The following is a 50,599-nucleotide window of genomic DNA, read 5'->3' on the forward strand; positions in this document are numbered from 1 at the left end:
CCTCGTCCTCGCGATGCTCGGCCAGCGCCATGCTCAGCAGCGCCGCCGGGGTGGCGCGCACCAGGCAGTCGGGCTCGGCGGCATAGTCACCGAACAGACGCAAGGCGTTGCCCTCCGGGACGACATGCAGGTGCAGTCCGAATCCGCTCAGCTCGATCCGCAGAACCTGCCCTTGTACCTTGGCAAGCCCGGCCGCGCCCTCGGGATCAAGCGCGAGGAGGCGGTTGATCAGGGCCTCCGTTGACGCCAGCACCGCAGCGGGCAGCGTCAGGCCAGCATGGTGGGTCTGGGTATCGGTACTCACAACTTATAGCCGCGATGGATGGCGACGATGCCGCCGGTCAGGTTGAAGAACTCGCAGCGTTCCAGCCCCGCCTGCTCCATCATCGAGCGCAGGGTCTCTTGGTCTGGATGCATGCGAATGGATTCAGCCAGATAGCGATAACTATCGGGATCGCCGGCGACAAAGCGACCCAGCGTCGGCAGCACCGAGAACGAGTAGAGATCGTAGGCCTTGGCCAACGGCTTGGCGCTCGGATGCGAGAACTCGAGCACTAGGGCGCGACCGCCAGGGCGCAGCACGCGGAACATCTCGTTTAAGGCGAACTGCTTGTGCGTGACGTTGCGCAGGCCGAAGCCGATGGTGACGCAGTCGAAGCTGTCGTCGGCGAAGGGGATCTTCTCGGCATCGATCAGCACATAATCGAGATTGCCAACGACGCCGGCATCGATCAGCCGCTCGCGCCCCTGTTCTAGCATCGCCTGATTGATGTCGGACATCACCACGCTGCCGGAAGGGCCGACGATGCGTGAGAACTGCTCGGCCAGATCGCCGGTGCCGGCGGCGAGATCGAGCACGCGTTGAGCGCGCCGCACGCCGGCAAGTTCGATGGTGCGTCGCTTCCAGAGGCGATGGATGCCCATCGACATCAGGTCGTTCATCAGGTCGTAACGCGAGGCGACCGAGTCGAACACCGCGCGCACGCGCTCGGCCTTCTCCTTGACCGGGACTTCCTGGTAACCGAAATGGGTGGTCTTATCGTCAGACATCGAGGAGGATCACTGAGACGGCTTTCAAGATAACGCTGAGTTTACACCTTGCGGCGCGGACAGGGGCTGCGAGCTGTTAACGCGTGCGGATCATGATGCTCTCTTGGCCTTCATCCGCGAGTTTGGCGCGCATCGCCTGGGCCTGCGATTTTTCATAGCTGGAGGTGCGGACGCGATGATAGGTCTGGCCATTGTCGATGGTTACTGTCTGGAGACTGGTCTGAATGCCTTTCAGCGCGAGCCGTGCCCTGAGCCGCTCGGCATCCTCGCTGCTGCGGAAGGAGCCGAGCTGGAGCAAGTAGGTGCCCCGGCCGTCGCTGGGAGCTGCGGTTGGTGCTGAGCTGGGTGCTGGACTGGGCGCCGCGCTTGGTGTCGCGCGGGGCGCTGGCGTTGCGGCTGCGGTTTCAGCCGGCTTCGGTGTCGGCTTGGCGGCTGGAGACTGATCGCCACTAGACGGTGGTGCTGGTGGTGGTAGGGCTGGCGGCTCGGTGTCCTCTTGATCGGGGACGAGCACCTCTTCTTCCGGCAACAGGCTGTAGAAGTCGAAGGTGCGCTCCTGCGGCGGATTCGCCGGCGGGCGGGTCGTCGCCTGCTCGCTGCCCGGACCGGATGCGGTCGGCACATGGGTCATCCAGGCGTAGCCAACACCGAAGGCGCCAAGCAGGCCACCGAGCAGAAACCAAAAGGCACAGGTGCCACGGCGACTGCTGCGGCGGCGCGAGGTCGGAGTAGGGGGCGGGGTCGGGCGACGGTAGTCTTTAGGCATTGCAGTGTCGGTCACATCTGTTCTGGTGCGGAGACACCGATGAGCCCCAGGCCGTTCCGTAACACCTGACGCACGGCAAGGATCAGCTTGATGCGCGCATCGCGCAGTGCATCGTCATCGACCAAGAACGGATGCGCGTTGTAATAGGTATGAAAGGCGTTGGCCAGCTCGCGCAGATAGGTCGTGAGCAGATGCGGCTCGTGACCGAGCGCGGCGGCCTCGACTACCTCGGGATAGCGCGGCAGGGTCTTCAGCAAGGCCAGCTCATGCGGCTCGCCGAGCCGATCGAGGTGCGTGGTGCCATGGCTCGGCTCAACCAGGATGCCCTTGTCCGCAGCCTGGCGGAGCACGCTCTCGACCCGCGCATGGGCGTATTGGCAGTAATAGACCGGATTGTCGGCGGACTGGCTCTTGGCCAGATCGAGGTCGAAGTCCATGTGCTGCTCGCAGCGGCGCATCACATAGAAGAAGCGCGCCGCGTCGCGGCCAACCTCCTTGCGCAGTTGGCGCAGGGTGACGAACTCGCCGGAGCGGGTCGACATCTGCACCTTCTCGCCACCCCGATAGAGCACCGCGAACTGCACCAGCAGCACATCGAGCCGATCGGCCTCGTCGCCAAGCGCGGTCAATGCCGCCTTCACGCGCGGCACATAGCCGTGATGATCGGCGCCCCAGACATCGATCACGCGCTCGAAGCCGCGCTCGAGCTTGTCCATGTGATAGGCGATATCGGAGGCGAAATAGGTCGTCTGGCCATTCTCGCGCACCAGCACGCGGTCCTTCTCGTCACCAAAGCTGCTGGAGCGGAACCAAAGCGCGCCGGCCTGCTCGTAGACATGGCCGGCGGTGCGCAGGCGCTCGATGGCGCGGTTGACCGCGCCGCTCTCGGTGAGCGTGCGCTCCGAATACCATTCCTGATAATGGGCGCCGAATTCGCCAAGATCCTGGCGGATATCGTCGAGGATGGTATTGAGTCCCAGCTCGAACACGAAGCGATAGCGGTTATCGCCGAGCAGGCGCTTGGCGTTGGCGATCAGCCCATCGATGTGCGCCTCCTTGTCGCCGTTCGGCTCGCCTGCGATTGCATCGGCGGGCAGACCGGCCAGCACCGCGTCGGCGGCAACCCGGTAATCATCGCCATGCTCGCGGTGCAGGCTGGCGGCGATGTCCCAGACGTAGTCGCCCTTGTAGCCGTTGCTCGGGAAGCTCAATGCCTCGCCGCAGAGTTCCAGATAGCGCAGCCAGACCGAGGCGCAGAGGATGTCCATTTGCCGCCCGGCGTCGTTGACGTAGTACTCGCGATGCACATCGAAGCCGACCGCTTCCAACAGATCGGCGACCACGGCGCCATAGGCGGCGCCGCGCCCATGGCCGACATGCAGCGGCCCGGTCGGGTTGGCGGAGACGAACTCGACCTGCACCCGTTTGCCGGCGCCGATCCGGGAACGCCCAAAGGCCGGGCCTTGGGCAATGATCTCGGCAACCTGGGCATGGAAGGCATCGGCGGCAAGGTGAAAATTGATGAAGCCGGGGCCAGCGATTTCGACGCGCTCGACGAACGCGGAAGTTGGCAGGGCGGCGACGATGCGCTCGGCCAGCTCACGCGGTTTGTTGCGGGCGCGTTTGGCCAACACCATCGCGGTGTTCGTGGCGAAGTCGCCATGGCTGTCGTCACGGGTCCGCTCGACCTGCGGCTCCGGCAGCCCGTCGCTGAAGGTGGCGGGATCGAGGATGGCTTGGGCGATCAGCTGCTCGAGCGCAGCGCGCACCAATCCTTGGATGTGTTGCTTCATGGGGTCTCGTCTTGCAAAGCGGGTCAGGCGTTGCCGGCAAGCCCAGTGTTGCTGGGGTCGCGATCGGCTAGCCTGGCTGGTCGCAATTGGGCGATCGATCAATAACGCAAGGATACGGAAACGACGGCAGGCTCGCCAGATGCGAGTGTCCAGCTGCTGCTGGTCGGTTCATCAGCGTTGGCCGCGCGTCGGGATTTGACGGCCCGCGTGCAGTGCTCCTGGCTGCGTGCAGAGGTTCCCGTCAGTCGGTATCGGAGACCGGCCGACGCATCGACTTGATGCGCCCCCGCCGTACCTTCTCGTCAAGACGACGACGTTTGGCGGAGCGCGTGGGTTTGGTTGGCGTACGCAGCTTCGGCGCAACGCTCGCCTGCGCAATCACTGCGACGAGTCGTGTCCGGGCATCGGCGCGATTGCGCTCACGAGTGCGAAAGCGATGGGCGTGAATCGTCAGCACGCCGTCGCGGTCGATACGCCGATCGCCGCTGGCGAGCAGACGCGCACGCACTGGCTCCGGCAGCGATGGCGAGCACGTCAAGTCCAGACTGAGCTGGACCGCCGTTGCGAGCTTGTTGACATTCTGACCGCCTGGCCCTGGGGAGCGCACGAAGCGCTCCTGTAGCTCTTGCTCCGGAATCTGGATGGTCGCGCTGATCTTGAGCATTGGGGTTTCCCGTCAGTCGAAAAACGCGGTTCCCGAGCGGCGAATGTGTTCATCAGCACCGAGCGGTCCAGGTACCGATTGCCGCGTTCGCAGGAGGTCTCTGGCGCGAATTGGCAGGCATGGGATAGAGATCCTCGCTCCGAACGTTGGCATACCATCGCTGCACGCCAGGGTGGGCTCGCTTCTTCTTGCGCAGTTCCGACAACACATTTGTATCAATCAGGAATCCCACTCTGGAACATCCCGACCGTAGTCTGATGGGCGGGCAAAATCCGCATCTTCGCCAACATCTGGCATCGCCGCGAGCAGGCGCTTGACGGTGTCGTCGTTATGTTCGCGCTCAGCATGTGTCTCGAAAATAACCGCGACCCTGACAGGTCCGACAGGAATCTCTGGCGGGAGGCGCAATTTCAGACAATGGTCCTGCGGCACCTCAGCGACAGCTTCGTAATACTGTGTGGTCATCTCTATTCTCCATTCGTGACAAGGAGCGCTGATCGGGTCAATCGGGCGTGCTTGCGTCTCGGGTACCGAAGTGGCGCGCAGGCGATATTTGGCGCCTCGGCGTTCGCCCTGGCGCTCGAGTGAGCCGGCCATGGCTCACTGAGATTGCATGTCCATGTCCGTTGGAATGTTCGGCGATCAGATTGGCCAGCTGTTTTTTGCTCTCAGCGCTGGCCTGGAGGGTCAATTTGGCGCTGGTCGCATCAGTCGTCGCGACCGCCGCCGAGCAGTGCCGCCGTCTCTTGCGTGCGAGCGCGGCGCGGATGGCGGTGGCTGCTCGGGCGGCTGCTATCGGTGCTCTGACGCCGTCCGTGACCGCGTTTGGCCGTTGCTGATCCCGGCGTCGATGCCGAGGCCCCCGAAGCGCGCTGGCCGCCGGGACCGCCCGCCGAGTGATGCCTGGCTTGATCATCGGCGCTGTTGCCGTTGCCCCGACCGCTGCTGGCGGCACGGCTGTCGTCCCGACTGCCCTCGCCGGTGCCAGCGCTCGCCCTGCCGCTGCTTGCGCCAGCGCGTCGCGGCCGTTGCCCTGGGGCCGTAGCACTGCGTCCACCCGCGCTACGGCCACCCGCGCCGCGACCACCGGCACCTGCGGGACGCGGTCCACTGCGGCCATTCTTGATCGGCTCCGGCGGGATGCTGGGGTCCGGGTCGTAGCCAGGCTGGATGATCTTTGGCACCTCGCGTTTGAGCAGACGCTCGATGTCGCGCAGTAGCCGGTGCTCGTCGACACAGACCAGCGACACGGCCTGGCCCTCGCGACCGGCGCGGCCGGTGCGGCCGATCCGATGCACGTAGTCCTCTGGCACATTCGGCAGCTCGTAGTTGACCACGTGCGGGAGCTGATCGATATCGAGCCCGCGCGCGGCGATATCGGTGGCGACTAGTACCCGCACATCACCGCTCTTGAAGCCGGCGAGCGCGCGGGTGCGTGCGCCCTGGCTCTTGTTGCCGTGGATCGCGGCGGCGCTGAGGCCGTCGGTCTCGAGCTGCTCGGCGAGCCGGTTGGCGCCATGCTTGGTGCGGGTGAACACCAGCACCTGGCGCCAGTCGTTGGCGCCAATCATGTGGCTCAGCAGCTCGCGCTTGCGATGGCGATCGACCGGGTAGACGACTTGGTCGATGCGTTCGGCGGTGGTGTTGCGCGGCGCGGCCTCGATCAGCTCGGGGTTGTTCAGCAGCCGTTCGGCGAGGCGCTTGATGTCATCGGAGAAGGTCGCCGAGAACAGCAAGTTCTGTCGCGCGTGGTTTGGCGGCAGTAGTGCCAGCACTTTCTTGATGTCGTTGACGAAGCCCATGTCGAGCATGCGGTCGGCTTCATCGAGGATCAGGGTCTCGACCTGGGAGAGGTCGACCGTACCTTGGCCGGCATGGTCGAGCAGACGGCCCGGTGTGGCGACCAGGATGTCGACGCCGCGGCGCAGTTGATCGATCTGCGGGTTAATCTTGACCCCGCCGAAGATCACCGTCGAGCGCAGCGGCAGATATTGGCCATAGGTCTGGATGCTCTCCTGCACCTGGGCCGCGAGTTCGCGGGTCGGGGTCAGCACCAGCGCGCGAATCGGGCGGCGTGTCCCGGCGGATGCTCGGCTGTTGGACTGTCTGGCCGATTGGCCGCCTGGCTGTCTACCTGCCTGGCCGCTTGCTTGGCCACCGGGTTTTTCGGCGGTTCGGCGCGAGGTCTGGGTGCTCAGGCGCTGCAGCAGGGGCAGGGTGAAGCCGGCGGTCTTGCCGGTGCCGGTTTGCGCTGCGGCCATTACGTCGCCACCGCTAAGGATGGTCGGGATGGCCTTGATTTGGATCGGGGTGGGTTGGGTATAGCCCTGCTCGCGAACAGCGCGCAGGAGCTCGGCCGACAGGCCAAGGGTGTCGAATGACATGCGATTCTGGACTCCAGATGGGCCCTCCCATCCTCAGTGAGGCGGGAGCCGGTCCGGGCTGGATGAATGAGTGCCTTAAGCGGCAATGCTTGCGGGTCAGCGAAAACCCTGCTCTCGCGCGGCTCGCGATTGGCCTAGGGCCGATGGCGGAGCGCCGTCGATGGTTGCGGAGCGGGGGAGCGGCGAACGGCTCAAGCGATTTTCGGCGACCGCGTCCGCGCATGGCGGATGGTCGCGAGCGGTGCCGACCGGTCCAGGCACCCGAAGTGCGAGAGTCTAACCCAAAACCGAACTCGGTTATCTGTTTTTCTTCACGGGCTTCTTTGCGGGGCGGGCGCGATCGGCCCCGGGCGGGCCGGACCTCGGTCGCGGTGGGCGGTCGGCGCCTTGATCCGATTCCACCGGCGCGCCGGGCTCGCTGCGCGTGAGGTCGAGCGCTCGCCCGCACACGCGAACCTTGCGCAGATCCTGCAACAACTCGCGCGGCATGCCGGTGGGCAGATCGACCAGGCTGAACTCCTCGTGGATATCGATGCGGCCGATATGGCGCGCATCCAGCCCCGCCTCGTTGGCGATGGCGCCAACGATATTGCCAGGTTTGACCCCATTACGATGCCCGACGGCGATGCGGAACCGCTCCATGCCCTGATCCGGGCTCGACGGCGGCCGGCGTTGCTGGCGCGGGCGCTCGTCGTCATCGCGGCGTGGGCTGCGGCCGCGCTCGGGGCGCTCGCGCGAGCGCTCGGGCCGTTCGGGGGCGGTCAGTAGCAACGGCTGATCGCCGATCGAGAGCTTGGCCAGCGCGGCCGCGATCTCGACCGCCGGCACATCGTGCTCTTCCTGATACTGCTCGATCAGGCTCTGCATGAAGCCGAGTTCGCCGGCGGCGAGGGTGTCGGTGATACGCTGCTTGAAATCGGCGATGCGCTTGTTGTTGACGGTCTCGGTCGAGGGTAGGGTCAGCGGCTCGATGCGCTGGCGTGTCGCGCGCTCGATGGCGGCGAGCATGCGCCGCTCGCGCGGAGCGACGAACAGGATCGCCTCGCCGGCGCGGCCAGCGCGCCCGGTGCGGCCGATGCGGTGGATGTAGGCCTCGGTGTCGTAGGGGATGTCATAGTTGACGACATGACTGATGCGCTCGACATCGAGCCCGCGCGCGGCGACATCGGTCGCGACCAGGATATCGAGCGCACCGCTGCGCAATTGATCGACCATCTGCTCGCGCTGCTGCTGCGGCATGTCGCCGTTCAGCGCCGCAGCGGTCCAGCCCCGCGCGCCGAGGCGAGTGGCGAGTTCGGTGGTCGCGGTCTTGGTGCGCACGAACAGCAGCAGCCCCTCGAAGGGCTCGACCTCGAGGATGCGGGTGAGGGCATCGAGCTTGTGCATCCCGCTCACCAGCCAATAGCGCTGGCGAATGGTCTCGGCGGTCGCGGTGGCGGCCTCGATGCTGATCGACTTCGGTTCGTTCAGGTGACGCTGGGCGATACGTTGGATCTGGCTCGGCAGCGTGGCCGAGAACAGCGCGATCTGGCGCTGCGGCGGGGTCTGCTCCAGGATCCACTCGACATCGTCGATGAAGCCCATGCGCAGCATCTCATCGGCCTCGTCCAGCACCAGCGCCTGCAGTGCATCGAGGCGCAGGGTACCCTTGCGCATGTGGTCCATGATGCGCCCTGGGGTGCCGACCACCAGATGCACGCCGCGTTTGAGCTGACGGATCTGGGCGCCATAATCGGAGCCGCCGTAGATCGGCAGCACCTGAAAGCCCCCGAGCGCGCTGGCGTAGCGCTGACAGGCCTCGGCCACTTGCAGGGCCAGCTCGCGGGTCGGTGTGAGCACCAGTACCTGGGGCGTGCGCTGGGCGAGGTCGATGCGCGCCAGCAAGGGCAACGCGAATGCGGCGGTCTTGCCGGTGCCGGTCGGGGCGTGGCCAAGCAGATCACTGCCGGCAAGCAGGTGCGGGATGGTCGCGGCCTGGATCGGCGAGGGCGTCTCGTAGCCAACGGCGTCGAGCGCGCTGAGTAGGGCAGGGGGCAGCCCGAGATCGGCGAAGCTCGGGGTGGAAGAGGAGTCGGACATGAAAGAACGGCCTAAGGAACGGGAGAGAGAATGAGCAGACCGACGGGTGCAGCCGCGCGAGGAGGGGCTTGCACGCCGGGCAACATCACAGTATAGCGCAGCTTGCATGCTCGGCTGAGAAGAATCGACGAGCGCGCATCACAGCATGGGTCACAGCGCGGGAGTATGGGAGGTAAGGGGATGCAGATCTGGGTCGATGCCGATGCCACGCCGAATCCGGTCAAGGCGATTCTCTATCGCGCTGCGGATCGGGTGGGTTTTGCGCTCACGCTGGTTGCCAACCAGCCGTTGCAGGTGCCGTCCTCGGCGCGGATCAGGACCGTGCGGGTGGGTGCCGGTTTCGACGTCGCCGACGATTACATCGTCGCTCAGGCGCGGGCCGGCGATCTGGTAATCACCTCGGATATCCCGTTGGCGGCCGAGCTGGTCGCCAAGGGCTGCCAGGTACTGAGCCCACGCGGCGAGGCCTTCACGCCGGAGACCGTGCGTCAGCGACTGAATATGCGCGACTTCCTCGATACCATGCGCGCCAGCGGCCTGGATACCGGCGGGCCTCCGGCCTTTAGCCAAGCGGATCGTCAGGCGTTCGCGAATGCGCTCGATCGCATCTTGGCGCGCGCAGCTCGCGACGCGCCTCAGTCGCCCTAACGCAATGCGCTCGCCGCTGCCAAGCGTCGGCGACCGGGATCAGGCATTGGTGGCTGCTAGCGTGCCGGGATAATGCTGCTGAATCCAGGTCTTGGCCTCGGCGGTGATTTGTTTTGGCGATTTGCCGACGACCGAAAGCGGTTCCCCAATGCGCAAGCGGATGGTTCCGGGCAGCCGCAGCAACGAGCGGCTGGGCCAGCAGTCGCCGCTGTTGTGCACCATTGGCAGCACCTCGACGCCAGCGCGCGCGGCGAGCATGGCGCCGCCGACATTGAAACTGCCAATGGTGCCCGCCAGTTGCCGTGTTCCCTCCGGATAGATCACGACGCTGATGCCGTCGGCGAGACGTGTCTGGCCAACGCGCAGCAGGGTCTTGAGCGCTTGCGAGCCCTTGGAGCGATCGATCGCGATGGGCTTCAACAGTGTCAGCGCCCAACCGAAGAAGGGCACCCACAAGAGTTCTCGCTTGAGGATGGTGGATTGAGGTGAGATGAGGAGCTGCAGATAGAAGGTCTCCCATTGACTTTGGTGATTGCACATCACCACCACGGGACGGTCCTTGGGGATGTGCTCAATGCCTTCGACCTCGATGTTGACCCCGTTCAAGCGCTGCAACAGCCACATGGTAGCCCGCGTCCAAAGGTTCACGAACCAATAGCGCTGCTCGAAGCTTTGCAAGGGGGCAACGGCGAGCGAGAGCAGGCTGTGTCCGATGCCAATGAGATTGTAGAGGATGAAGAACAGCAGGCTGAGAAGTCTGATCCCGACGCTGATCGATGAGGGCGTGTTGGTTGGGCGAGCAGTGGGCATCTGGTCGAGCTGAGGTCGATGATTGAGAGCGAATTATCCCTTGCAGGCCCCGGTTCCGAAAGGGCGCCTGAAAGGGCGGTGTCGGATGGGTTCGAGCGCGTCGTGGGTACGATCGGTGATAGCGGCGTGCCAACGAGCGTCTTTCAAAGACTCTCTTGCGGGTCGATATCGAGACTCCAACGCACCCTGCGCGTGTTCGACAGGGCGCGCAGGCTGGGCAGTAAGCGGTCGATCAATGCATGCAGTGGCGCGCGCTGAGCACATTGCAACAGGAGCTGAGCGCGGAAGCGCCCGGCGCGGCGTTCCATGCTCGCTGGTGCCGGTCCCCAGACTTGCACTGGTTCGGGGTCGAGCGCGAGCACCTGCGCGCGCGCCTCTCGCAGGAAGTCGAGCGCCTGTTGCTCGACCCGGCTATCGGCGCGCAGCAGGGCCTGGAAGCTAAACGGCGGCAGCGCGGCTTCGGCACGCTCGGCCAGCGCGGCGGCGGCGAAGGCGCCGTAACCCTGGCGCAGTAATCGAATCAGGAGCGGATGATCGGGGTGACGCGTCTGCAGCATCACCGTACCGGGCTGCTCGGCGCGCCCGGCCCGGCCAGCGACCTGGATCAGGAGTTGGGCCATGCGCTCGGTGGCGCGAAAATCACTGCCATAGAGTCCATGGTCGAGGTCGAGGATGCCGGCCAGGGTCACGCCGGGCAGGTGATGGCCCTTGGCCAGCATCTGCGTGCCGAGCAGGAGCGGATAGGCGCCATCGCGCGCGGCGGCGAGCAGGCGCTCAAGGTCGCCCTTGCGGCGCGTGCTGTCGCGATCGATGCGCGCCAGCGGAATGCCTGGGAAACGCTGCCGCAGGCTATCCTCGACGCGTTCGGTGCCTTGCCCGAGCGGGCGCAGATCGGGCGATTCGCACTCGGGACAATGCACCGGCAAGGCGCGTTGATCACCGCAGTGATGGCAGATCAGCAGGCCACGATCGCGGTGCAGCGTCATGCGTGCGTCACAGTGCAGGCAGACGCTGATCCAGCCGCAGTCGTGACAGGTGAGCACCGGTGCGAAGCCGCGGCGGTTGAGAAACAGCAGAACTTGATTGCCGGCTTCGATCACCTCCGTCATGCGCGTTAGCAAGGCATGCGAGAGACCGGTGATCAGGTGTTGCGAGCGCACATCGACGACGAGGAAGCGCGGCGGCTTGGCGCCGCCGGCACGCCGGCGCAGATGCAGATGCTGATAACGCCCGCGTTCGGCATTGCGCAGCGTCTCCAACGAGGGGGTCGCCGAGCCTAGCAGCACCGGGCAGTTGCGGATCTGGGCGCGGCGCACGGCCAGATCGCGCGCCGAGTAGCGGAAGCCATCCTGCTGCTTGAGCGAGACATCATGCTCCTCGTCGACAATCAGCAGCCCCAAGTCTGGCAGTGGCGTGAAGATCGCCGAGCGCGTGCCGAGGATCAGCCGCGCCTGACCGCGCGCGGCGCGTTGCCAGGCGCGCTCGCGCTCGCGCTCGGCGAGCCCGGAGTGCAGCACCACGCGTTCGGTGTCGAGGCGTTGCGCGAAGCGCTCCGCCAGCTGCGGCGTGAGGCCGATCTCGGGCACCAACACCAGCACCTGCCGGCCGCGCTCCAGCGCCGCGCTGATGAGGCGGATATAGACCTCGGTCTTGCCGCTGCCGGTGACCCCATCCAAGAGGAAACACTGGAAGCCTTGCGTGCCGTGGACGGCGGCGATGGCGGCTTGCTGCTCGGCGTTGAGTGTCGGGCTGGGCGCGGGTTCGAAGGGCACAGCATCATCGCTTGGCGCGGGAGCGCTTGGCACGGGCCGGCGCAGGCGCGCGGGCAGGGCGCTGAAGATAGCCTCGCCCGGCGGACACCGATAGTAGTCGGCGGCCCAGCGAATCAGCGCGAGATCCTCAGCGCCGAGCAACGGTTCCCGGTCGAGGCAGCACTCGACCGATTTGAGCCGCTCGGGCGCGATCGGCGAGCGGTCCTTGCGGGCGACGATCATGCCGACGCGGCGGCTGCGGCCAAAGGGCACCAGCACACGCTGACCAAGCGCGCAGTCCGCCATCTCGGTTGGCAGTCGGTAGTCGAAGACCTCGGCTAAGGGGGCGGCAACGGCCACTTGAACGATCGCCAAGAATGGCTCTCCTTGATTCGCTGGTGTGTGATGCGGAGCCTCGCATCTTGCCCGAAATCAGCAAGCGTGTATGATTGCCGCGACGGTTTGGTCGCTGTCGAATCTTTCGATCCCGAGCCCAGGGTTCCGAGCTATGTTGTCACTGAGCCAACAGGTCCTGCGCACCGATCTTGCCGGTATGCCACTGGAGTGGATCGATTACAAAGCCGCCGCCAGACTCTACTTCCTGGGTCAGGTGGCCTACGCCTGCGGTCATCCCATGCTCTTGCTGCGTGGCGGCATCAATGCCCGCACCCGAACGCGTACCGAATTGCAGATCCACTCGATCATCGCCACCCATGGCGCCCAGCACGGGCCGACCAAGCTAAGCGATGACTATGTGCCGCCGCTCTCGAATCACACCCTGTTCCAGCGCGATGATCACCTCTGTCTCTACTGCGGCGGACGCTTTTCCTCGCGCCATCTCTCGCGCGACCATGTGCGGCCGGTGAGTCGCGGCGGCGCCGATGACTGGAACAACGTCGTCTCGGCCTGCGTGCGCTGTAACAACTACAAGGCCGGTCGCACGCCCGAGGACGCAGGGATGCAACTGCTTGCGGTGCCGTTTACACCGACCCATGTCGAGTATATCTATCTGATGGGCCGCAACGTGCTGGCCGACCAGATGGCCTTTCTGCGGGCGCACTTTCCACGCACGAGCCCATTGCTCAGGCGGCTGCCAGCGGCGGCCTGAGTGGGCGCTCGCAGGATCAGGCTAGCAGGATCAGGTGTTATGACGGATTGGCAGGCCATCGCGGAGCAGATCAGCGCGGCGAGCGGGAGGGCCTTCGAGCCCGGGCGTCCGCAACGCATTGGCGGGGGCTGCATCAACCAGGCCGTCGTTCTCAGCGAGGGCGAGCAACGCGTCTTCGTTAAGCTCAATGGCGCCGATCTGCTCGCCATGTTCGAGGCGGAAGCCGCAGGCCTGGCCGAGATGGCGGCGACCCACAGCATCCGCGTTCCCGAGCCGGTCTGCACCGGCCTAGTTGGTGATCAGGCCTTCATCGCCATGGAGCACATCGATCTCGGCGGCGCGCGTGGCGATGCTGCGGCCGCCGGTCGGCAGTTGGCCGCCATGCATCGCGCCACGCGCGCGCGCTTCGGCTGGGACCGCGACAATACCATCGGCTCCACCCCGCAACCGAACGGGGAATACGACGACTGGCCCAGCTTCTGGGACCAGCAGCGTCTCAGTTTTCAGCTCGAGTTGGCGGCGCGCAATGGTTATCGGGGGCGCTTGCAACAGCGTGGCGAGCGCTTGCGAGAGGGGCTCTCGGTGCTGCTCGACCATGCCCCGTCACCGTCGCTGCTGCATGGCGATCTTTGGGGTGGGAATCTTGGCTATGCGGCGGGTGGGCAACCGGTGATCTTCGATCCCGCCTGCTACTACGGTGATCGCGAAGCCGATCTGGCGATGACCGAGCTGTTTGGCGGTTTCGGTGGCCACTTTCGCGCGGCTTACGAGGAGTCCTGGCCGCTCAGTCCCGGCTACGCGGTGCGCAAGCAGCTCTACAACCTCTACCACATCCTCAATCACCTCAACCTGTTCGGCGGCGGCTACCTACGCCAAGCCGAGTCGATGATCGATCGGCTCCTCTCCGAGCGTGGCTAAGGCATCGGCGTGGCGCCGGGATTTTGTTTTTGGTTACGGTTGTGTTAAAAAGCGCCTCGCTATTCCTCCTTCTTCCCCATGATGGTCCTCCATGGCTCGCGAGCTGTTGTTGCTGCGACACGCCAAGTCCGATTGGGATAGCGACGCCGCCTCCGATATCGAACGTCCGCTCGCCAAACGAGGCAGGCGAGATGCTCCGCGCATCGGTGAATGGTTGTATCGAGAAGGGCTGGTTCCGGGGCTCATCCTGAGTTCGCCGGCCGAGCGCGCGCGCGAGACCGCGCTTAAGGTCTGCAAAGGGCTTGATTACGATAAGCGTGATATTCGCTGGGAGTCAGCGATCTACGAGGCGGAGCTGGGGCATTTGCTGCAGGTGCTTGCGGCCCATGCGCAGGCGCCGGCGTCGGTCCTGCTGGTGGGACATAATCCGGGGCTCGAAACCCTGCTCAGGCATCTGACCGATGGCGAACTCGATGAGCCCAAGGATGGCAAGCTGCTGCCGACCGCAGCGCTGGCGCGCTTGGAGATGCCGAATGACTGGCGCGTGCTCGAGCCCGGCTGCGCGATCCTGCTGACCCTGCTCCGACCCAAGGCGCTGAAGTAGGCGCTCGGGTTTCTCCCTCCCACGGGTTTCCCCTTCCCCAAACGCTGGCGCCGACCCCGTGTCCACTCGCGATCTCCCTTGGAAGGGATGGGCGAGGGCTGCGGAGCCGGCGCTCAGTGCGATCCTACGATCGCGGCTGATCAGTCGAGCCAGAAGCTGACTCTTGTCTGATCAGCGGTCGGTGGCAGCTGAACGATCAGCCTGCCACCGAGCATCGGGTTGATCTAATCAACCGCCCCAGTATGCACCGTAAGGGCTTACGGAGAAGAGGAGGGCATGGATCAGGATGCCGAGCAGGAACACGGACATCAGGATCGGCACCAGCCAAGTGGCAGGATTCAGGACCAGCCAGATCTTCCAGTCGTCTTCAGGATTTTTTGGTTTTTGGATTTCGGCCATTGTTAAACCCTCTTTTTCAGAGATTCAGTTGTATGGTTGAAGCAGGTATTGATCAGCGAATGATCAGAACCAGGGCTTCCAGACCAGAACCAGCAGGTGAGCAACGGCGGCGATACCGACGAATGCGGTGTAGGTCACCTTGAACTGCTCGTGGAATTCTTTTGCTTGATCGGGGGAAAGGCCCGAGAGGCTAGCTTGTTCGGCCATTGATTGACTCCTGAACGATTGTGGGTGCCTCTGGATAATCCAGGGCTTGGGTCACGACACTGTACATGACAGTTGTCGAAAAATAGTCTTTTCTTACTCGGCGGCAGGTGCCGGAGCAGCCTCAACGGCAGGTGCTGCTTCAGCACCCCAGTACTCGCCGTATGGGCTCACCGAGAACAGCAAGGCATGGATCAGGATGCCAAGCACGAACACGGACATCAGGATCGGAACCAACCAAACGGCTGGGTTCAGAACGAGCCAAATGCGGTAGTCCTGTTCTCTTGGCTTGTAGTCGAAGACGTCTTGGAACATGAGTAAATCCTCTAGCGATGTTCAGTTCAGTGGGAAGGCGGCGCTCAGAACCAGGGGTTCCAGACCAGAACCAGCAGGTGAGCAACGGCGGCGATACCAACGAAAGCGGTATAGGTCACTTTGAACTGCTCGTGGAATTCTTTTGCTTGCTCAGGCGTGAGGCCCGAAAGGCTCTTCATGTCAGCCATTTACATACCCTCCGTTAAGGGTTTGATGACAGTGCCGCACCTGTGCGTGCGACGGGAATCGACTCGACATCAGGTCAAATCGAACTGTACGACCGGCGGTGCCGGAGGCCTTTCCGTTTGCCGGTGCGTGTTTCCATGGTTGTCAGTTTAGTCTGACAGCTATAAATGTCAACCCAAATGTACAGATTCTTTTTGAGTTTCTGTTTTTGCCCCGGCTTTTTGTTGGTAACTATCTGTAATAAAAGGAAAAGATTTATTTTTCTCGGCTGTAAGATCCGGCTGACAATCGCTAGGTTGACACTTGTGAGGCCGGACAGAGGTGATCGCTAAGCCCGGGGGCAGGGCGCTTCGGGTCTGGGAGTTCTGGTCTGGGGGGCAGGTGAACGACTCCAGGCGCTATCTGGGCGCTTGCTGGGCGCTTGCCGGCAAGGGGCGGCCGGCGTCCTGGAGTCCTCGTCTGGCGGGTTGGGCGGCGTCTAGCGGATCGAGCGGTGTCTGGCGGGGCGGAGCCGGCATGCCCCTAGCGCACGCTCGCCGTCTGGCTTGGCCAGAGGGCCGGCTGGGCGCACGTTGGACTGGCTGGATGGACAGGCTGGGCGGGCGGAGGAAGAACCTGCGGGGGCGTGGAGACTGTCGCCAGGAAGGGGCGAGGAGGACAGTCTCCGACGGCTATTCTGGACTCAGTCAGCGGTCCTAGTGGACTCGGTCGGCGTGGTGGGGGTCTTCTGCCAGGGCGAGACGATGCCCAACAGATGGGACATGTCCTTGAGGAAGATGCGCAGGTGGGCCGCAGGCTTGGCCTTGACCAGGCGCTTGTGCATGTAGGCCTCCCAGGTCAGGTGCTGGATGTCGGGGTCGTCGCAGAGGCTGACGAAGCGCTCGCGGCGCTTGTCGCTCTTGTACCAGAAGCGCTGCATGATGCCGAGAATCCAGAACACGCGCCCATGGGCCTTCATGAAGCGCTTGCGCGCGTTGGCGAGCGCCTTGGCGTCGCCAGTGACCAGTAGCTCCTCGACCGCATCAGCAGCGAGACGGCCGCCGACCAGCGCATAGTAGATGCCCTCGCCCGAGGCCGGGGCGACCACCCCTGCGGCATCGCCGGCGAGGACGACGTCGCGGCCGTTGTCCCAAGTCTTGAGCGGATGCAGCGGGATCGGCGCGCCCTCGCGGCGCAGGGTCTCGCACTGATCGAGGCCGGTCTCCTTGCGCAGTTGGTCGACCGCGTCGTGCAATGAGAAGCCCTTGAGTTCGGTGCCGACGCCGATGCTGGTGGTCTCGCCGTGGGGGAAGATCCAGGCATAGAAATCGGGCGAGAGCTTGCCCTGATAGTAGACGTCGCAGCGGGCCGGGTCGAAGTCATGCAGGCCTTTGCCTGTGGTCGGCGCCGGCGAGCGCACGATCTCGTGATAGGCGGCCACATGCGGCAGCTCCTTGGCGCCGGGCACGCATTGCTTGGCGACCGAGGACATGGCGCCGTCGGCGCCGATCACCGCGCGCGCGCGGACCGTCTCGGTGGCGTTGCGATCGCTGGCCTCGGCCGGGCGGAACTCGACCAGCGCGGTGCCGTCCTCGTCGCGCAGCACGCGGGTGAAGGTGCCGTTACGGCGCTCGGCACCAGCGCCGGCGGCGCGCTCGCGCAGCCATTCGTCGAACGGCTCGCGATCGACCATGCCGACATAGCCGCCGTTGATCGGCATGTCGACATGGCGGTCGCTCGGCGCCACCATGCGCGCCGAGTTGATCTTCGCGACCAGTTGCTCGTCGGGGATCTCGAATTCCTCGATCGCCTTCGGCGGGATCGCGCCGCCACAGGGCTTGATGCGTCCGGGGCGGTCGAGCAGCAGCACCTTGCGGTTGCGCTTGGCCAAATCGGTGGCCGCAGTGGCGCCGGCCGGGCCGCCGCCGACGACGACTGCGTCATAGGTCTGCGAATTCGCCATCAGTCTCACCTTTGGGGTCTATCTGTTGTTGGAGTGGGGGACGCGGTGCGCTAACGGTTAGCCGCTGGAGGCCGACAACGAGAGCCGGCAACGAGGGCTGGCCACTAGGCGCTGGCGACGATCACCGCGCGGGCGGCAAAGGCGCTCACCATCATGCCGCTGACATAGACCGTGACGCCGAGCGCGCTCAACCAGGTGGCGCGGGCGACAGGGTCTTCGAGGAAGCGAACCATCAGCGTGATCTGCACCATCACCAAGGCGGCGACCGTGGCCGCATGCACCGGCTGCACCCAAGAGAACAGCAGGCCGACGACGACCAGCTGCGGCACGATCATCACGATGCAGGCGACCCAGGCCGCGCCGCGCACGCCGAGCTGCACCGGCAGCGAGCGCACGCCCATCTGCTTATCGCCTTCGATCGCCTTGAAGTCGTTCAGCGTCATGATGCCGTGGGCGCCGAGCCCATAGAGCACGGCGAGGGCAAGGATGCGCCAGTCCGGCATGGCGCCGCCGAGCATGACTGCCGCGCCGGTGATCCAGGCGAGGCTTTCATAGGAGAAGCCGACCGCAGCATTGCCGTACCAGCCGTTCTGTTTGAGCCGCAGCGGTGGCGCGCTATAGGCCCAGGCCAGGAGCAGGCCAACGACGGTGGCGGCGAATACCCAGGGACCGAGCACCAGCGCCAGGGCTAGCGACATCAGGGACCAGGCGATCGAGAGCTTGTAGCCCCAATCGCCTGGAATCCGCCCCGAGGGGATGGGGCGATTGGGCTCGTTGATGGCATCGACATCGCGGTCGTACCAATCGTTGACGACCTGGCTGGTGGCGCAGAGCAGAGGACCGGCGAGGATGACGCCAGCGAGCAATAACAGCCAATGCTCGGCAATCGAAGCACCCGAGGAGACCACGCCGCAGGCAAAGGCCCACATCGGCGGAAACCAGGTAATCGGGTGCAGAACCTCAAGGATGGCTGAGGGCTCGGGTCGGTTCGCCGTAGCGGAGGAGGCCGGCTCTATCATTGGATTCAGGGCTTCACGTCTGGGTCGGTTGGATTCGGGAAACCGCGCAAGTTTAGCCCGAAGCGCCACTGGCTGGCGCCGTGCCGCACAGGAACGCTGATCAAGGTCAAGCCGGCGGCGTCGCCAACGCTTGCGGTGGCCTCGAGCGCGGCGGTGGCGGGCGGCGCCCAAGAGATCGACTCAGCGGTGCGGCTCAGGGTTGCGACTCAGGGTTGCGACTCAGGGCGTGCGCGATGGGTGGCCGCCGCCGCTCTCGCCAGCGGCCTCGCTGAGGCCATAGCGGCGCAGCTTCACATACAGGCTTTGCCGGCTGAGCCCGAGCAGTTCGGCCGCCGAGGCGCGGTTGTCGCCGGTGAGTTCGAGGGCGGCCTCGATGCAGAGGCGCTCGATCATGTCGGACGACTCGCGCACCACCTCTTTTAATGGCACGCGCCCGACCAGCTCGGTCAGATGCTCGACCGAACGTGGCAGGGCCTGCTCGTTGCCGCTGTCGGCCGAGACGCGGCGATCGACGTTGCGGATGATGAAGCCGAAGCTGGGCTGCTCGCCGTTTTGGATTGCGACCGCCGAGATCTCGACCTCGCTGCTAGCGCCGTAGTCGCTGCGCACCGTGGTCGCGAACAGGCGCACGGCGCCATGCTGACGCAGGTTGGCGAGCAGCACATTGAGATCGACGCCGGGGCGGCCGAGCCAGCGATCGAGCGATTCGCCGCGCACCTGATCCTCGTTGTTGATTTGGGTCAGATCGAGGAAGGCGGCATTGGCGTTCAGGATGCGCCCATCCTGCGCGGTGACGACGATGCCATCAGGCGCGCGCTCCATCATCTTGGCCAGGCGCGAGCGCGGTTCGGCCTGCTCTGAGGGGGCGGCATTCGAGGGCGACACCTGGGCGAGGCGCAGCAACACCAGCGAGGTGTTTTCCTGTCGGATCAAGGCCGCCGACACGCTGAGTTCGATGCCACTGCGCAGGCGGGCGCGCACATCGTTCGCGCGCCCGGCCGCGCGCACGCCGGCGATCAGCGACTCGACCGCGCGCGTGCCGGCCTCGTCGAAGCCCTCCGGGAAATGGCGCCCCACCAGCCGTCGCGGATCGGCGACGAGTAGTTGGCTGGCGGCTGGATTGGCCTCGACCACCTTGCCGGTGGCTGGGTCCATCACCACCACCGCATCGGACGACGAGCGGAACAGTAAACGGTAGCGGGTCTCGAGCTGGCGCAGACGCCAATAATCGCGCTCCAGCGATTGTTGGGCATCGACCAGGCGTTGCTGCAGCGCCGCGAAGCCTTGCAGGTCGCGACCGACGGCAATGAGGTGATCGCGATTGCCAAGGCGGGTGGCGCAGTAGCGCACCGGCACCTCGCCGCCGCCGCGCGAGACGTGGGCGAGCTGCTGCCAGATCGGCACACCGCTGTCGCTCAGGGCATCGGCGATCAGCGCCTCGACCTTGCTGCGGCTTTCGCTGGTGACGGTGTCGCTCCAAGCGCGCCCGATCCAGTCATCGGAGACCTGGGCGCTGAGTTCGTCGTTGCCAAGCGCCACGTCGCGGATCATGCCCTTTTGGTCGAGGATCAGGGCGATGTCCGAGATCGAGGCAATCAGGGTCGCGACGCGATCGGTGTCGAGTTTTCCGAGGGCGGCTTGCGGTGCGTCAAAGGCCTTCACGATCGCCTGCTCCTGGCTGCACCGCGCGCAACCTCCGCGCCCGGTTTGACGCGGTACGTCTTAACCTCATCCTCGTTGCGGGCTTGATCATGGCGCCCGCGCCAGCTCGCTTCACGTCATCACCTCGGCTCCCCTGTACCGCGCGGGCTGATGTCATCCCGCCGAGCCCGAGGGGCAAAAGACCAAAACCCATTGTCTTTTTATGGGAAATGATCCACGACTAGCGTGGCGCCGCGGGCAACATTCGACGCTTCGCGCCTAGCGGTGTGTTGCCTACCTCGCGTCTTGACCGGGGTGGGATCGAGCGAACACACGGACAGCACGGCGCATACGCCGGTGACCCTTTATTAGGTAGTCGGGCGGCGCCGATCTGTCAAGTATTCTTTACGTTAAGCTGAGTTGACATGTGGTGGGATGCAGACTAGATTCCTTAGTACGGCAGCTATCCCAACCAATGCTCGAGGAGGCTAATGCGTCAGCCCGTGAAAAGGCATGACCGGCATCAACCGCTTTATACGCCAGAAGAGCGCAAGCGGCGCGACGAGACGCCCTGGACCCTGGTTCAGGGGATTCTAGCGCCGTTGCAGTTCCTGGTGTTCCTAGTCAGCGTGGTGTTGGTGATCCGCTATCTTGCGACTGGCGCGGGCGAAACGGCCGCCACGGTCTCGATCGTGCTCAAGACATTGATCCTTTACTTGATCATGGTCACGGGATCGATCTGGGAGAAGGTCGTCTTCGGCGAGTATCTGTTCGCCCGAGCCTTCTTTTGGGAGGATGTCTTCAGCATGTTGGTCCTAGCGCTGCACACCGCCTACCTGATCGCGCTGTTCGGTGGCTTCATGGATGTGCATCAGCAGATGCTGCTGGCCCTGGCCGCCTACGCCGCCTATGTGATCAACGCCACCCAGTTTATCCTGAAACTGCGCGCGGCGCGTCTGTCGGCACAGCGGCTCGATGCCGAGAGCGCCGCCGCTTCGGCGGGGGGCGCCGAATGAGCGGCGCGACCGGCATGCCGCGCGGCGCCGAGCCCGCGACCTGTGGCGCCAGCCTGCCGGTGCAGCGCGAGCATGGTCAGCGCCAGGTCTTCTGTGGGCTGGCCGGCATCGTCTGGCTGCACCGCAAGATCCAGGACGCCTTCTTCCTGGTCGTCGGCTCGCGCACCTGCGCCCATCTGCTGCAATCGGCCGCCGGCGTGATGATCTTCGCCGAGCCCCGCTTCGGCACCGCGATCCTTGGTGATCGCGATCTGGCCGGGCTGGCCGATTGCAACGAAGAACTCGACCGCGTCGTCACTGAACTGCTGGCACGGCGGCCCGATATCGGCACGCTGTTCCTGGTCGCCTCCTGTCCGTCGGAGGTCATCAAACTCGATCTCGACAATGCCGCAGCGCGGCTCGCCCGCGAGCAGCAGGGGCGGGTGCGGGTCTTGGCCTACAGCGGCAGCGGGCTGGATACCACCTTCACGCAGGGCGAGGATACCTGCCTGAGCGCGCTGGTGCCGGAGCTGCCAGAGGCGGCCGCCGGCAGCGAGGCGCTGCTGGTGCTCGGCACCCTGCCCGATGTGGTCGAGGATCAATTCCGCCGCCTGTTCGAGGCGCTCGGCATCCCGGCGCTGCACTTTTTGCCGCCCCGGCGCGGCAGCGAGCTGCCGCCGGTGGGGCCGGGCACGCGGCTGCTCGCCGCGCAGCCTTTCGTCGGCGGTACGGCGGCGGCCTTGGTCGATCGCGGCGCGACCCTGCTCGAGGCCCCTTATCCGTTCGGGATCGAGGGCACGCGCGCCTGGCTCGGCGCTGCAGCGGCGGCCTTCGGCATCGCCGCTGCCCGGGTTGATGAGGTCACGGCGCCGGCCGTCGCGCGCGCTGAGCGCGGGCTTGAGCGCTACCGCGCGCAGCTTGCGGGAAAGCGCATCAGCTTCCTGCCCGACTCTCAGCTCGAGATCCCGCTCGCACGCTTTCTGCAGCGCGAATGCGGTATGGAGTTGATCGAGGTCGGGGTACCCTATCTCGATCGGCGCATGATGGGCGCCGAACTGGACTGGCTGCCATCGGATGTGCGCCTGACCGAGGGCCAAGACTTGGAGCGTCAGCTCGATCGCCTGCGCGCGGATCGCCCCGATCTCACCGTCTGCGGGCTCGGGTTGGCCAATCCGCTCGAGGCCGAGGGGCTGACCACCAAATGGTCGATCGAGTTGGTGTTCTCACCGGTGCATGGGTTCGATCAGGCCGCTGACCTGGCCGAACTCTTCGTGCGCCCCCTGAACCGCCGCGAGCGGCTCGCGTTTTGATCCGCCGGTCCGATTTGAAAGCATGCAACTGACTGTCTGGACATACGAAGGCCCGCCGCACATGGGCGCCATCCGCATCGCCGCCTCGATGCAGGGTGTGCACTGCGTGCTGCATGCGCCGCAGGGCGATAGCTACGCGGATCTGCTGTTCACCATGATCGCGCGCAGCGCCAAGCGCCCGCCGGTGACCTACACTAGCTTTCAGGCGCGCGACATGGGCGCGGATACCGCCGAGCTGGTGCGCAAGACGCTGCGCGAGACGGTCGAGCGCTTCCAGCCGCACGCGCTGCTGGTCGGCGAGGCCTGCACCGGCGAGCTGCTGCAGGACCAGCCGGCGGCGTTGGCGCAGGGGATGGGCTTCGACTGTCCGGTGGTGCCGCTCGAGCTGCCCGCCTTCACCCGCAAGGAGCAGTGGGGCGCGAGCGAGACCTTCCATCAGTTAGTACGCACGCTGCTGCGGGGCCAGCCGCCGCGCGAGCGCGATCCAGCGGCCGAGGGTCGCCGACCGCGCGCGAACCTGCTCGGCGCCACCGCGCTCGGCTTCCGCTGCCGTGATGACATCGCCGAGGTCACCAAGCTGCTCGACAGTGCCGGCGTGGATGTCAATCTGAGTGCCCCGGCTGGGGCCTCGCCCGAAGATCTGCGGCGCATCCCGGATGCCGACTTCAACATCTGCCTCTATCCCGAGATCGCGCAGAGCACCTGTGCCTGGCTCGAGCGGATGTTCAAGCAGCCCTGGGTGAAGACGGTCCCGATCGGCGTCGGCGCGACGCGCGATTTCCTGCGCGAGGTCGGCGAGGTCGCCGGCATCGATACCAGCGCCGCCATCGCCGCCGGTCGCACCCGCCTGCCGTGGTTCTCGCGCTCGGTCGATTCGACCTATCTGACCGGCAAGCGGGTGTTCATCTTTGGCGACGCCAGCCATGTGATCGCCGCCGCGCGCGTTGCGACCGAAGAGCTGGGTTTTGAGGTCGTCGGCCTCGGCAGCTACAGTCGCGAGTTCGCGCGTGAGCTGCGGGCCGCCGCTGAGCGCTACGGCGTCGAGGCGCTGATCAGCGATGACTATCTCGAGGTCGAGTCGGCGGTGCTGGAGCTGGCCCCGGAACTGGTGCTTGGCACCCAGATGGAGCGCCACATCGCCAAGCGCGCCGGCATCCCCTGCGCGGTGATCTCGTCACCGGTGCATGTGCAAGATTTTCCGGCGCGCTATGCCCCGCAGATGGGCTTCGAGGGCGCCAATGTCATCTTCGATACCTGGGTGCATCCGCTGATGATGGGCCTGGAAGAACATCTGATCACGATGTTCCGGGAAGACGAGGAGTTTCATGACGAGGCGGTTGCCTCCCACCTCGGGTCCGGCACGTTGTCTGCGGCGAGCGCGCACAGCACGGCGGGAACCGCAGCGACGACTGAACCAAGCACGAGCGCGGATGGCATGGGGGCTGATGCCGCGCCCGTCTGGGAGTCCGAGGCCGAACGGGAGCTGAAGAAGATCCCCTTCTTCGTGCGCGGGAAGGCCCGTCGTAACACAGAACGCTTCGCCGCCGAGCGCGGCGTCGCCAGAATAACGGTCGAGACACTGTACGATGCCAAAGCCTACTTCGGTCGTTGATACGACACCCGTAAACGTTGTCATTGTCACCCTGGACAGTCACTTGGCGGGTGCGGTCGAGCGCGCGCGTCCGGCCCTGAAGCAACAGTTGCCGGGGCTCAATCTGTCGTTGCACGCCGCCGCCGAGTGGGATGACAACAAGGACGGCCTCGAGCGCTGCGGCGGTACCGCGCGCGAGGACGATCTTTGCGGCCGTTGCTCGTCGAATGGCGAGTGCAAGCTGCAGCGTTGCCGGGCCGATATCTCCAAGGCCGATATCGTCGTCACCACTATGCTGTTCATGGAGGATCACATCAAGGCCGTGCTGCCCGCGCTGCAGGCGCGCCGCGACCACTGCGATGCGATGGTCGGCTGTATGTCCGCCGGCGAGATCATGCGCCTCACCCGGCTCGGTAAGTTCACCATGGACGGCTCGCAGAGCGGCCCGATGGCGATCCTGAAGAAGCTGCGCGGTAATCGTGCCACAGAGAACAAGGACAGCAAGAACGCCAGCGATGGCGCGCGCCAGATGGCGATGCTGCGGCGCATCCCGAAGATCCTGCGCTTCATTCCGGGTACGGCTCAGGATGTGCGTGCCTACTTTCTGATGCTGCAGTACTGGCTCGCAGGCTCCGATGAGAACGTGGCCAATATGGTTCGTTTGCTCGTTGACCGCTATGCCGCCGGTCCGCGCGAGGGGCTGCGCGGTAAGCTCAAGGCCGCGCCGCCGGCCGAGTATCCCGAGGTCGGGGTCTTTCATCCGGGCATGAAGGGCCGCATCACCGATCAGGTCAACAAGTTGCCGGCGAAGAAGGGGGCCACCGGTACGGTCGGACTCTTGGTCATGCGCTCCTATGTGCTGGCCGGCAACACCGGCCACTACGATGGCGTGATCAAGGCGCTCGAGGCCAAGGGGCTGCGCGTGATCCCGGCCTTCGCCAGCGGCCTTGATGCCCGGCCCGCCGTCGATCAATTCTTCTTCCGCAACGGCAAGTGCGTGGTCGATGCGGTGGTCTCGCTGACCGGCTTCTCGCTGGTCGGCGGGCCGGCCTACAACGATGCGGCAGCCGCCCAAGAGGTGCTGGCGCGACTCGATGTGCCGTATCTCGCCGCGCATCCGGTCGAGTTCCAGACCCTGGAGCAATGGCAGGTCTCGGAGCGCGGGCTGATGCCGGTCGAGGCGACCATGATGGTGGCGATCCCCGAACTCGATGGCTCCACCGGCCCGATCGTCTTTGGCGGCCGCTCGGCCGAGGCCGGCAGCGACCGCACCCGCGATATGCAATCGCATCCGGAGCGCGCCAATACCTTGGCCGCGCGCGTCGCGCGCTTGATCAAGCTGCGCCAGACGCCGACCAAGGATCGCAAGATCGCGATCGTGCTGTTCAATTTTCCGCCCAATGCCGGCAACACCGGCACTGCGGCCTATCTCTCGGTCTTCGCCTCGCTCTATCGCACCCTGCAGGGGCTGAAGGACGAGGGCTATGAGGTCGAGGTTCCGGACAACGTCGATGCGCTGCGCGAGCGCATCATCAACGGCAATGCCGGCCAGTATGGCGCCCATGCCAACGTCTTCACCCGCATCCCGAGCGACGATCACGTCCGCCGCGAGCCTTACCTCACCGAGATCGAAGCCCAATGGGGGCCGGCGCCGGGCAAGCAGCAGAGCGATGGTTCATCGATCTTTGTGCTCGGCGAGCAGTTCGGCAACGTCTTCGTCGGTGTGCAACCGAGCTTCGGCTACGAAGGCGACCCGATGCGGCTGTTGTTCGACAAGGGCTTCACGCCGACCCACGCCTTCAGCGCCTTCTGCCGCTTCCTGCGCGAGGACTTCGCCGCCAATGCGGTGCTGCACTTCGGCACCCATGGCGCGCTCGAGTTCATGCCCGGCAAGCAGGCGGGCATGTCTGGGGCCTGCTGGCCGGACCGGCTGATCGGCGATCTGCCGAATCTCTATCTCTATGCCTCGAATAACCCGTCCGAGGGCACCATCGCCAAGCGCCGCGCTGCGGCGACCCTGATCAGCTACCTGACCCCTCCGATCGCCAACGCCGGACTCTATCGTGGCTTGGTCGACCTCAAAGGTTCGATCGAGCGCTGGCGCACGCTGGCCCCGGAGGCGTCAACCGAAGAGCGCAACGAGCTGGCCTCGCTGATCCAGGCGCAGGCCGCCGAACTCGATCTGGCGACCATGGCTTCGGACGAGGAGCCGGAATGGGATGCGGGCTCCGGCCAGCGCATCCAACGTCTCACCGACGAACTGCTCGAGCTTGAGTACACCCTGATCCCGCACGGTCTGCATGTGGTCGGCCAACCGCCGAATCCGACCGAGCGGCTGGATATGCTGATGGCGGTGGCCGAATCGCGCATCGATCCCGAGCATCCGGTCGACCTCAAGCGCGAGGCGCTGGATGCCTTGATCGGCGGTGGCGCGCCCGCGCTCGCGCTGCAGAAGGGCGGCATGGAGGTCAATGAGGCCAGCCTGAAGCTGATGGAAGACCTGGCCGGCTACGACAAGCTGCTCAATGAAGATCACGAGATGCCGGCGATCATGCGCGCGCTCGAAGGGCGTTTCGTGCGCCCGGCGCCGGGTGGCGACTTGCTGCGCACCCCGGAGATCCTGCCCACCGGTCGCAACCTGCATGGCTTCGATCCGTTCCGCATCCCGAGTCCGTTCGCGGTGCGGGAGGGCGTGCGCCATGCGCAGCAACTGCTCGATCGCCATATCGCAGACAACAATGCAATGCCGGAGTCGATCGCCCTGGTTCTCTGGGGAACGGACAACCTCAAGACCGAGGGCGGCCCGATCGCGCAGGCGCTGTGGCTGCTCGGCGCCAAGCCACGGCTCGATAGCTACGGCCGCGTCTGCGGGGCTGAGTTGCTGTCATTGGAGACCCTGGAACGGCCACGGATCGATGTGGTGATGACCCTCTCTGGCATTTTCCGTGATCTTTTGCCAATACAGACTAAACTGCTGGCAGAGGCCGCCTATCTGGCGGCAGCCGCCGATGAGCCACTCGAGCAGAACTTTGTGCGTAAGCATGCGCTGGCCTATCAGCAGACTCACGAGTGCGATCTCGAGACCGCTGCGCTGCGGGTGTTCAGTAACGCCGATGGCGCTTATGGCTCGAACGTCAATCATCTGATCGACAACAGCGCTTGGGACGAGGAGGATGAACTGGCCGAGACCTACACCCGTCGTAAGTGCTTTGCCTATGGCCGTGCCGGTGCCCCGGTACGCCAGGCCGAGCTGCTCAAGAGTGTGCTCGGCGATGTGCAGCTGGCCTACCAGAATCTGGACTCGGTCGAACTCGGCGTCACCACTGTGGATCATTATTTCGATACCCTCGGCGGCATCAGCCGCGCGGTGAGCCGCTCCAAGGGCGGCGATGTGCCGGTCTACATCGGTGATCAGACCCGTGGCGACGGCAAGGTTCGCACCCTGGCCGAGCAGGTCTCGCTCGAGACCCGGACCCGGATGCTCAATCCCAAGTGGTACGAAGGCATGCTCGAGCACGGCTATGAGGGCGTGCGCCAGATCGAGGTGCATGTGACCAACACCATGGGCTGGTCGGCCACTACCGGTCAGGTCGCGCCCTGGGTCTACCAGCGCATGACCGAGACCTTCGTACTCGACGATGAGATGCGCGAGCGCCTCGCCGCGCTCAACCCGACCGCGTCGGCCAAGGTCGCGCAGCGTCTGATTGAGGCCCACGAGCGCAATTATTGGGCGCCGGATGCCGAGACCCTGGAAGCCCTGCGCCAGGCCGGCGAAGAACTCGAAGACCGCCTCGAAGGCATCACCGAAGGAGTTGCCGCATGACCCTCGACGATCTTCCAACCACGATCTACGGCGGCGGCAAGCCGAGCGCTCGTTCGCCCGCTGCGGAGCGTTGTGATGCCCCCGACTGCGGTGGTTCACAGCTTGCCGATCCGCGCCTCGATGGCGAGGGCAGCGTGCAGGTGCAGCTCGATCCAAACGAGCGCATCGACAAGGCCCAAGTCTTCGCGATCTATGGCAAGGGCGGCATCGGCAAGAGCACGACCTCATCGAACCTCTCGGTCGCGTTCTCGAAGCTCGGCAAGCGGGTGGTGCAGATCGGCTGCGATCCGAAGCACGACAGCACCTTCACGCTGACCAAGTGCCTGGTGCCGACCGTGATCGACGTGCTTGAGTCGGTCAACTTCCATCCCGAGGAGCTGCGGCTCGAGGATTTCGTCTACGAGGGCGTCAACGGCGTGATGTGTGTCGAGGCCGGCGGTCCACCTGCCGGCACCGGCTGCGGCGGTTACGTGGTTGGCCAGACGGTGAAGCTGCTCAAACAGCATCATCTGCTCGATGACACCGATATCGTCATCTTCGATGTGCTCGGCGATGTTGTCTGCGGCGGCTTCGCCGCACCGCTGCAGCATGCCGACCGCGCCCTGATCGTCACCGCGAACGACTTCGACTCGATCTTCGCGATGAACCGCATCTCGACCGCGATCCTGGCCAAGGCCAAGAACTACAAGGTGCGCATCGGTGGCGTCATCGCCAATCGCAGCGACGAGACCGATCAGATCGATCGCTTCAACGCGGCGACGGGCCTCAAGACCATGGCCCATCTGCCATCGCTCGATGTGATTCGCCGCTCGCGGCTGCGCAAGGCGACCCTGTTCGAGATGGAGTCTTCTCCTGATGTCGATCACGCGCAAGGGCAGTATCTGCAGCTCGCCGAGTCGCTGCTGGCCGGTTCCGAGCCGCTCGACGTCAAGCCGATGCGCGACCGCGACCTCTTCGATTTCCTGGGCTTCGATTGAGCCAAGTGAGCAAGTGACACCGATGCCCAACCCTTCGTACCAAGAGCGCCGCGATCAGGTCGAGTCCTATTTCGACCGCACCGCAGCCGATGCCTGGAAGCGCCTCACCTCGGATGCGCCGGTGAGCGGGATTCGCGCCACCGTGCGCGCCGGCCGCGATCGCATGCGCGCGACCCTGCTCGACTGGCTCCCGGCTGACCTCAGCGGTAGGCGGCTGCTCGATGCGGGCTGCGGGACCGGCCTGCTGTCGGTCGAGGCGGCACGCCGGGGCGCCGACGTCTATGCGGTCGATCTGTCGCCGACATTGATCGAACATGCGCGCAAGCACCTGCCGAGCGATTTGCCGGGGCGCATCGAATTCGCCGTCGGCGACATGCTGGCGCCAGAGCAGGGTGATTTCGATCATATCGTCTCGATGGACAGCATCATCCATTACGAGCCCGATGACGCGCTGGATGTGATCGCGGGCTTTGCCGAGCGCGCGCGCGTCTCGGTGCTCTTCACCTTTGCCCCACGCACGCCGGCCTTGGCGCTGATGCACGCGGTCGGGCAATTCTTTCCGCGCAGCGATCGCTCGCCGGCGATCATCCCGATTGCCGAGAAGGCGATGCGCGTCCGCATCGAGGGCGCATCGCGCTTCGACGGCTGGGAGATCGGCCGCTGCGAGCGGATCGCGCAAGGCTTTTACACCTCGCAGGCGCTCGAGCTACGCCGGCGCAAGGAGAATCGTTAGTTATGGCGGCCTCGTTGGATGAACTGAAGCAGGTCTTCTACCAGGAGGTTCTGCCTAAGATCCTGCCGTTCGCGGATGCCGCGACCAAGGAACTGCCGATCGGGCGCCTGTTACGGCTGGCGCTGTTCCAGGCCTCGGTTGGCATGATGATGGTGTTGCTCTACGGTACCCTGAACCGCGTCATGGTGGTCGAGAAGGGCGTGCCGCCCTGGCTGATTGGCCTGATGGTGGCGCTGCCGGTGCTAGCGGCGCCCTTCCGGGCGTTGATTGGCTTCAAGTCCGATACCCATGAATCGGCCTTCGGTTGGCGCCGGGTGCCGTTCATCTGGTTTGGCACCCTGATGCAGTTTGGTGGTTTAACGATCATGCCGTTCGCCCTGCTGCTGATGGCGGAAGGCGGCAACGCGCCGACCTTCGTCATCTGGCTCGCCGCTGGCCTGGCCTTCTTGATCGCCGGTACTGGACTGCATACCACTCAGACCGCAGGCCTGGCTCTGGCCACCGATCTCTCGACCGAGGAGAAGCGCCCGCGGGTCATCGCCCTGCTGTTCGTGGTGTTGCATCTGAGCATGCTCCTGGCCGCGCTGGCCTACGGCGCCTTGCTGACCGATTTCAATGAAATGAGTCCCGCTCAGGCGAATGGACGCCTGATCGGTGTGCTGCAGGGGTCCGCGCTGGTCGCGATTGCGTTCAACATGATCGCGCTCTGGAGGCAGGAGTCGGTCAACCCCGAGCGCGCCGCTCAGATCAAGGCCGACCGCGCCGCGCACAAGGAGCGACCGAAGTTCAGGGAGACCTGGGCGCAGTTCATCCGTGCCGGCGATGCGGCACGCTTGCTGGTCGCGCTCGCGCTTGGTACGGCCGCTTTCCAGATGCAGGACATCCTGCTCGAGCCCTACGGCGGTCAGGTGCTCGGGCTGACGGTCTCGCAAACCACCCGGCTGACCGCGATCTGGGCCTTCGGCACCCTGGCTGCCTTCGGCCTCTCGGCTTATCTGCTCGGGCGCCAAGTCGACTACTACCGCATCTCGGTCGCCGGCGCCTTGATCGGGGTGCTCGCCTTCGCCGCCGTGATCGCCGCCGATCCGCTCGGCTCGCCGCTGTTGTTCCGGTTCGGCGCGCTGCTGATCGGCGCTGGCGGCGGCTTCTTCGCGGTGGGCACCCTCACTGCGGCAATGAACTTGGCCGATGTCGAAGGCAGCGGCCTTGCCTTGGGGGCTTGGGGCGCGGTTCAAGCCACCGCTTATGGTCTTGCGATGTTCCTTGGCGGCACGCTGCGCGATCTCGTGACCACCATTGCCTCCACAGGAGTCCTCGGTGAAGCCCTGATGGGTCCAGCCGTCGGCTATGCGTTCGTCTATAACCTGGAGATCTTGCTGCTCTTCGCCACCCTGATCGCACTCGGACCGCTTGCCCTGAAGGGCGGTCACGCGGCGCGATCTTCCTCGAAGTTCGGACTCACCGAGCTTCCTTAGTCCACCTTGTCAACGGAGATTATCCGATGCCTACTGGCGCTATTACCAACTACATTGACGTCGCTCAGGTCACGCTCTTAGCGTTCTGGTTCTTCTTCTTCGCGCTCGTGTTCTGGATTCGCCGCGAAGACAAACGCGAAGGTTATCCGCTCGAGGCTAAGACCCTGCGCGGCACCAAGTTGAATCCAGGCTTCCCGCCGATGCCAAAGCCGAAGACCTTCTTGATGCCGCACACCGGTACCAAGGTTGTGAAGCCCGGCCCCGACCAGCCGCAGTACAAGATCAACGCCGAGCCGGTCTCGCCGTTCCCCGGTTCTCCGCTGGCTCCTGTTGGTGATCCGATGAAGGCCAATGTCGGCCCTGGCTCCTACGCCATGCGTTTGGAAGAGCCTGATCTCACCGTCGACGGTCGGCCGCGCATCGTGCCGATGAAGGTTGCCAAGCACTTCGAGGTCGTCGGTAAGGATCCCGATCCGCGTGGTATGCCGGTGGTCGGCTGCGATGGTGCCCAAGGTGGTACCGTGAAGGAACTCTGGGTCGATCGCTCCGAGCCGCAGATCCGCTATCTCGAGGTCGAGGCCGCTGGCGGCAAGCGCGTGCTGCTGCCGATCACCATGTGCGTGGTCAAGGGCAAGAAGGGCTTTGTCGACGTCACCAGCATCACCGGTGCTCAGTTCGCCGGCGCGCCGGCCCTGAAGAGCTATGACCAGATCACCATGCGTGAGGAAGACATGGTCACCGCTTACTACGGCGGCGGCACCCTGTATGCCACTCAAGGGCGCGCGGAGCCTATTCTGTGAGTGAGTTTGCCTTCGAGCCGGTTCACGGCTTGCCGGAGAACCTCCCCCCGGGGGAGGCGCTCCGTTGGCAGGGTGCGCCGCATTGGCGCGTCCTTGCCAGGCGCGCCTTCTATGTCAGAACCGTCGCCTTCTATTTCGGTCTGTTGATGCTGCTGCGCTTGGCGGTGCTCATCACCGACGGCATCGCGTTCCGCGATGCCGTGCTCTGGAGCCTATGGATGGTCACCCTGGCGCTGGTGGCAGTCGGCATTCTCACCCTGCTTGCCTGGCTCTACAGCCGTTCGACGGTCTATAGCATTACCGATCGACGGGTAGTGATCCGGTTTGGCGTCGCGCTACCGATGGCCGTCAATATCCCCTTTAAGAGCATCGAGAGCGCGGGTCTGCGCACCTATCCAGATGGCTCTGGCGATATCCCGTTGGTGCTCAGCGAGGAGCAGAAGGTCAGCTATCTGATCATGTGGCCCAATGTCCGTCCTTGGCGGTTCTCGAATGCGCAACCGATGTTGCGTAGCATCCCGGATGCGGCAAAGGTCGCTGAGATCCTGGCCGAGGCTCTGCGCTCGGCGCACGCCGAGATGGCCGATGAGCCTGAATCCGCGCCGGCATCGGCACAAGCGGTTAAGCAGGATGCGAGCGCGTCCTCGAACGAGGCGTCGTTGGAGCCTGCGTCGGCGAAGGCGGGTGGTCAATGACCGGTCATCGGTTCGATTGGCGAGGAGTATAGCGATGAGCGACCCCTTCGACGGCCGCCCCTTCCCGCGCGGCGTGTTGATTGGCGCTGCGGTGCTGATCACGTTCGCGATCATGGCCGCCGCCATGGTTCGCCTCACCGGCAAGGGTGGCGTCGAGATGCCTTATGCGCCCGTGCTCGAGGCGCGAGAACTGGTGATTGAAGACATCGGCGATGGAGTGACCATGGTGACCTTGCCGGGTCCAGCGGGGGCCGATCGCAAAGCGGTAGTCGGCCTGCTGAAGTCGGGTGAAGATGGTTTCGCGATGGGCATGATGCGCGGCATGGTGCGGGATCGCAATGCGCGTGATCTCCCGCTCGATGCCCCTTATCAACTCGCGCTACTGGAAGACGGCAGGCTGGTGTTTCGCGACCCGAGCGTTGGCACCGAGATCGATCTGCGCGCCTTCGGACCGACCAACCTGGCCTCGTTCACTCCCCTCCTGCGCAGCGAGCCCGAGCCGCTTGCCGATGTCGTTGCTGCGGACGCGCGCGACTAAGGCTTCAGCGACGTATGTCGAGCTATGCTCTAGCGATCGGCTACGCGTTGTTCCTTTGGTGGTTCAGCACTGGCGTCATCCTCTATCTCAACGGGTTGCCAGCGCGCACTTATAAAACCAGTCTGATCGCCGCAACGGGATTGATGATCCTGCTGGTCGCGGTGATCTATCTCGTGCGCGATCGCCATGACCTCTGGGGGGCCTACCTCGGCTTCACCGCAGGCGTCCTGGTCTGGGGCTGGCTGGAGATGGTCTATTTCATGGGCTTGGTCACGGGACCACATAAAGAGCCCTGTCCTCAAGGCTGTACAGGCTGGCGCCGTTTCCTGCTGGCGCTGGGCACCAGCTTCTACCACGAACTCCTGTTGTTGCTGATCGCGGCGGTATTGGTCGCCGTGACCTGGGAGGCAACCAATCAATTGGGCACCTGGACCTTCGTCATCCTCTGGCTGATGCGTTGGAGTGCAAAGCTGAATCTCTTTTTTGGCGTGCCGAATCTCAATGAGGAGTGGCTGCCGGAGCATGTGCGCTTCATCACCAGCTATCTTCGCAAGCGCCCGATGAATCTGCTGTTTCCGATCTCGGTGAGTGTGGCGACCGTGGTGATGTCATTGCTCGTCGAAGCGGCCTTGGAGCTTCCAACCACGGGGTTTGCCGGGGTGTCGCTGATTCTATCGGCGACCCTCTTGGCGCTGGCGATTCTCGAGCACTGGTTCCTGGTACTGCCCTTGGCCGATGCCGCGTTGTGGCGCTGGGTGACCACCTCGGGAGATCGCTCCAACGCCGTCCCCGCACCGGAATCGGCATATAAGAAAACGATGGATTAGCCGCTACGTTGATATGCGTCAACGCCTACATACCCGGTGTTCACTAAGTTAGCCGGCACGGAGACCTGTGTCACAGTGGCCGCGCATCCGGTGGCGGTTTGGCCAAGGTTTCCCTCGCTCACGCCACACTGAGGTTCGCACATGTCCAGCTTTGCGCCAACGGAGGTGTCGCCCCAACAACTGACACGAATCGCTGAGCTTGGGCCGTTGTATGCCCAGTTTGCCAGTCAACCCGCATCCTGGATCGATAGGCTTGATAACTCCGAGTACGCCAAGGCCCTCAGGGACATCGCTCAGCATCCGGACGAGACCCTCTCGCTTTACATCCACATCCCTTTCTGCCCCGGGCGCTGCCTCTATTGCGCTTGTAACACCACCGTCACCCATGACACGGCCTGGATCGATCGCTACCTGGATGCCATCGACCAAGAGATGGCCCTAGTCACCGACCGTCTTCAAGGCCAGCACGATGTGCTGCAACTGCATCTCGCCGGCGGCACCCCGAACTACCTCAACGATTCCCAACTGACACGGCTGACCGAGATCATCGAGCGGCGCTTCCGGATCATCCCGGACACCGATCTCTCGATCGAGTGCGATCCAAGACGCGCCTCGGCGGGCCAGCTCGATCTACTGCATGCACTGGGCTACCGTCGGGTCACCTTCGGCGTCCAAGACCTCGACCCGCAGGTGCAACGCGCCATCGGGCGGCTGCAGTCGATCGATCTGATTCGCGATGTCTATGCGATGGCGCGCGAGACCGGCTTCGAGGCGATCGGCTTCGATCTGATCTACGGCTTGCCCGAGCAGACCGAAGCGAGCTTCCAAGACACCCTGGATGCCATCGTCGATCTGGCACCAGACCGGGTCTCCTGCTTCGGCTATGCGCGCACCACGGCGCGCGGCACCCACCAGTACGCCATCGATGCGCATCGGCTGCCCTCGGCGACCGACCGCCAAGTCCTGTTCCATCGCGCCGTCAATACCCTCACCGCCGCCGGTTATGCCTGGATCGGGCTGGATGCCTTCGCGCTGGACACCGACGAACTCGCCATCGCCCAAGAAGAGGGGCGACTGCGGCGCAACTGTATCGGCTATACCGGTATCGAGACCGATCACATGCTCGGCTTCGGCAGCGCCGCCATCGGCGATGTCAATGGGCTCTGCGTGCAGAATGAGATCGAGATCGATGCCTGGACCACGCGGGTGCAACGCGGCGAGCTGCCGGTCGCCCGTGGGCACCGGATCGGAGACCGCGATCGGCGCCGCCGCGACGCGATCGAGCACATGATCTGCAACCTCGAACTCCCGGCCGAACTCGCCGCCGGCTGTCTCGACGACGAATATGCCCGCCTTGCCAGTTACGCCTCGGATGGCCTGGTGCAGATCGAGCCCGATCGGCTGCGTATCACCCCCTCGGGGCGCTACTTCCTGCGGACCCTGTGCAGCGAGCATGGGGCCTACTTCGAGTGGGACCGCTCGCGCTGGCACTTCTCGCGTAGCCTATGAGTCCGCTCGACGACAGCAGCGCGGTGATCCGCATCGGACCCAATGCCATCACGCGCGTGGCCGAGGCGCTGGTCGCCGAGCGTGGCTCCGCCGAGGATGTCTTCAACGCCGCCTGCCTGGCGCATTACCTCGCCGATCCGCCCGAATCGATGGTCGACGAGCGCGATGTGACAGCGCTGCAGCAGGCGCTACGCGTCCAGCTAGACGCCGAGACGGCGCGCCGCATCGGCCATGATGCCGGGCTGCGCACCGGCGACTATCTGCTCGCGCATCGCATCCCCAAGCCCGCCCAGCGCATCCTCAAGCTCTTGCCGCCGGGGCTGGCCAGCGCCATATTGCTCAAGGCCGTCGGCAAGCATGCCTGGACCTTCTCCGGCAGCGGTCATTTCAGCTATACCACCGACCGCCCGGTGCGCGTGCGCATCCAAGACTGTCCGCTCTGCCGCAGCAGCCAGGCCGAGGTGCCGGTCTGCGATTTCTACCGCGGCACCTTCGAGCGGCTCTTCACCACCTTGGTCAACCGCAAGACCCAGGTGCGCGAGACCCAATGTCAGGCCCTAGGCGCCGATGCCTGCGTATTCGAGATGCGCTGGTAATCGCGTTGTTTAGAGCAAGTAGCCGTTTAGAGACGCTGGCAGCCGCGTAGTGCGCCGATGGCCGCGCGCAACCGCTGGAGTAGCTCGCTACGGCCGCTGAGTCCGCGCTCGCGGATGACCACCTCTGGGTCGCGCCGCTGCAAGAGGCTGCTGATCAACAGATCACGCTGCTCGGCCTCGAGTCCACCGTGGATGTCGGCCTGATTGGCGACGAGACGTGTGCGCACCAGACGCTCGAGCGCCGGTAGCGCGGCCTCGAAGCTGCGATGGGCGTCGGCGAAGGCATCGATCTGCCGCTGATCATCCGCGCCACCAACCGTCTCCCGTTGCGGCAGCTCCTGCAGCAGCGCGGCAACGAGTGAGGGTTCAACAGCCTGCAAGGGGCCGGTCAGCAAGGTCGGCAGGTCGTTGCCGAGGCGCGTGCGGGCATGCGCGACCAAGGCTTCACCGGCTGGGCTGAGTGCTTGCAGGACCACTGCCGCATGGGCGCCGCTGGCGGCGTTGCGACGCGTGCCCAGATGCAGCGGCGCCAGCCCGCAGCGGCGCCAAAAGGCGAGCAGCTCGGTGCTGGCACCGAAGCTCGCGCCCAAGAGATCGAGCCCATTCCGGCGCGCGCGTGCCGCGAGTTCGCCAACCAGCCGCCGCCCAAGCCCACGCCGTCGCGCCGCCGGGTGCACGGCGATGCGCACGATGCGGGCATAGCCAAGCTCGGGCGCCTCCACCAGACCGGCATGCGCCGAGAGGGTCTGCGGCAGCAAGTGGCCGCGCGGTCGACGCCGTCCTTCAAAGATCGGTTGCAGCAACTCCGACGCCAGCGTGCCTTCGCGGGCGATCAAGGCGGTTGCTAGCACTTGTTCGCCATTGCCATTGCCATTGCCGCTGCCGCTGCCGCTGCTATTGCCGTTGCCAGCGCCGACGCTGAGGGTCGCGACCTCGAGGTTGGGGCCATCGAGCAGATGGCGCAGGTCATTGGGGCGGGTCTGGTAATGGCCGAGCACCAACAGGCCGAACAACTGACGTAGCAACGCCTCGTCGTTGGCCAGCGCCTCGGGTGATTGAATGGCGAAGCGCGCCGAGGCCAGATCGGTGGTGGCGATCCGTGCATCGGCAGCCGGCTCGGCATCGAGCAGCAGGATCTGGTTGATGAGTTGCTCAAGCGGGTCGTCCTGGCGCCAGCGAATCGGGGTCTTCAGGTGCAGTGCCCGCCAGCCCGGCGCGCGCTGCTCGAGCAGGGCGCGAAAGCGTAGCTCGAAGCCGCGTCCAGTGCCCTCGTAGCCGTGCACCGTGGTCGCGAAGCAGATACGGGGATAACGCATCAACAACTGTTCCAGCAAGGGCGCTGGGATGCCGGCGGCCTCATCGATCATGAGCAGATCCGGGGCGCTCGAGTCCGCAAGCAGGGCGTCCGGTGCGGCAAAACTCAACAAAGGCTCAGCCTCGCTCGCCGAGGCGGCCCGCAGCGTCGCCTGCGCATGCGCGAACAAGGGCTCGACGGCGCTGCGTCGCGGTGCGGTGACGATGATCCTGGCGCGATGCTGGAGGATCGCTTCCCCGGCGGCTATCCCGAGCGCCGCTGACTTGCCGCGCCCGCGATCGGCGGTGAGCACGAGCGGACGCCGCGCGCGCGCGCTGATCAGCGCACGGATCGCCGCTATCGCCTGGGCCTGATCCGGGGTCGCAGGCTGTGTCGGATCGAGGGTTGGCCGCTGACGCTGTTGCCATTCGCCAACCACGGACTCAGCAGCCGATCCAGCAGCCGAACTCAGCGTTTCAGGCGTCAGTGCGGCTGCTGCGTCAATCGCGGTTTCGGTGTCGGAACCATCAATGTGAATCACTGCAGCCGATGACTGCAAAAGGCGCGCGAGGCGGGCAATGAACCGCGTGCCCACCTCGGCGGCGGAGTGGGGGTGCACGGCGATGCGCGCGGCCTCCGGGTCGATCCAGTGCGGCCAGTCCGCGAGCCTCGGGGTCAGCAACAGCAGCAGACCGCCGCCGCGCAGGCTGCCGACCGCCGCTCCTAGCGCATCCGCATCAAGGCCGCTCCAGAGATCTATCACCAGCAGATCACACTCGCCGCCGAGCAGTTGTTGAGCCTTGGCCATCGGGATGGCATCGGGGAGCGGGGCGTTGCTGAGCCAGACGGCACGTTGCGGCGTGCGCGAGACGATGACCTCGGCGGCGGCTTGCACGCCCCAATCGCGCCCGCCAGCGAGTTGGATCAGCCGGCGGTGCGGCCAGCGCTCATGCAGCTCGTCATGGGTTGGGACGTTGTCGGCGGGTTCTACCGCCCTCAGCCTTTGATGGCGGCGCGCGCACTCGGCGCAGCCCGCGCGCGGCTCGTTCCCGGCAAACTGACCATCAGGCTGACCGTCAGGCCTGCTGTCAGGCATCGACGCAAAAACGCTGGATGAGCTGGCGTAGATAGCCAAGCATCGGCGGAATGCGGTCTAGGGCGAGGTATTCATTCGGCTGATGTGCCTGATCGATATCGCCCGGGCCGAAGACGATGGTCTCCATCCCAAGTGCATTCAGGAACGGCGCCTCGGTGCCAAAGCTGACGCTCTCCGCGCGATGGCCAGTGAGCGCCTCGGCGGCCTGGACGATGGCGGCCCCAGCGGCGGTCTCTGCCGGTGGGATACTTGGGAACAGGGGTTCGATGTCGAGTTCAAGCTCGCGTCGTTCGGCGATCGGCGCCACCCGTTCGCGGAGTTCGGCGCGAAGCTGTTCGGGTTGCTGATGCGGCAGCGGACGGATATCGAGATGCAGCTCGCAATGGCCGCAGATGCGGTTGAAGTTGTCGCCGCCATGGATGTGGCCGACATTCATGGTCGGATAGTCGATCGCGAAGGCTGGGTCGCGCTGGGTCCGTTTCAGCTCGTCACGCCAGGCGAAGAGCGCGGTCAGCACCTCATGCATGCCTTCCAGGGCATTATTACCCAGGCTCGGGTCGCTGGCGTGGCCACTGCGCCCGGTGAGGCGAATCGCCTCGGCCATCACGCCCTTGTGCGCGCGCACTGGTCGCAGGCTGGTCGGCTCGCCGATGACCGCATGGCGGCCGAGGGCGCGTCCGGACTCGACTAGCGCCCGCGCGCCGTGCATGGCCGATTCCTCATCGGCGGTGGCGAGCAGGATCAGAGGGTGCTTGAGATCGGCTGGCTTGAATCCCCGCGCGGCTTCGATCGCCAGCCCCAGGAACGACTTCATGTCCGCCGTGCCGATGCCGTACAGACGACCATCGGCCTCGGTCAGACGCAGCGGATCAGAGCGCCAGAGGTGCTCGTCGAAGGGCACGGTATCGGCATGGCCGGAGAGCACCAGGCCGCTTAGCGGCTCGTTGCTCCGCTCAGAGGCAAGCAAACCCGCGCCGCCCACACTGGAGCTGCCTGACCCAGAACGGCCTGACCCATCACTGCCAGCCCTAGAGCCACCTAAACCGCTGCCGCCTTGCCCATGACCACCCAGCGTGGCCACCAGATTCGCCTTCTCGGGTTGGCCGGGAATCGGCAGGATCTCGACCCTAAAGCCAGCGTCCTCGAGCCAGCCCGCCAGCAGGTCGAGGACCGGCCGGTTGCTTTGGTCGAGGCCTGTATTGACGCTGCTGACCGAGGGCACCGCGATCAGTCCCTCCAGCATCTGGCGCAGGGGTGGGGCGGTGGAAGCTGAGCGCTGTGACATGGGGACTCCTGAGCGGCTGGATGGTTGCGCCATCCCGATGCCGGTAAGATGCGGCGAATTGCCCCACTGCTGCAAGCCCATCCCGCATCCGCATAGGTATTGTCTGTCGTGTTGAATCCTCCATCGACTGTTCGCGCTGATCTCGAGGCCGCGCTCGGCCGCTACCGCTGCCTGTTCGATCAGCAGGTCGACGACTGGGATGGGTTCATCGCCACCCTGATGCGGCCGCTGCCGACTTGGATTTGGGCCAATCCGCTGCGGATCGAAGGCCAGCAGCTCCGCGCGTTGATCGCCGAGGAAGGGGTGAATGCCGAGCCGGTGCCCTGGTTGAACCCCTGGTGGTCGTCGGTGGCACCGCGCGTTGCGGGGTTCGAAGCCGAGGGGCAGCGGCACTCCGCGTCCAGCCCGGATTCACCCGCACCCACCTCGGCCGGCTTGGATGCGCTCAGCGCGCGCGCGATCACCGGCGCTGTATCCAGTTCCATTGCGCTGCGACTGCCGCCGGGCTTCAAGGCCGGCCAGCGCTGGTGGTACTGCGCCGGCCTGGCGCATGCGCAGGAGGCCGTCTCGCAGCTGCCGGTAATGCTGTTGGATGTGCGCCCTGGTCAGCGCGTGCTCGATCTCTGCGCGGCGCCCGGCGGCAAGACCGCGCAGTTGGCGCTGGCACTCGGCAATCGCGGGACCTTGCTCGCCAACGATTTCGCCGCCGAGCGCATCGCCGCGCTGCAGGGCAACCTGGATCGGCTCGGGGTACTGAACTGCAGTACCACGCGTTGCGATGGTGGCAATTATCCGGCAGCGGCCGGCGCCTTCGACCGCATCCTGGTCGATGCCCCCTGCTCGAGCGAGGGCACGCTAAGGCGCAACCCAAGCCTGGTCCAGTGTGGCGCTCAAGGTGGGCGCGATGGGCGCGGTGGTTATGGGCATGATGGTCGCGCTGCTCTCGGTCGCGGCGATCCCGCTCCTGGCACGCTCGCTCGCGCGCACGCTGGCATCGGCCCTGAGCGCTCGCAGCGCATGGCGGGGCGCCAACGGGCCCTGCTGCGCAAGGCGGTGCAGCTGTGCCAGCCCGGCGGGCGCATCGTCTATTCGACCTGCACCTTCGCGCCGGAGGAGAACGAACTGATCGTCGCCGAGATCCTCAATGAGCAGAATGGCAACCTCGAGCTGTTGCCTTGCGAGGTGCCGGGCCTGCTCACGAGCGCTGGCGTCACGCACTGGCAAGGTCGTCAGCTCGACCCGAGCCTCTCGCGCTGCCTGCGCGTCTGGCCGCACGCGAATGATACCGGCGGCTTCTTTATCGCCGTACTCCATAAATCCGCCCGGGCACCGGGTTTAGGCGATGCCGCGTCTGCCCGGCCTCAACATCCGCACCCGTCCCAGCACCTGCTCCAACAGCGCCCGCTCCAACTGGAGGCCGACGATGACGGCTGGCTGCGGGAACTCCGCGATCATTACGGGCTGCCGGCATCGGCACTGATCGACCGCCGCTTCCATCGCCAGGCCCGCCGTGGTCTGCACCTGGTGGCCGCGGATCATCGGGCGCCTGCGGCGCCGTCGCCGCAGGGCAGTGGTCTGTTCGCCTATCGCACCAATATCCGCCCGCCGAAGCTCACCACCGGCGCGGCGCTGTTGCTTGGCGCGGCCGCGACCCGCCAGACGCTTGAGCTGAACAGCGAGCAGCGCGATCGCTATCTGCGTCGCGAATTGCTGCGCCCGGACCCCGCGCAGATCGCCGACTGCCGTCCTGGTCAGGTCCTGGTGCGCCATCGTGGTTTCACGCTCGGGGTCGCGCTGCTGCATCGCTCTGGCGATCTGGAGAGTCTATTTCCAAGCCGTTGGAGCGGTTGCACCGCTGGGGCTTAACGGCAGGATTTGACCCAGGTTTCATCCGATCGTCATGGGTTCGCTCTATCTTGTGTAACTGGTTAAGCTGGTTGCACCGCTATCACCGCATAATCTGATCGCCGGAAAGAATCGACACTGATGAAAGCCAAGAAGCCGCAAATCCCGCTCATCTGGCACGCCGATACCAACAAGGCGGTCAGTGAGGACTTGAGCGAGCCGAATCGGGCCGTGGTCGACGAATTCGCGCGGCTGATCAAGGCCGGCGCGCGCGAGACCGTGATCAAGGCCGTGCGCCGGATGCCGCCGCCGAGCATGGTGTCGCTGTTCGTGCATCTGCCGCTGAAGCGCGCGCGCAAGCTGACCAGTTGGCTGGATCAGCCGCAGCTGCGCATCATCGCCGAGCTGAATCCCTCGTTCCGCGCTGCGCTGCTCGATGATGTCGCGGTGCAGCGCTTGATCGACGTGCTCGATGGCTTCGAGCCCGAGGAAGCCGCCGATGCGCTCGACGACCTCCCCGACGAGGTTGCCGAGCAGGTGCTGCCGCGCTTGCAGGAGCGCGAGACGATCGAGGCCCTGCGCGGCTACGGCGAGGAATCCGCCGGCAGCATCATGAGCCGCAAGTTCGTCGCGGTGCCTGTTGATTGGACTGTGGGCCAGGTCAATGCCGACATTCGCGCCAATGCCGAGGCGATCGAAAAGCTCTATGCGGTGAACGTGGTCGATACCGACCAGCGTCCGGTCGGCTATCTGCGGCTGCGCGATCTGTTGCTGGCGCCGAAGGAGACCCTGGTCGAGCAGATCATGCAGACCGACTTCGTCGCCGTCGGCCCGGAGACGGATCAGGAAGAGGTGGCCCGTTTCGCCGACCGCCATGAGCTTTCGGTGGTGCCGGTTGTGGATCGCGACGGGCGTCTGATCGGCCGGATCACGCCCAAACAGCTGCGGCGCGTGCTGCTGGAAGAGGCCGAGGAAGACCTGAACCTGATGTCTGGTCTACCCGCCGATTCGCGCCCGGATCAACCGATCCGTCGCATCATTCGCGGGCGTATCCCTTGGCTGCTGGTGGGGTTGGCCGGCGCCAGTCTGTCTGCGGCGGTGGTCGGCGCCTTCGAGGATCAGCTGGCGAAGGCGGCGATTCTGGCCAGCTTTATCCCGATCGTGATGTCGATGGCCGGTAATGCCGGCATCCAGGCCGCGACCGTCGCCGTGCAGGGCCTCTCGAGCGGAACCATTACCTTTGCCGATCTCGGTTGGCGCCTCGGCAAGGAGCTGGTCGCGGCGGTTGCCAATGGTGCCATCGCGGCCACGGTGTTGATCGCGCTGGTGCTGCTGGTGGCGCAGTTCATCGAGGTGCAGGACCCGCTCATCCTCGCCTTGACCGCCGGGCTGTCGTTGCTCTCGGTGATCGTGGTCGCGGTCACCGTCGGCGCTAGCATCCCGATCTTGCTCGATCGGATTGGTATCGATCCAGCAATGGCCACCGGCGTCTTCATCACCACCGGCAACGACATCATCTCAGTCGCGCTGTTCTTCCTGCTGATGATGCTGTTCTATCTGTGAGCGATCATCGGCGTCGGCCGCCGCTACGGCTGCAGCCGCGTCGCTCGCGTTGGCTCGGGCTGATGCTGCTGGCGACGCATCTACTCGCGGCGGTCGTCTTGCTGATGATCCCGCTCGAGCTAACGCCGCTCGAGCCGCTGCTGCGCGTGCTGTTGCTCCTGCTAGTCATGCTCAGCTTCGGCTATGGCCTCTGGGCGCAGGTCCTAGCGCTGGCGCCCTGGTCGTTGCGGGAGGCGACCTGGTCCGGGCAGGGCTGGCGGCTCGGGTTTCGCAACGGTCAACTGCGCGATGCGGTGCTGCTGCCGAGCAGCCTAGTCACGGTGCCGCTGGTGATCCTGCATTTCCGGGTCGGTTGGCTGCGCTATCCGTTAATGATCCTAACCGAGGAGGTGATCGCCCCGGAGCAGCTGCGGCAATTGCGTGTCCGGTTGCGGTTGCAGCGCTCGGCAGCCTGAGCAGCGGTCTGAAAACCGAATCGCGGCGGCGAAGTCCGAGCTTGAATGGCTTCCGGGGCGCCCATTGCAGCATTTCCTGACAGCGTCTGGACCCGCTGCCGCAGTTCGCGAGATCCGGTCTCTTGGGTCTCAAGGGCGCGTCCTGTTCGGACGTCGACGCGAATGGCTATACTGGCAGCCAGACATCGATTTCTGGCGCTGTTGACTGCGTAAGCAGCGCCCCTGTCGCCAGGAGGCGCGGATGAAGGTATTAATCACCGGCGGGGCGGGCTATATCGGCAGCCACACCTGCGTTGAGCTTCTTGCCGCCGGCCACGAACTGGTCGTGGTCGACAACCTCAGCAATAGCAAGTCCGAGTCGCTGCAACGGGTGCGCGAGATCAGCGGCCGGCCGCTGGACTTCATGCATGCGGACTTGCGCGATGAGGCCGCGCTTGGGCAGCTGTTCTCAGCGCACGCCTTCGATGCCGTCATCCATTTCGCTGGTCTCAAGGCGGTGGGTGAGTCGAGCGCGATCCCGCTCGAGTATTACGACAACAATATCAGCGGCACCCTCTCGCTGTGCCGGGCGATGCGCGAGGCGGGCGTTAAGCGCTTGGTGTTCAGCTCCTCGGCCACGGTCTACGGTGATCCGGCAACGGTGCCGATTCGGGAGGATTTTCCGCTCTCGGCGACCAATCCTTATGGCCGCACTAAGCTCTTCATCGAGGAGATCCTGCGCGACCTGTATCGCGCCGATCCGAGCTGGGACATCGCGCTACTGCGTTATTTCAACCCGGTGGGCGCGCATGCGAGCGGTCGCATCGGCGAGAACCCGAACGGGATTCCGAATAACCTGATGCCGTTCATCGCCCAGGTTGCGGTCGGCAAGCGCGAGGCGCTGCAGGTCTTCGGCGATGACTATCCAACCCCAGACGGTACTGGCGTGCGCGACTACATCCATGTGGTCGATCTGGCCCTTGGTCACCTGGCGGCGCTAGAGCGTCTGTGGGATGCGCCAGGGCTGCTGACCTGCAATCTCGGCACCGGGCAGGGCTACAGCGTACTCGAGATGGTGCGCGCGTTCGAGGCCGCAAGCGGCCGGCCGGTACCCTATCGGATCGTCGGGCGTCGGCCCGGCGATATCGCCGCCTGCTATGCCGATCCGACCCAGGCGCGTGAACTGCTCGGCTGGCAAGCCGAGCGCGGCCTCGAACAAATGGTCAACGATGCCTGGCTTTGGCAGCGCCAGAACCCGGAGGGTTATCCCGACGAGTCCCCGCAATCGAGGACGGCCGGCTCGGCATCTACTCCATCATGTCGTTGATGACATTCTTGAACCAACTATGGGCATAACTCACTTCCCGCTTGCGGATCTCCGGAGTCGCATTCGCCGGTGAGACGCCCCCGGAGCCGGGGATCGGCTCGATGCTGTTGGTCTCGGCGTCCAGGTTGTAGACCGCAGCCACGGAGATGCCGAAATCCTCGCCGACGACGCTGTAGCAGGTGTTGACGAAGGTTGGGTCGCCCGGCTCCTTGCCTTGAAAGCCAGCAGCGATGGCCGCAGCGGCGACCTTGGCCTGGGAGTTGGCGGCATAAGCAGACTTGGGCATCTTGGACGCGCTGGAGGCGTCGCCGAGCACGTAGATGTGCTTGTGGCGGGTGGATTCGAAGGTGCGCTTGTCCACCGGGCACCAGTCGCCGTCCACCAGGTCCGCCGCGAACGCGATGGCGTTCGCCTTCTGCGGCGGGATGATGTTGATCACGTCGCCCTGGAAGTCCTCGACAAGGCCGATCAAGGTGTGCGTGCTCGGGTCCAGTTCTTCGATGGCACCACCTTGGGCGGCGCTGACCCACTGGATCATGCTGTCGTCGGTGCCGTAGCCGTAGAGCTTGGTCCAGCCTTCGATGTAGAGCCCCTGTTTAGAGAAGGCGTCCTTGGCATCAAGGATGGTGATTTTGGCCTTTGGCTTGTGGTGCTTGCAGTACAGGGCGATCTGCGAAGCACGCTCGTAGGGTCCGGGCGGGCATTTGAACGGATTGGGCGGGGCGACGATGATCACATGCCCCCCTTCGGGCATGGACTCGATCTGGTTGCGCAGCAGTTGCGTCTGCGGGCCGGCGTTCCAGGCGTGGGGAATGCGCTCGTTCGCGATCTGCTCGTCGTAGCCCTCGATGGCGTCCCACTTGAAGCCGACACCGGGGGAGACCACGCAGGCGTCATAATCAAACGCACCGCCGCCTGCGGTCTGGACCTGCTGGTTCTCCGGATCGATACCGACCACCCTGTCTTGGACCACCTCCACGCCGTAGCCACGTAGACCGTCGTAGCCGAAGGTCAGCGATTGCAACGTTCGCTCGCCACTGAGCACCTCGTTGCTCATGAAGCAGGAGGTGTAGGCCGGCTTCGACTCGATCAGGGTGACGGCGATGTTTGGGTCGAGCTTGCGCAGGTATTTGGCTGCGGTGCAGCCGCCAACCCCGCCGCCGACCACAACCACGCGGCGCGCGGCCCCCAACACCAGCGATGGAAAGCCCAGGGTAGCGAGAGCGGCGGCGCCACCGGCGGCATGGATGAAGGTTCGACGTTTCAGGTGTATCACAATGCTGTTCTCCACCGCCGCACTACTGCTGGCTGCCGTAGTAATTGACCAAGGCGGGTATAGCATCTCCCCCGGCCTCCTCGATCGCGGCGTCGACCTTGCGCTGCATCTTGCGCGGCCATTTGCGTTTGCCGCTGATGAAGTCATCCATGGTGTAGTGCAGGTACGGCATCCACTGACCGGCGAGGGTACCGGCGTCACCGGGTCGGCCGCCGTTCTCGTGGCACTTCTCGCAGTACTCATCGTGCAGGCGGGCACCCTGCTCAGCCAGTTCCGGGTTGTATGGCTGCGGAAATAGGCGCAGGCGCTGACTGGCGAAGAACCAGGCCATCTCCTCGAACTGATCGTCGGTGTAGGCATTGGCAATGCGGTTCATGATGCTGGCATTGCGCTCGTCCTGGCGGTAGGCCTTCATGGCATCCACAAAGACCTCTGGGTCCATGCCGGCAATGGCGGGCATGGACGGCCCGACGCTGGAGCCGTCGGTGCCGTGACAGCCGGCGCAGGTGAAGGCCATGGCCTGGCCGGATGGCCCCGCCGAGAGCGTGGCTGGCAGCACAGTCAGTAGGGCGAGCAGGACAGGCATGGTCACACGATGGTTGCGGGCGCGCTCGTTGATGGTCGTGTTGTTCTTGGTGATTGTCATGTTCTCCATCCCCTCAGTTCGGCGAGGTCACCAAACCGATCAGCACCAGCGTCAGCAGGGCCAAACCGGCCATGATCAGCACGGTGGTGATGAAGGAGGCCGCCAGCGAGGCGCGGCGCGAAGGACGTTGGACCAGGTGCTTTTCCAACTCTCCGCTCTCCACCAGCCGGTCGTATTCGAGCCGGTGGTCGTGCTTGAACTCATCGATGGGAATCACGCCGGTGAAGATGGCCGTGCTCATCGGGAAGCGCTCTGGGCGGAAGTGCACGTTAAAGAAGTGCACCGAGTTCAAGAAGATGGCCGCCAATAGGGCCTCTTCAGCGTGCACCAGGTTGGCGATATTGAAGCTCCAGCCCGGCAGGACGAGTGAGGTGATCCCCGGCATGAACAGCACGAGCCCGGACAGGCCGATCACCATGGCCCCCCAGAACGGCGCCCAATAGTCGAACTTCTGCCAGTAAGTCCAGTGGTTGAACTGGGGGCGCGGTCCAAAGCCGAGGAACCATTTGAACATGTCCTTCAGATCCTTCAGATCCTTCCAGTTAGGGAGCAGTGAGGTGCTGCCAAACCATTCAAAGGTCGCGCGGTTGCGCCGGATATTGCGAATGGCCAGGACCAGATGCAGGGTGAAGATACTCAGCCAGAGGACGGCTGCGGTGCGGTGGATGATCGCCTCCATCCGGATGCCGCCCAGGAAATCCACCACCGCCTTGGCCCACGCGGTATGTGAGAACAGCAGTGTGGTGCCGGTGAGGATCAGCGTCATGGTGGCGACGGCGAACAGAAAGTGAATCCAGCGCCAGACAGCCGGGAAGCGGCGGAAGTAGACCACGTCGGGCGTGCTCAAGTCTTCGTTGAAGCCTTTGCCCTGGCGGCGATCCATGACTTCGCGATAGAGCCACAAGAGCACATGGATCCAGAAGAAGCCCATGACCGCAAAGATCAGGGTCTCCATGAACACCTTGAAGGCCCACAGATCCGGGTAGTTTTCCCGGTCGTTAGCATCGCCGTGGGGCCAGAAGCTCAGGAAATTCTTATTGGCGTTCTCGTGGCAGTTGCGACAGTTTTCCAGGCGATTATTGGCGTGGATCTCCGAGGTTGGATCATCCTCGCTCTTGACCAGGTGTCCGCCGTGGCAGTCGTGACACTTGGCCGCCTCGGTATAGCCGAGACGGTGCACCTGGCCGTGATAGGAATCGAAGTAGGTGCGCTGGGCCTCTTGGTGGCAGTCGCCGCAATGCTTGGTGATCGCGAGCTGAGCCTTGTCGGTCTCGGTGGGGGCGATCTCGTGCGTGCTGTGGCAGTCGGAGCAGACCGCCGCCTCGCTGTCGCCCTCGTCTAGGACCGCCTTGCCGTGATCCGAGGTGCGGTACTCGTCGAGCGCCGCCTCATGGCAGCGACCGCAGACCTGTGGATTCTTCAGCCGGAACTCGGCACGCTGGATGCTGCCGAGTTCGCCAACGTTGTGGCCCTCGTGGCAGTCGTAACAAGTGGCGTTGGTGTGGGACTGGTCGAGCGCGTTGGGCTGCGCGTGGACCGACTGCATGTAGCTGTCGATCTGTTCGTTGACCACCTCGAGCCGGGCATAGTCGCCGTCCGGGTCATCCTGGTGCTCTTCCCAGGTCTTGCGGTGGCATTCGATGCAGCCGACGACGACCTCAGGTGCCTTGCGATGGGGGACGCGGTCGATGGTGACGTGGCAGCTGGTGCATTTCAGCGCGCCATGAACGCTGTTCTCGATCTGCTCGCGGTGGACGAAGATCGTTACCGGAGTGCCATCATCGCGGACATCGGTCTTTTGCTGCTCGTCACCGTGACAGGTCAGGCAGCGTTCGTTAGGAATGACCCGCTTACCGGTCTCGGGATCGAAGTTGTCGATCATCAGCCCTTCGTCGGGCTCCGTCGTCGTCGCCAAGGCGACGGGAACGACAGCCGTGCCCAGAAGTGCCGCCAAGAGGCAGACAACTCCCATGGTAGCCATGCGTCTTGGCATCGTTGCTCCTCCGATTTCCCCAGTCATCTTATTGTTCTTGCTGTTGTCGAGCACGCCAGCAATACAGGCTGCGGCAAAGCACTGCGTTCACTCGCCGAGGAGCCCTGCACTTTGCGCCGCATACTGCAAGACTATTTTCCTTACAGCCGCTGCATTCTGAATGAGCGCCTTGAAAATGATCAATGGCCTTGGCTGATTCAGCGGCCATTTTACTGACGCAGATCAACCGGACCAGTTCGTAATACGAACGTCAACGAATGCTGCCCTCGCAGCCGTTCATGATGCGGCTAGGCTCTGTAAATCCGACTAAAACGCTAGCCGATCAGTTTTAATGATGCTCGGGCTCGCGGGTAGCTGCCGCGTCGCGCGGGCACCGTCCATTTTTTAGTCCCCGGTTTAATGGCGACCAGTGCTCATCAAACCGGGAAAACAGTCGATGGAAGATGGGTTAAGCGTCAGCGTCCGTTAACACCCCATAATGATGCGCGCCTTCGAGCACACCGCTGGTGTAGTAGCCGCTCAGCCCCTTAAAACCGCCCTTGGCGAAATAGGCGCGTAGACTCGGGTTCTCGGCCATGGCCTCGCGCACCTTCTCGACCAGCTGCTCATCGGCGTTGCGCACCAGCACGCCCGAGAAGCCCGCAGTGAGCGGAAAGATGTCGTTGCCGCTGTCGCCGCAGAACACCACCTCCTGCTTGGGTACGCCCATCTGCTCTGCGAGAAACTCGAGCGCGGTCTGCTTGGTCGCCGCCTTCGGCAGAAAATCCAGCAGGCCATCGCCGCTTTGCGAGTCGAAGCTGTAGATCGCGACCTCATCGAAGCGGTCCTGGGTGCGCTCGGTGACCTGCGCGATCACCGCATCCTTGTTCGCGTGATCGACGTAGTAACTCTGCTTGAACGCGCTCAGGTGCTCGACCTCCTGCTCGCGCATGCCGTCGATGTCGGCAACGGCCTCGCGCACGGCAGCCGCGTCCCAGCGTGGACAGACCGTTTGTACGTGCTCGACCCAGGCCTGATCGATCTGCCACTGGCCGTCCTCGAAGCGGCGGATCGAGGTGCCGACGTCACCGATCAGCACATTTGGATGGCGGATGCCAAACTCACGGATCGCCTCTTCGGCCAGCCGCAGGTTGCGGCCGGTCACGTAGACGACGAAGATCCCCTGGCGTTCGGTCAGGTCGTTGAACAAGTCGATGGCGTTAGGGTCAGCGGGCCAGCTGCCGTTTGGCAGCAAGGTTCGGTCAAGATCGGTCGCAAGGACTCGCATCACGGTATCTCCATTTTTATCCAGTTTAGCGCCGCAGCGCCGTCGTCAACCATTTCGACAGATCGACCGAGGCCCGTCAAATGGCTGGCGTTTGTCCAACAGGGGCGGCCAGGCCACCGTTTCCTCATCCTGGAGATCGTTGATGCTTAAACAAACTGCGGTGCAATGTCCCTATTGCGGCGAAACCATCACCACCGAGGTCGATGGCTCGGCCAGCCATCGCTATATCGAAGACTGTCCGGTCTGTTGCCGGCCGATCGAATTCGAGGCCGAGATCGACGCCTGGGGCGACTTGGTGCGGTTGAACGTTTGCCGTGATGATGACTGACAAGTCGCCTGCGTCTGAAGACTTCAAGCTCTGTGCCTACCTATCCGCTACTGATTGGATTGGGACCGCGCGCCGAGCGCGTTCTCGATGCCATC

At 64.7% G+C, this 50,599-nt stretch carries 44 protein-coding genes and 1 pseudogene (1 of these 45 only partly in view); 22 read left to right on the forward strand and 23 right to left on the reverse strand.

What is annotated here, in order from left to right; translation table 11 throughout:
• The 8 genes and pseudogenes from AC54T3_RS05345 to AC54T3_RS05380 all read right to left on the reverse strand — a co-directional run.
• On the reverse strand, positions 1 to 304 hold the beginning of the coding sequence (locus AC54T3_RS05345; protein WP_496622967.1) for a ubiquinone biosynthesis accessory factor UbiJ. It extends 377 nt beyond the left edge of the window; only the first 304 of its 681 coding nucleotides appear in the window; its start codon is at positions 302 to 304; its stop codon lies beyond the left edge, outside the window.
• On the reverse strand, positions 301 to 1,050 hold the full coding sequence (gene ubiE, locus AC54T3_RS05350; RefSeq protein ID WP_496622969.1) for a bifunctional demethylmenaquinone methyltransferase/2-methoxy-6-polyprenyl-1,4-benzoquinol methylase UbiE: 750 nt from the start codon (positions 1,048 to 1,050) through the stop codon (positions 301 to 303). Before ubiE ends, AC54T3_RS05345 begins: the two co-directional genes overlap by 4 nt.
• 76 nt (positions 1,051 to 1,126) lie before the next feature.
• Positions 1,127 to 1,816, reverse strand: coding sequence for an SPOR domain-containing protein (locus tag AC54T3_RS05355; protein ID WP_496622971.1), 690 nt, complete (start codon positions 1,814 to 1,816; stop codon positions 1,127 to 1,129).
• A gap of 11 nt (positions 1,817 to 1,827) precedes the next feature.
• Positions 1,828 to 3,609 (reverse strand): arginine--tRNA ligase, encoded by a 1,782-nt coding sequence (gene argS, locus AC54T3_RS05360; protein WP_496622972.1) that lies wholly within the window; start codon positions 3,607 to 3,609, stop codon positions 1,828 to 1,830.
• 241 nt (positions 3,610 to 3,850) lie between these two features.
• On the reverse strand, positions 3,851 to 4,273 hold the full coding sequence (gene arfB / locus AC54T3_RS05365; protein ID WP_496622974.1) for an alternative ribosome rescue aminoacyl-tRNA hydrolase ArfB: 423 nt from the start codon (positions 4,271 to 4,273) through the stop codon (positions 3,851 to 3,853).
• Between the two features lie 219 nt (positions 4,274 to 4,492).
• Positions 4,493 to 4,738 (reverse strand): hypothetical protein, encoded by a 246-nt coding sequence (locus tag AC54T3_RS05370; protein ID WP_496622976.1) that lies wholly within the window; start codon positions 4,736 to 4,738, stop codon positions 4,493 to 4,495.
• 473 nt (positions 4,739 to 5,211) lie between these two features.
• Positions 5,212 to 6,657 (reverse strand): annotated as a pseudogene (locus AC54T3_RS05375) (DEAD/DEAH box helicase); the annotation flags it as partial.
• 297 nt (positions 6,658 to 6,954) lie between these two features.
• The gene (locus tag AC54T3_RS05380) at positions 6,955 to 8,736 is read right to left on the reverse strand and encodes a DEAD/DEAH box helicase (protein ID WP_496622978.1); all 1,782 of its coding nucleotides are present in this window, start codon (positions 8,734 to 8,736) and stop codon (positions 6,955 to 6,957) included.
• A 180-nt stretch (positions 8,737 to 8,916) separates the two neighbouring features.
• On the opposite strand from AC54T3_RS05380, the gene AC54T3_RS05385 reads away from it, so the two are divergent.
• Entirely contained in the window at positions 8,917 to 9,384 is a 468-nt protein-coding gene (locus AC54T3_RS05385) for a YaiI/YqxD family protein (RefSeq protein ID WP_496622980.1), read from the forward strand.
• A 39-nt stretch (positions 9,385 to 9,423) separates the two neighbouring features.
• Here the strand turns inward: AC54T3_RS05385 and AC54T3_RS05390 are convergent, their stop codons facing one another.
• Positions 9,424 to 10,194 carry a lysophospholipid acyltransferase family protein gene (locus AC54T3_RS05390; RefSeq protein WP_496622982.1) on the reverse strand — a complete coding sequence of 257 codons (771 nt, stop codon included), beginning with the start codon at positions 10,192 to 10,194 and terminating at the stop codon, positions 9,424 to 9,426.
• A 143-nt stretch (positions 10,195 to 10,337) separates the two neighbouring features.
• Positions 10,338 to 12,320 carry a primosomal protein N' gene (locus tag AC54T3_RS05395; RefSeq protein ID WP_496622983.1) on the reverse strand — a complete coding sequence of 661 codons (1,983 nt, stop codon included), beginning with the start codon at positions 12,318 to 12,320 and terminating at the stop codon, positions 10,338 to 10,340.
• A gap of 133 nt (positions 12,321 to 12,453) precedes the next feature.
• Here AC54T3_RS05395 and AC54T3_RS05400 point away from each other — a divergent pair, with 133 nt between their 5' ends.
• The 3 genes from AC54T3_RS05400 (at position 12,454) to AC54T3_RS05410 (ending at position 14,575) form a co-directional block, all read left to right on the forward strand.
• Entirely contained in the window at positions 12,454 to 13,053 is a 600-nt protein-coding gene (locus tag AC54T3_RS05400; protein ID WP_496622985.1) for an HNH endonuclease, read from the forward strand.
• A 39-nt stretch (positions 13,054 to 13,092) separates the two neighbouring features.
• Positions 13,093 to 13,971 carry a fructosamine kinase family protein gene (locus tag AC54T3_RS05405; RefSeq protein WP_496622987.1) on the forward strand — a complete coding sequence of 293 codons (879 nt, stop codon included), beginning with the start codon at positions 13,093 to 13,095 and terminating at the stop codon, positions 13,969 to 13,971.
• Positions 13,972 to 14,062: 91 nt separating this feature from the next.
• On the forward strand, positions 14,063 to 14,575 hold the full coding sequence (locus tag AC54T3_RS05410) for a SixA phosphatase family protein (protein ID WP_496622989.1): 513 nt from the start codon (positions 14,063 to 14,065) through the stop codon (positions 14,573 to 14,575).
• 228 nt (positions 14,576 to 14,803) lie between these two features.
• On the opposite strand, the gene pufA (AC54T3_RS05415) is transcribed toward AC54T3_RS05410, so the two are convergent.
• From pufA (AC54T3_RS05415) to ppsR, 7 genes are all read right to left on the reverse strand, one after another.
• Complete coding sequence (gene pufA, locus AC54T3_RS05415; protein WP_496622991.1) at positions 14,804 to 14,974, reverse strand: light-harvesting antenna LH1, alpha subunit; 171 nt, start codon at positions 14,972 to 14,974, stop codon at positions 14,804 to 14,806.
• A 63-nt stretch (positions 14,975 to 15,037) separates the two neighbouring features.
• Positions 15,038 to 15,181: a light-harvesting antenna LH1, beta subunit gene (pufB, locus tag AC54T3_RS05420; RefSeq protein WP_496622992.1), complete on the reverse strand. Its 144-nt coding sequence runs from the start codon at positions 15,179 to 15,181 to the stop codon at positions 15,038 to 15,040.
• A gap of 93 nt (positions 15,182 to 15,274) precedes the next feature.
• Positions 15,275 to 15,493 carry a light-harvesting antenna LH1, alpha subunit gene (pufA, locus tag AC54T3_RS05425; protein ID WP_496622994.1) on the reverse strand — a complete coding sequence of 73 codons (219 nt, stop codon included), beginning with the start codon at positions 15,491 to 15,493 and terminating at the stop codon, positions 15,275 to 15,277.
• A gap of 44 nt (positions 15,494 to 15,537) precedes the next feature.
• Positions 15,538 to 15,681: a light-harvesting antenna LH1, beta subunit gene (pufB, locus tag AC54T3_RS05430; RefSeq protein WP_496622996.1), complete on the reverse strand. Its 144-nt coding sequence runs from the start codon at positions 15,679 to 15,681 to the stop codon at positions 15,538 to 15,540.
• Between the two features lie 680 nt (positions 15,682 to 16,361).
• Positions 16,362 to 17,621 carry a geranylgeranyl diphosphate reductase gene (locus AC54T3_RS05435; RefSeq protein WP_496622998.1) on the reverse strand — a complete coding sequence of 420 codons (1,260 nt, stop codon included), beginning with the start codon at positions 17,619 to 17,621 and terminating at the stop codon, positions 16,362 to 16,364.
• Between the two features lie 104 nt (positions 17,622 to 17,725).
• Complete coding sequence (gene chlG / locus AC54T3_RS05440) at positions 17,726 to 18,640, reverse strand: chlorophyll synthase ChlG (protein WP_496623000.1); 915 nt, start codon at positions 18,638 to 18,640, stop codon at positions 17,726 to 17,728.
• 219 nt (positions 18,641 to 18,859) lie between these two features.
• Positions 18,860 to 20,302 (reverse strand): transcriptional regulator PpsR, encoded by a 1,443-nt coding sequence (ppsR, locus tag AC54T3_RS05445; protein ID WP_496623002.1) that lies wholly within the window; start codon positions 20,300 to 20,302, stop codon positions 18,860 to 18,862.
• Positions 20,303 to 20,772: 470 nt separating this feature from the next.
• Between ppsR and bchF the strand changes: the two genes are divergently transcribed.
• The 13 genes from bchF (at position 20,773) to bchJ (ending at position 36,150) form a co-directional block, all read left to right on the forward strand.
• On the forward strand, positions 20,773 to 21,297 hold the full coding sequence (bchF, locus tag AC54T3_RS05450; protein WP_496623004.1) for a 2-vinyl bacteriochlorophyllide hydratase: 525 nt from the start codon (positions 20,773 to 20,775) through the stop codon (positions 21,295 to 21,297).
• 14 nt (positions 21,298 to 21,311) lie between these two features.
• Positions 21,312 to 22,586, forward strand: coding sequence for a ferredoxin:protochlorophyllide reductase (ATP-dependent) subunit N (locus AC54T3_RS05455; RefSeq protein WP_496623050.1), 1,275 nt, complete (start codon positions 21,312 to 21,314; stop codon positions 22,584 to 22,586).
• A gap of 22 nt (positions 22,587 to 22,608) precedes the next feature.
• On the forward strand, positions 22,609 to 24,198 hold the full coding sequence (gene bchB / locus AC54T3_RS05460; protein WP_496623006.1) for a ferredoxin:protochlorophyllide reductase (ATP-dependent) subunit B: 1,590 nt from the start codon (positions 22,609 to 22,611) through the stop codon (positions 24,196 to 24,198).
• Positions 24,173 to 28,000, forward strand: coding sequence for a magnesium chelatase subunit H (locus AC54T3_RS05465; RefSeq protein WP_496623008.1), 3,828 nt, complete (start codon positions 24,173 to 24,175; stop codon positions 27,998 to 28,000). The genes bchB and AC54T3_RS05465 overlap by 26 nt, the downstream gene beginning before the upstream one ends.
• Positions 27,997 to 28,977 carry a ferredoxin:protochlorophyllide reductase (ATP-dependent) iron-sulfur ATP-binding protein gene (bchL, locus tag AC54T3_RS05470; protein ID WP_496623010.1) on the forward strand — a complete coding sequence of 327 codons (981 nt, stop codon included), beginning with the start codon at positions 27,997 to 27,999 and terminating at the stop codon, positions 28,975 to 28,977. The genes AC54T3_RS05465 and bchL overlap by 4 nt, the downstream gene beginning before the upstream one ends.
• Positions 28,978 to 28,999: 22 nt before the next feature.
• The gene (gene bchM, locus AC54T3_RS05475; RefSeq protein ID WP_496623012.1) at positions 29,000 to 29,710 is read left to right on the forward strand and encodes a magnesium protoporphyrin IX methyltransferase; all 711 of its coding nucleotides are present in this window, start codon (positions 29,000 to 29,002) and stop codon (positions 29,708 to 29,710) included.
• 2 nt (positions 29,711 to 29,712) lie between these two features.
• Positions 29,713 to 31,185 carry a BCD family MFS transporter gene (locus AC54T3_RS05480; protein ID WP_496623014.1) on the forward strand — a complete coding sequence of 491 codons (1,473 nt, stop codon included), beginning with the start codon at positions 29,713 to 29,715 and terminating at the stop codon, positions 31,183 to 31,185.
• A gap of 26 nt (positions 31,186 to 31,211) precedes the next feature.
• Positions 31,212 to 31,985 (forward strand): photosynthetic reaction center subunit H, encoded by a 774-nt coding sequence (gene puhA, locus AC54T3_RS05485; RefSeq protein ID WP_496623016.1) that lies wholly within the window; start codon positions 31,212 to 31,214, stop codon positions 31,983 to 31,985.
• Positions 31,982 to 32,680 carry a photosynthetic complex putative assembly protein PuhB gene (puhB, locus tag AC54T3_RS05490; protein ID WP_496623018.1) on the forward strand — a complete coding sequence of 233 codons (699 nt, stop codon included), beginning with the start codon at positions 31,982 to 31,984 and terminating at the stop codon, positions 32,678 to 32,680. Before puhA ends, puhB begins: the two co-directional genes overlap by 4 nt.
• Before the next feature lie 34 nt (positions 32,681 to 32,714).
• Positions 32,715 to 33,218 carry a photosynthetic complex assembly protein PuhC gene (gene puhC / locus AC54T3_RS05495; RefSeq protein ID WP_496623020.1) on the forward strand — a complete coding sequence of 168 codons (504 nt, stop codon included), beginning with the start codon at positions 32,715 to 32,717 and terminating at the stop codon, positions 33,216 to 33,218.
• Positions 33,219 to 33,232: 14 nt separating this feature from the next.
• Positions 33,233 to 34,045: a putative photosynthetic complex assembly protein PuhE gene (gene puhE, locus AC54T3_RS05500; protein WP_496623021.1), complete on the forward strand. Its 813-nt coding sequence runs from the start codon at positions 33,233 to 33,235 to the stop codon at positions 34,043 to 34,045.
• Positions 34,046 to 34,186: 141 nt separating this feature from the next.
• Entirely contained in the window at positions 34,187 to 35,554 is a 1,368-nt protein-coding gene (gene hemN, locus AC54T3_RS05505) for an oxygen-independent coproporphyrinogen III oxidase (protein ID WP_496623022.1), read from the forward strand.
• Positions 35,551 to 36,150, forward strand: coding sequence for a bacteriochlorophyll 4-vinyl reductase (gene bchJ, locus AC54T3_RS05510; protein ID WP_496623024.1), 600 nt, complete (start codon positions 35,551 to 35,553; stop codon positions 36,148 to 36,150). The genes hemN and bchJ overlap by 4 nt, the downstream gene beginning before the upstream one ends.
• A 26-nt stretch (positions 36,151 to 36,176) precedes the next feature.
• Here the strand turns inward: bchJ and AC54T3_RS05515 are convergent, their stop codons facing one another.
• A complete protein-coding gene (locus AC54T3_RS05515; protein WP_496623025.1) occupies positions 36,177 to 38,540 on the reverse strand; it encodes a tRNA(Met) cytidine acetyltransferase TmcA in 2,364 nt (787 codons plus the stop codon).
• Entirely contained in the window at positions 38,533 to 39,825 is a 1,293-nt protein-coding gene (gene argE, locus AC54T3_RS05520; protein ID WP_496623027.1) for an acetylornithine deacetylase, read from the reverse strand. The genes AC54T3_RS05515 and argE overlap by 8 nt, the downstream gene beginning before the upstream one ends.
• A 108-nt stretch (positions 39,826 to 39,933) precedes the next feature.
• On the opposite strand from argE, the gene AC54T3_RS05525 reads away from it, so the two are divergent.
• The 4 genes from AC54T3_RS05525 to galE all read left to right on the forward strand — a co-directional run bounded on the left by AC54T3_RS05525 (position 39,934) and on the right by galE (position 44,994).
• Complete coding sequence (locus AC54T3_RS05525) at positions 39,934 to 41,691, forward strand: RsmB/NOP family class I SAM-dependent RNA methyltransferase (protein ID WP_496623029.1); 1,758 nt, start codon at positions 39,934 to 39,936, stop codon at positions 41,689 to 41,691.
• Positions 41,692 to 41,811: 120 nt separating this feature from the next.
• A complete protein-coding gene (mgtE, locus tag AC54T3_RS05530) occupies positions 41,812 to 43,233 on the forward strand; it encodes a magnesium transporter (protein WP_496623031.1) in 1,422 nt (473 codons plus the stop codon).
• The gene (locus tag AC54T3_RS05535) at positions 43,230 to 43,688 is read left to right on the forward strand and encodes a protein YgfX (protein WP_496623033.1); all 459 of its coding nucleotides are present in this window, start codon (positions 43,230 to 43,232) and stop codon (positions 43,686 to 43,688) included. The genes mgtE and AC54T3_RS05535 overlap by 4 nt, the downstream gene beginning before the upstream one ends.
• Positions 43,689 to 43,929: 241 nt before the next feature.
• Complete coding sequence (gene galE / locus AC54T3_RS05540) at positions 43,930 to 44,994, forward strand: UDP-glucose 4-epimerase GalE (RefSeq protein WP_496623034.1); 1,065 nt, start codon at positions 43,930 to 43,932, stop codon at positions 44,992 to 44,994.
• On the opposite strand, the gene AC54T3_RS05545 is transcribed toward galE, so the two are convergent.
• The 4 genes from AC54T3_RS05545 to AC54T3_RS05560 form a co-directional block, all read right to left on the reverse strand.
• Entirely contained in the window at positions 44,975 to 46,270 is a 1,296-nt protein-coding gene (locus AC54T3_RS05545; protein ID WP_496623036.1) for an FCSD flavin-binding domain-containing protein, read from the reverse strand. The genes galE and AC54T3_RS05545 overlap by 20 nt on opposite strands.
• Before the next feature lie 22 nt (positions 46,271 to 46,292).
• Positions 46,293 to 46,916 (reverse strand): c-type cytochrome, encoded by a 624-nt coding sequence (locus tag AC54T3_RS05550; protein WP_496623038.1) that lies wholly within the window; start codon positions 46,914 to 46,916, stop codon positions 46,293 to 46,295.
• Between the two features lie 13 nt (positions 46,917 to 46,929).
• The gene (locus AC54T3_RS05555; RefSeq protein ID WP_496623040.1) at positions 46,930 to 48,870 is read right to left on the reverse strand and encodes a cytochrome C; all 1,941 of its coding nucleotides are present in this window, start codon (positions 48,868 to 48,870) and stop codon (positions 46,930 to 46,932) included.
• A 487-nt stretch (positions 48,871 to 49,357) separates the two neighbouring features.
• On the reverse strand, positions 49,358 to 50,176 hold the full coding sequence (locus AC54T3_RS05560; protein ID WP_496623042.1) for an HAD-IIB family hydrolase: 819 nt from the start codon (positions 50,174 to 50,176) through the stop codon (positions 49,358 to 49,360).
• 142 nt (positions 50,177 to 50,318) lie between these two features.
• Here AC54T3_RS05560 and AC54T3_RS05565 point away from each other — a divergent pair, with 142 nt between their 5' ends.
• The gene (locus tag AC54T3_RS05565) at positions 50,319 to 50,504 is read left to right on the forward strand and encodes a CPXCG motif-containing cysteine-rich protein (RefSeq protein ID WP_496623043.1); all 186 of its coding nucleotides are present in this window, start codon (positions 50,319 to 50,321) and stop codon (positions 50,502 to 50,504) included.
• The last annotated feature ends 95 nt before the right edge of the window (positions 50,505 to 50,599 follow it).

Source organism: Halochromatium sp. NSM3, from assembly GCF_059621085.1.

Excerpts from the sequence above, each read along its gene's own strand:
- arfB (WP_496622974.1), bottom strand. The coding sequence starts at position 4,273 with ATGCTCAAGATCAGCGCGACCATCCAGATTCCGGAGCAAGAGCTACAG.
- pufB (WP_496622996.1), bottom strand. The coding sequence starts at position 15,681 with ATGGCTGACATGAAGAGCCTTTCGGGCCTCACGCCTGAGCAAGCAAAA.
- AC54T3_RS05380 (WP_496622978.1), bottom strand. The coding sequence starts at position 8,736 with ATGTCCGACTCCTCTTCCACCCCGAGCTTCGCCGATCTCGGGCTGCCC.
- puhE (WP_496623021.1), top strand. The coding sequence starts at position 33,233 with ATGTCGAGCTATGCTCTAGCGATCGGCTACGCGTTGTTCCTTTGGTGG.
- argS (WP_496622972.1), bottom strand. The coding sequence starts at position 3,609 with ATGAAGCAACACATCCAAGGATTGGTGCGCGCTGCGCTCGAGCAGCTG.
- bchM (WP_496623012.1), top strand. The coding sequence starts at position 29,000 with ATGCCCAACCCTTCGTACCAAGAGCGCCGCGATCAGGTCGAGTCCTAT.
- AC54T3_RS05355 (WP_496622971.1), bottom strand. The coding sequence starts at position 1,816 with ATGCCTAAAGACTACCGTCGCCCGACCCCGCCCCCTACTCCGACCTCG.
- AC54T3_RS05405 (WP_496622987.1), top strand. The coding sequence starts at position 13,093 with ATGACGGATTGGCAGGCCATCGCGGAGCAGATCAGCGCGGCGAGCGGG.
- bchB (WP_496623006.1), top strand. The coding sequence starts at position 22,609 with ATGCAACTGACTGTCTGGACATACGAAGGCCCGCCGCACATGGGCGCC.
- hemN (WP_496623022.1), top strand. The coding sequence starts at position 34,187 with ATGTCCAGCTTTGCGCCAACGGAGGTGTCGCCCCAACAACTGACACGA.
- AC54T3_RS05400 (WP_496622985.1), top strand. The coding sequence starts at position 12,454 with ATGTTGTCACTGAGCCAACAGGTCCTGCGCACCGATCTTGCCGGTATG.
- AC54T3_RS05435 (WP_496622998.1), bottom strand. The coding sequence starts at position 17,621 with ATGGCGAATTCGCAGACCTATGACGCAGTCGTCGTCGGCGGCGGCCCG.
- chlG (WP_496623000.1), bottom strand. The coding sequence starts at position 18,640 with ATGATAGAGCCGGCCTCCTCCGCTACGGCGAACCGACCCGAGCCCTCA.
- AC54T3_RS05385 (WP_496622980.1), top strand. The coding sequence starts at position 8,917 with ATGCAGATCTGGGTCGATGCCGATGCCACGCCGAATCCGGTCAAGGCG.
- ubiE (WP_496622969.1), bottom strand. The coding sequence starts at position 1,050 with ATGTCTGACGATAAGACCACCCATTTCGGTTACCAGGAAGTCCCGGTC.
- AC54T3_RS05480 (WP_496623014.1), top strand. The coding sequence starts at position 29,713 with ATGGCGGCCTCGTTGGATGAACTGAAGCAGGTCTTCTACCAGGAGGTT.
- AC54T3_RS05565 (WP_496623043.1), top strand. The coding sequence starts at position 50,319 with ATGCTTAAACAAACTGCGGTGCAATGTCCCTATTGCGGCGAAACCATC.
- bchJ (WP_496623024.1), top strand. The coding sequence starts at position 35,551 with ATGAGTCCGCTCGACGACAGCAGCGCGGTGATCCGCATCGGACCCAAT.
- AC54T3_RS05390 (WP_496622982.1), bottom strand. The coding sequence starts at position 10,194 with ATGCCCACTGCTCGCCCAACCAACACGCCCTCATCGATCAGCGTCGGG.
- pufB (WP_496622992.1), bottom strand. The coding sequence starts at position 15,181 with ATGGCCGAACAAGCTAGCCTCTCGGGCCTTTCCCCCGATCAAGCAAAA.
- bchF (WP_496623004.1), top strand. The coding sequence starts at position 20,773 with ATGCGTCAGCCCGTGAAAAGGCATGACCGGCATCAACCGCTTTATACG.
- AC54T3_RS05465 (WP_496623008.1), top strand. The coding sequence starts at position 24,173 with ATGCCAAAGCCTACTTCGGTCGTTGATACGACACCCGTAAACGTTGTC.
- bchL (WP_496623010.1), top strand. The coding sequence starts at position 27,997 with ATGACCCTCGACGATCTTCCAACCACGATCTACGGCGGCGGCAAGCCG.
- AC54T3_RS05550 (WP_496623038.1), bottom strand. The coding sequence starts at position 46,916 with ATGACAATCACCAAGAACAACACGACCATCAACGAGCGCGCCCGCAAC.
- AC54T3_RS05455 (WP_496623050.1), top strand. The coding sequence starts at position 21,312 with ATGCCGCGCGGCGCCGAGCCCGCGACCTGTGGCGCCAGCCTGCCGGTG.
- AC54T3_RS05370 (WP_496622976.1), bottom strand. The coding sequence starts at position 4,738 with ATGACCACACAGTATTACGAAGCTGTCGCTGAGGTGCCGCAGGACCAT.
- AC54T3_RS05515 (WP_496623025.1), bottom strand. The coding sequence starts at position 38,540 with ATGCCTGACAGCAGGCCTGACGGTCAGCCTGATGGTCAGTTTGCCGGG.
- pufA (WP_496622994.1), bottom strand. The coding sequence starts at position 15,493 with ATGTTCCAAGACGTCTTCGACTACAAGCCAAGAGAACAGGACTACCGC.
- puhC (WP_496623020.1), top strand. The coding sequence starts at position 32,715 with ATGAGCGACCCCTTCGACGGCCGCCCCTTCCCGCGCGGCGTGTTGATT.
- argE (WP_496623027.1), bottom strand. The coding sequence starts at position 39,825 with ATGTCACAGCGCTCAGCTTCCACCGCCCCACCCCTGCGCCAGATGCTG.
- galE (WP_496623034.1), top strand. The coding sequence starts at position 43,930 with ATGAAGGTATTAATCACCGGCGGGGCGGGCTATATCGGCAGCCACACC.
- AC54T3_RS05410 (WP_496622989.1), top strand. The coding sequence starts at position 14,063 with ATGGCTCGCGAGCTGTTGTTGCTGCGACACGCCAAGTCCGATTGGGAT.
- pufA (WP_496622991.1), bottom strand. The coding sequence starts at position 14,974 with ATGGCCGAAATCCAAAAACCAAAAAATCCTGAAGACGACTGGAAGATC.
- puhA (WP_496623016.1), top strand. The coding sequence starts at position 31,212 with ATGCCTACTGGCGCTATTACCAACTACATTGACGTCGCTCAGGTCACG.
- AC54T3_RS05560 (WP_496623042.1), bottom strand. The coding sequence starts at position 50,176 with ATGCGAGTCCTTGCGACCGATCTTGACCGAACCTTGCTGCCAAACGGC.
- mgtE (WP_496623031.1), top strand. The coding sequence starts at position 41,812 with ATGAAAGCCAAGAAGCCGCAAATCCCGCTCATCTGGCACGCCGATACC.